This window comes from Bradyrhizobium sp. (assembly GCF_035309285.1).
In the GTDB taxonomy this organism is placed as follows: domain Bacteria; phylum Pseudomonadota; class Alphaproteobacteria; order Rhizobiales; family Xanthobacteraceae; genus Bradyrhizobium.
Genome location: NZ_DATGFH010000169.1, coordinates 1 through 56,864, shown reverse-complemented (window position 1 = coordinate 56,864; position 56,864 = coordinate 1). Strand labels below are relative to the sequence as shown.

52 protein-coding genes and 3 tRNA genes (1 of these 55 running past the window's edge) are annotated in these 56,864 nt (G+C 63.4%); 29 read left to right on the top strand and 26 right to left on the bottom strand.

Annotated elements, in window-relative coordinates; translation table 11 throughout:
• From VKR55_RS30485 to VKR55_RS30470, 4 genes are all read right to left on the bottom strand, one after another.
• Nucleotides 1-294 carry the 5' portion of a hypothetical protein gene (locus VKR55_RS30485; protein WP_324409104.1) on the bottom strand. Its footprint begins 288 nt before the window's first position, so the window shows 294 of its 582 coding nt (coding positions 1-294); its start codon is at nt 292-294; its stop codon lies off the left edge, out of view.
• A gap of 218 nt (nt 295-512) precedes the next feature.
• Entirely contained in the window at nt 513-1,172 is a 660-nt protein-coding gene (locus tag VKR55_RS30480; protein ID WP_324409130.1) for a hypothetical protein, read from the bottom strand.
• A 140-nt stretch (nt 1,173-1,312) separates the two neighbouring features.
• Nucleotides 1,313-1,519 (bottom strand): hypothetical protein, encoded by a 207-nt coding sequence (locus tag VKR55_RS30475; RefSeq protein ID WP_324409103.1) that lies wholly within the window; start codon nt 1,517-1,519, stop codon nt 1,313-1,315.
• Between the two features lie 87 nt (nt 1,520-1,606).
• A complete protein-coding gene (locus tag VKR55_RS30470; RefSeq protein ID WP_324409102.1) occupies nt 1,607-2,548 on the bottom strand; it encodes an acetamidase/formamidase family protein in 942 nt (313 codons plus the stop codon).
• Nucleotides 2,549-2,646: 98 nt separating this feature from the next.
• Here VKR55_RS30470 and VKR55_RS30465 point away from each other — a divergent pair, with 98 nt between their 5' ends.
• The 4 genes from VKR55_RS30465 to VKR55_RS30450 all read left to right on the top strand — a co-directional run bounded on the left by VKR55_RS30465 (nt 2,647) and on the right by VKR55_RS30450 (nt 6,838).
• A complete protein-coding gene (locus VKR55_RS30465; protein ID WP_324409101.1) occupies nt 2,647-3,483 on the top strand; it encodes a YdcF family protein in 837 nt (278 codons plus the stop codon).
• A gap of 118 nt (nt 3,484-3,601) precedes the next feature.
• Entirely contained in the window at nt 3,602-4,501 is a 900-nt protein-coding gene (locus VKR55_RS30460) for a division plane positioning ATPase MipZ (protein WP_324409100.1), read from the top strand.
• Nucleotides 4,502-4,741: 240 nt separating this feature from the next.
• On the top strand, nt 4,742-5,524 hold the full coding sequence (locus VKR55_RS30455; RefSeq protein WP_324409099.1) for a DUF169 domain-containing protein: 783 nt from the start codon (nt 4,742-4,744) through the stop codon (nt 5,522-5,524).
• A gap of 132 nt (nt 5,525-5,656) precedes the next feature.
• Nucleotides 5,657-6,838 carry a saccharopine dehydrogenase family protein gene (locus VKR55_RS30450; RefSeq protein WP_324409098.1) on the top strand — a complete coding sequence of 394 codons (1,182 nt, stop codon included), beginning with the start codon at nt 5,657-5,659 and terminating at the stop codon, nt 6,836-6,838.
• Here the strand turns inward: VKR55_RS30450 and VKR55_RS30445 are convergent.
• Nucleotides 6,789-8,030, bottom strand: a complete 1,242-nt coding sequence (locus VKR55_RS30445; RefSeq protein WP_324409097.1) for an FAD-dependent monooxygenase — start codon at nt 8,028-8,030, stop codon at nt 6,789-6,791. The two genes, VKR55_RS30450 and VKR55_RS30445, sit on opposite strands and share 50 nt — an antisense overlap.
• A 93-nt stretch (nt 8,031-8,123) precedes the next feature.
• Between VKR55_RS30445 and VKR55_RS30440 the strand changes: the two genes are divergently transcribed.
• Nucleotides 8,124-8,648 (top strand): MarR family winged helix-turn-helix transcriptional regulator, encoded by a 525-nt coding sequence (locus VKR55_RS30440; protein WP_324409096.1) that lies wholly within the window; start codon nt 8,124-8,126, stop codon nt 8,646-8,648.
• Between the two features lie 350 nt (nt 8,649-8,998).
• On the opposite strand, the gene VKR55_RS30435 is transcribed toward VKR55_RS30440, so the two are convergent.
• The 3 genes from VKR55_RS30435 to VKR55_RS30425 form a co-directional block, all read right to left on the bottom strand.
• The gene (locus VKR55_RS30435; RefSeq protein WP_324409095.1) at nt 8,999-10,309 is read right to left on the bottom strand and encodes an O-antigen ligase family protein; all 1,311 of its coding nucleotides are present in this window, start codon (nt 10,307-10,309) and stop codon (nt 8,999-9,001) included.
• A 133-nt stretch (nt 10,310-10,442) separates the two neighbouring features.
• On the bottom strand, nt 10,443-11,969 hold the full coding sequence (locus tag VKR55_RS30430; RefSeq protein ID WP_324409129.1) for an undecaprenyl-phosphate glucose phosphotransferase: 1,527 nt from the start codon (nt 11,967-11,969) through the stop codon (nt 10,443-10,445).
• A gap of 138 nt (nt 11,970-12,107) precedes the next feature.
• The gene (locus VKR55_RS30425; protein WP_324409094.1) at nt 12,108-13,238 is read right to left on the bottom strand and encodes a glycosyltransferase family 4 protein; all 1,131 of its coding nucleotides are present in this window, start codon (nt 13,236-13,238) and stop codon (nt 12,108-12,110) included.
• Between the two features lie 284 nt (nt 13,239-13,522).
• On the opposite strand from VKR55_RS30425, the gene VKR55_RS30420 reads away from it, so the two are divergent.
• Nucleotides 13,523-15,733: a GumC family protein gene (locus VKR55_RS30420; protein WP_324409093.1), complete on the top strand. Its 2,211-nt coding sequence runs from the start codon at nt 13,523-13,525 to the stop codon at nt 15,731-15,733.
• On the opposite strand, the gene VKR55_RS30415 is transcribed toward VKR55_RS30420, so the two are convergent.
• Complete coding sequence (locus tag VKR55_RS30415) at nt 15,730-16,914, bottom strand: GNAT family N-acetyltransferase (protein WP_324409092.1); 1,185 nt, start codon at nt 16,912-16,914, stop codon at nt 15,730-15,732. The genes VKR55_RS30420 and VKR55_RS30415 overlap by 4 nt on opposite strands.
• Before the next feature lie 130 nt (nt 16,915-17,044).
• Here VKR55_RS30415 and VKR55_RS30410 point away from each other — a divergent pair, with 130 nt between their 5' ends.
• A complete protein-coding gene (locus VKR55_RS30410) occupies nt 17,045-18,094 on the top strand; it encodes a polysaccharide deacetylase family protein (protein ID WP_324409091.1) in 1,050 nt (349 codons plus the stop codon).
• Here VKR55_RS30410 and VKR55_RS30405 read toward each other — a convergent pair.
• A complete protein-coding gene (locus VKR55_RS30405) occupies nt 18,091-18,297 on the bottom strand; it encodes a DUF2842 domain-containing protein (protein WP_324409090.1) in 207 nt (68 codons plus the stop codon). The two genes, VKR55_RS30410 and VKR55_RS30405, sit on opposite strands and share 4 nt — an antisense overlap.
• 107 nt (nt 18,298-18,404) lie before the next feature.
• Here VKR55_RS30405 and VKR55_RS30400 point away from each other — a divergent pair, with 107 nt between their 5' ends.
• Nucleotides 18,405-19,496 carry a COX15/CtaA family protein gene (locus VKR55_RS30400; protein ID WP_324409089.1) on the top strand — a complete coding sequence of 364 codons (1,092 nt, stop codon included), beginning with the start codon at nt 18,405-18,407 and terminating at the stop codon, nt 19,494-19,496.
• Here VKR55_RS30400 and VKR55_RS30395 read toward each other — a convergent pair.
• The 7 genes from VKR55_RS30395 to VKR55_RS30365 all read right to left on the bottom strand — a co-directional run bounded on the left by VKR55_RS30395 (nt 19,493) and on the right by VKR55_RS30365 (nt 25,035).
• Nucleotides 19,493-20,203: a glutamine amidotransferase gene (locus tag VKR55_RS30395; protein ID WP_324409088.1), complete on the bottom strand. Its 711-nt coding sequence runs from the start codon at nt 20,201-20,203 to the stop codon at nt 19,493-19,495. The genes VKR55_RS30400 and VKR55_RS30395 overlap by 4 nt on opposite strands.
• Nucleotides 20,204-20,229: 26 nt before the next feature.
• The gene (locus VKR55_RS30390) at nt 20,230-20,814 is read right to left on the bottom strand and encodes an amino acid synthesis family protein (protein WP_324409087.1); all 585 of its coding nucleotides are present in this window, start codon (nt 20,812-20,814) and stop codon (nt 20,230-20,232) included.
• A 97-nt stretch (nt 20,815-20,911) separates the two neighbouring features.
• A complete protein-coding gene (locus tag VKR55_RS30385) occupies nt 20,912-21,475 on the bottom strand; it encodes a helix-turn-helix domain-containing protein (protein WP_324409086.1) in 564 nt (187 codons plus the stop codon).
• Nucleotides 21,476-21,555: 80 nt separating this feature from the next.
• Nucleotides 21,556-21,906 (bottom strand): hypothetical protein, encoded by a 351-nt coding sequence (locus VKR55_RS30380; protein WP_414642500.1) that lies wholly within the window; start codon nt 21,904-21,906, stop codon nt 21,556-21,558.
• 111 nt (nt 21,907-22,017) lie between these two features.
• Nucleotides 22,018-23,298: an O-acetylhomoserine aminocarboxypropyltransferase gene (locus VKR55_RS30375; protein WP_324409085.1), complete on the bottom strand. Its 1,281-nt coding sequence runs from the start codon at nt 23,296-23,298 to the stop codon at nt 22,018-22,020.
• A gap of 218 nt (nt 23,299-23,516) precedes the next feature.
• On the bottom strand, nt 23,517-24,101 hold the full coding sequence (locus VKR55_RS30370; protein ID WP_324409084.1) for a CoA-binding protein: 585 nt from the start codon (nt 24,099-24,101) through the stop codon (nt 23,517-23,519).
• 109 nt (nt 24,102-24,210) lie between these two features.
• Nucleotides 24,211-25,035: an enoyl-CoA hydratase gene (locus VKR55_RS30365; RefSeq protein WP_324409083.1), complete on the bottom strand. Its 825-nt coding sequence runs from the start codon at nt 25,033-25,035 to the stop codon at nt 24,211-24,213.
• Nucleotides 25,036-25,105: 70 nt separating this feature from the next.
• Between VKR55_RS30365 and VKR55_RS30360 the strand changes: the two genes are divergently transcribed.
• The 6 genes from VKR55_RS30360 to VKR55_RS30335 all read left to right on the top strand — a co-directional run bounded on the left by VKR55_RS30360 (nt 25,106) and on the right by VKR55_RS30335 (nt 28,752).
• Nucleotides 25,106-25,534, top strand: a complete 429-nt coding sequence (locus VKR55_RS30360; RefSeq protein ID WP_324409082.1) for a PaaI family thioesterase — start codon at nt 25,106-25,108, stop codon at nt 25,532-25,534.
• A 156-nt stretch (nt 25,535-25,690) separates the two neighbouring features.
• Nucleotides 25,691-26,155, top strand: a complete 465-nt coding sequence (gene rplM / locus VKR55_RS30355) for a 50S ribosomal protein L13 (RefSeq protein WP_324409081.1) — start codon at nt 25,691-25,693, stop codon at nt 26,153-26,155.
• Nucleotide 26,156: 1 nt separating this feature from the next.
• Nucleotides 26,157-26,633 carry a 30S ribosomal protein S9 gene (rpsI, locus tag VKR55_RS30350; RefSeq protein WP_324409080.1) on the top strand — a complete coding sequence of 159 codons (477 nt, stop codon included), beginning with the start codon at nt 26,157-26,159 and terminating at the stop codon, nt 26,631-26,633.
• Nucleotides 26,634-26,864: 231 nt separating this feature from the next.
• Complete coding sequence (locus VKR55_RS30345) at nt 26,865-28,082, top strand: GGDEF domain-containing protein (RefSeq protein WP_324409079.1); 1,218 nt, start codon at nt 26,865-26,867, stop codon at nt 28,080-28,082.
• Between the two features lie 55 nt (nt 28,083-28,137).
• Complete coding sequence (locus tag VKR55_RS30340) at nt 28,138-28,383, top strand: hypothetical protein (protein ID WP_324409078.1); 246 nt, start codon at nt 28,138-28,140, stop codon at nt 28,381-28,383.
• Between the two features lie 66 nt (nt 28,384-28,449).
• Entirely contained in the window at nt 28,450-28,752 is a 303-nt protein-coding gene (locus tag VKR55_RS30335) for an antibiotic biosynthesis monooxygenase family protein (protein ID WP_324409077.1), read from the top strand.
• Here the strand turns inward: VKR55_RS30335 and VKR55_RS30330 are convergent.
• Nucleotides 28,749-29,867, bottom strand: a complete 1,119-nt coding sequence (locus VKR55_RS30330; protein ID WP_324409076.1) for an AI-2E family transporter — start codon at nt 29,865-29,867, stop codon at nt 28,749-28,751. The genes VKR55_RS30335 and VKR55_RS30330 overlap by 4 nt on opposite strands.
• 195 nt (nt 29,868-30,062) lie before the next feature.
• Between VKR55_RS30330 and VKR55_RS30325 the strand changes: the two genes are divergently transcribed.
• Together VKR55_RS30325 and VKR55_RS30320 are read left to right on the top strand one after the other, a co-directional pair.
• Entirely contained in the window at nt 30,063-30,710 is a 648-nt protein-coding gene (locus tag VKR55_RS30325; protein ID WP_324409075.1) for a hypothetical protein, read from the top strand.
• Between the two features lie 174 nt (nt 30,711-30,884).
• The gene (locus tag VKR55_RS30320) at nt 30,885-31,658 is read left to right on the top strand and encodes a gamma-glutamyl-gamma-aminobutyrate hydrolase family protein (RefSeq protein ID WP_324409074.1); all 774 of its coding nucleotides are present in this window, start codon (nt 30,885-30,887) and stop codon (nt 31,656-31,658) included.
• A gap of 64 nt (nt 31,659-31,722) precedes the next feature.
• Here VKR55_RS30320 and VKR55_RS30315 read toward each other — a convergent pair whose 3' ends face one another.
• The 3 genes from VKR55_RS30315 to VKR55_RS30305 form a co-directional block, all read right to left on the bottom strand.
• Nucleotides 31,723-32,874: a patatin-like phospholipase family protein gene (locus tag VKR55_RS30315; protein ID WP_324409073.1), complete on the bottom strand. Its 1,152-nt coding sequence runs from the start codon at nt 32,872-32,874 to the stop codon at nt 31,723-31,725.
• Between the two features lie 161 nt (nt 32,875-33,035).
• A complete protein-coding gene (glnA, locus tag VKR55_RS30310) occupies nt 33,036-34,445 on the bottom strand; it encodes a type I glutamate--ammonia ligase (protein ID WP_324409072.1) in 1,410 nt (469 codons plus the stop codon).
• Nucleotides 34,446-34,622: 177 nt separating this feature from the next.
• Entirely contained in the window at nt 34,623-34,961 is a 339-nt protein-coding gene (locus tag VKR55_RS30305; RefSeq protein WP_324409071.1) for a P-II family nitrogen regulator, read from the bottom strand.
• A 513-nt stretch (nt 34,962-35,474) separates the two neighbouring features.
• Here VKR55_RS30305 and VKR55_RS30300 point away from each other — a divergent pair.
• Nucleotides 35,475-36,974, top strand: a complete 1,500-nt coding sequence (locus VKR55_RS30300) for an NAD(P)H-hydrate dehydratase (protein ID WP_324409070.1) — start codon at nt 35,475-35,477, stop codon at nt 36,972-36,974.
• Between the two features lie 64 nt (nt 36,975-37,038).
• Here the strand turns inward: VKR55_RS30300 and VKR55_RS30295 are convergent, their stop codons facing one another.
• Together VKR55_RS30295 and VKR55_RS30290 are read right to left on the bottom strand one after the other, a co-directional pair.
• Nucleotides 37,039-38,121 carry an enolase C-terminal domain-like protein gene (locus VKR55_RS30295; RefSeq protein WP_324409069.1) on the bottom strand — a complete coding sequence of 361 codons (1,083 nt, stop codon included), beginning with the start codon at nt 38,119-38,121 and terminating at the stop codon, nt 37,039-37,041.
• Nucleotides 38,122-38,139: 18 nt separating this feature from the next.
• The gene (locus tag VKR55_RS30290) at nt 38,140-39,447 is read right to left on the bottom strand and encodes a multicopper oxidase family protein (RefSeq protein WP_324409068.1); all 1,308 of its coding nucleotides are present in this window, start codon (nt 39,445-39,447) and stop codon (nt 38,140-38,142) included.
• A 153-nt stretch (nt 39,448-39,600) separates the two neighbouring features.
• On the opposite strand from VKR55_RS30290, the gene VKR55_RS30285 reads away from it, so the two are divergent.
• The 7 genes from VKR55_RS30285 to VKR55_RS30255 all read left to right on the top strand — a co-directional run bounded on the left by VKR55_RS30285 (nt 39,601) and on the right by VKR55_RS30255 (nt 47,126).
• Nucleotides 39,601-39,685, top strand: a tRNA-Leu gene (locus VKR55_RS30285).
• Between the two features lie 163 nt (nt 39,686-39,848).
• Nucleotides 39,849-41,207, top strand: coding sequence for a trigger factor (gene tig / locus VKR55_RS30280; RefSeq protein ID WP_324409067.1), 1,359 nt, complete (start codon nt 39,849-39,851; stop codon nt 41,205-41,207).
• 191 nt (nt 41,208-41,398) lie between these two features.
• Nucleotides 41,399-42,034, top strand: a complete 636-nt coding sequence (locus VKR55_RS30275; protein WP_324409066.1) for an ATP-dependent Clp protease proteolytic subunit — start codon at nt 41,399-41,401, stop codon at nt 42,032-42,034.
• A 410-nt stretch (nt 42,035-42,444) separates the two neighbouring features.
• The gene (clpX, locus tag VKR55_RS30270; RefSeq protein WP_324409065.1) at nt 42,445-43,719 is read left to right on the top strand and encodes an ATP-dependent Clp protease ATP-binding subunit ClpX; all 1,275 of its coding nucleotides are present in this window, start codon (nt 42,445-42,447) and stop codon (nt 43,717-43,719) included.
• 311 nt (nt 43,720-44,030) lie between these two features.
• Nucleotides 44,031-46,457 (top strand): endopeptidase La, encoded by a 2,427-nt coding sequence (gene lon / locus VKR55_RS30265; protein WP_324409064.1) that lies wholly within the window; start codon nt 44,031-44,033, stop codon nt 46,455-46,457.
• 59 nt (nt 46,458-46,516) lie between these two features.
• Complete coding sequence (locus tag VKR55_RS30260) at nt 46,517-46,918, top strand: GFA family protein (RefSeq protein ID WP_324409063.1); 402 nt, start codon at nt 46,517-46,519, stop codon at nt 46,916-46,918.
• A 133-nt stretch (nt 46,919-47,051) separates the two neighbouring features.
• Nucleotides 47,052-47,126, top strand: a tRNA-Val gene (locus VKR55_RS30255).
• A 281-nt stretch (nt 47,127-47,407) separates the two neighbouring features.
• Here VKR55_RS30255 and VKR55_RS30250 read toward each other — a convergent pair.
• A complete protein-coding gene (locus VKR55_RS30250) occupies nt 47,408-47,659 on the bottom strand; it encodes a PilZ domain-containing protein (protein WP_324409062.1) in 252 nt (83 codons plus the stop codon).
• A gap of 162 nt (nt 47,660-47,821) precedes the next feature.
• Here VKR55_RS30250 and VKR55_RS30245 point away from each other — a divergent pair, with 162 nt between their 5' ends.
• Nucleotides 47,822-48,682 (top strand): class I SAM-dependent methyltransferase, encoded by an 861-nt coding sequence (locus tag VKR55_RS30245; protein WP_324409061.1) that lies wholly within the window; start codon nt 47,822-47,824, stop codon nt 48,680-48,682.
• 6 nt (nt 48,683-48,688) lie between these two features.
• Here VKR55_RS30245 and pepT read toward each other — a convergent pair whose 3' ends face one another.
• Nucleotides 48,689-49,942 carry a peptidase T gene (pepT, locus tag VKR55_RS30240; RefSeq protein WP_414642499.1) on the bottom strand — a complete coding sequence of 418 codons (1,254 nt, stop codon included), beginning with the start codon at nt 49,940-49,942 and terminating at the stop codon, nt 48,689-48,691.
• A gap of 109 nt (nt 49,943-50,051) precedes the next feature.
• Nucleotides 50,052-50,351, bottom strand: a complete 300-nt coding sequence (locus tag VKR55_RS30235) for an HU family DNA-binding protein (protein WP_324409060.1) — start codon at nt 50,349-50,351, stop codon at nt 50,052-50,054.
• Nucleotides 50,352-50,566: 215 nt separating this feature from the next.
• On the opposite strand from VKR55_RS30235, the gene VKR55_RS30230 reads away from it, so the two are divergent.
• The 4 genes from VKR55_RS30230 to VKR55_RS30215 all read left to right on the top strand — a co-directional run bounded on the left by VKR55_RS30230 (nt 50,567) and on the right by VKR55_RS30215 (nt 56,710).
• Nucleotides 50,567-50,643 (top strand) — tRNA-Asp (locus VKR55_RS30230).
• 88 nt (nt 50,644-50,731) lie between these two features.
• Nucleotides 50,732-52,246 (top strand): class I adenylate-forming enzyme family protein, encoded by a 1,515-nt coding sequence (locus tag VKR55_RS30225; RefSeq protein WP_324409126.1) that lies wholly within the window; start codon nt 50,732-50,734, stop codon nt 52,244-52,246.
• A gap of 288 nt (nt 52,247-52,534) precedes the next feature.
• Complete coding sequence (locus VKR55_RS30220; RefSeq protein WP_324409059.1) at nt 52,535-55,405, top strand: autotransporter outer membrane beta-barrel domain-containing protein; 2,871 nt, start codon at nt 52,535-52,537, stop codon at nt 55,403-55,405.
• A gap of 132 nt (nt 55,406-55,537) precedes the next feature.
• Nucleotides 55,538-56,710, top strand: coding sequence for a helix-turn-helix transcriptional regulator (locus VKR55_RS30215; RefSeq protein ID WP_324409058.1), 1,173 nt, complete (start codon nt 55,538-55,540; stop codon nt 56,708-56,710).
• Nucleotides 56,711-56,864 lie beyond the last annotated feature (154 nt).

Genomic DNA, 56,864 nt, shown 5'->3' with positions numbered 1-56,864 from the left:
CGCAATCGTGTTGGGGACGACTTCCGCTCCCTGGAAGAGCTGCGACGCCGCCTCCCGGAAACGGGGATTCTCCAGGATGAGCTCCGCGCCCGCCACCAGCGGCTTGCCGTTGGCTGCCCATGTGCCGCGAAACCAAGGCAGCGTCCCGCCGTGTTCGGCGGTGGCCTCCCGGTCGCCGCGCGTCGCGGAAACAGGGAGGTAGCTTGCCAGTGCGCGATAGGGGCCGTGGCGCTCGACGAGCGTGCGAATGGCGTCCGGATCATCGAACACGTTCTCAATGGGGATGGCCTGCATGCTGATCGACCTCCTTTTGACGAAGCCGCCGTCGATCCTTTGGATCGGGCGGCGGATGTGTCTTTCGAGAGTCGTGACAGGTTAGGCGTTCGCACTCCCCTTCGGCCGAGGCGCGCCGCAATCGATCGCAATACTATATGCGATTGCGCTGATCGAAAGTGAAATGACGCACAGATCAGCTGCCCGACGACCAGCCGAAATGCGCGATGGGATCGGCATCATAAGGGATGTCGGACCCACACATTAGGTTCCACATAAGCCGCATAGTTCTGCTCGACCGATACCAGCACCGGCACCAGCGCACCGGCGACCTCTTCCTCGCCGGAACGTTCGAAGAGCGCTCCCGTCCAGCGTGACCACTCGGCGAGTGTGCCAACAATCGTCATGGAGCAGGGGGCGATCTTGATGATTTGCCCGCCCACCCTGACGTGGGTTCTGAGCCACGCGTCGATCGGCAAACCATCGTCACGCTTCAAGTCGATATAGTCGCGCATGGGGATGCGCGGCCGCAGATGCTTCTGGCTCGGCCGGACAGGCGCGAACAACTCCGCAAAGCCGCTTCCTTTCGCGCAGGCCTTCAGCGCATCCAGCATCGCCAGCGCATTCCCGCCCCCTCGCGCTTTCGGAAGGAAGGCAATCTCGAGTGCGCTCATGGTTGTCGGCTTGCGCCCCGCCGTCCTGTCTTCATGCGCCCAGCGGATCACCTGATCCCAGCCGCCGCCAGGCAATTCATTGCGGTCATCGACTCCAAACGCAAAGGGAACGGCGAAAGCGCGTCCGACAACCTCGCCATCGACAAGTCCGGCGAAGGCGTAATCCAGGTAGCTGGGAAAAACGGACCGGCCAAAATAGAGCTTTGCCGCCGCGTCGTGCTGCATAAATTCGGGCCATACCGCCTGCAAATCCTTCGAAAAGACAGCCGCGACCAGATCCGGTCGTTCCCGCAACGAAAATATTTTCAGGGTCATTCTTCGCAGCCCGATTGTAACGACAACAGCCAGTTCGTCCGTTGGACGGACTATACTAGCCCGTTGCGCCGAACCAACGCGCCACGTTGAAGATGATGTGCCCGACGAGGCCGCCGGACCAGCGTGCCGTTGATGCGGATATTGCCGTCGCGGCCGGCCGGAAGCTCGGTCCGCTTCACCAGCGTCTCATCCCAGTTATCGACCACCTTGCGGATGTAGGCGGCGATCTCGGCGCGGCGCGGCGCCACCGTGCGCAAGATCGTGACCCGGAGTCAGCGGCTGATCGCATCGCCGATCGGCGTTGCTCGCGAACCGATCGCAAGCTAACGACATGTGGCGGCGTGCTAGCCGTGAACGACCTTCTTTTCGATCATGCAATGAATGCCCTTGGAGCCGTTCACGGTCTGGGTGACCCGCAAATCGGCGGCCAGGCTGCAGAGCGTGTAAGCGTCCTCGCGCGACAGGTTCCGTCTCTCTCCGATCAGCACGATCATGTCGCGCAGCGCGCGGACCACGCATTGGTCGAGGTCGGGGTCCATCGCCATGGTCATGTAGTGCGTCGACGTCTCCGCGCGGGGATAGTCGAGCCGGATATCCTTGCGCAGCGTGAGCCGGAAGCGGCCCTTGAGCGCCGTCTCGATCGCGGTGACGCAGACCTCGCCGTCGCCCTGCACGCCGTGGCCGTCGCCGCAGGAGAACCGCGCGCCCGGCACGAACACCGGCAGATAGAGTTTTGCGCCTGCGCAGAGTTCCTTGTTGTCGAGATTGCCGCCCATCGCCCGCGGGATCAGTGAGGTGATGCGGCCCCAAGCCGGCGGTGGCGCGACGCCCATCACGCCGAAGAACGGCTTCAAAGGCAATTCGAGCCCCCAGGGCATCAGGCCGACCATGCGTTTCAGGTCGAGCGGGATGTTGATGAGCCGCGGCTCATGGAAATCGTCGGGCAGGGTGCCGGCCAGCGGGCGGATCAGGTTGTAGCCCCAGTCCTGCCGAAGCTGCACGTCGAGGATATCCACTTCGAGTACGTCGCCGGGCTCCGCGCCATGAACAGCAATGGGTCCGGTCAGGATATGGCCGGGCACCATGCGCTCGCTTCTCGCATGCACCTCAAGCAGTTCCGGCGGCACATGAAATTTGGCCCTGTCCGGCACCGTGTCCGGGCCGCCCGAGATGGTCTCGACGGTCACTTCGTCGCCGCTTTCGATGGTGAGCACGGGCTTCAGCCTGGCTTCGAAGAAGCCCCAGTGGCAGGTCTCTGGGCTGGAATGGAGATGATGATGCGTCATGTGCAGAATTTCGGCAGCGAACGAGGGAGAAAGCGGGGGCTTGGGCTATGCGCAAGGACAGCGTATGACGCTTTAGCAGATAATGGGCGAGGCTTCCCTTGTTTTTCGCACTGTCAAAAACGCTCGGCGTCATGTTGCTGCCGACGAACTTTTTGGTCGGTCTCGGCGTGGTGGGCCTGCTACTCTTGACGACACGATTTGCGCGGGCCGGCCGCCGGCTTCTGATCGTCTCGGTCGGGCTGCTCGCGCTCTGTGCTTTCTCGCCGCTTGGAAGCTTGCTGCTGTATCCCCTGGAGAGCCGGTTTCCACAATGGGACGCGGTGCGCGCGCCGGACGGCATCATCGTGCTGGGCGGTCCGATCGATGCCGATCTCTCGGTCGAGTATGATCGGCCTGTGATCCGCAGCGCGGCCGACCGCATCGTGGCCGCCGCCGCACTCGCCCGCCGCTATCCGAACGCCCGCATCATCTTCACCGGCGGCAGCCCCAACCTGATCTCTCATGATGCCCGCGAGGCCGATTATGCCGGCACGATCTTCGAAAGCCTCGGTGTCGACAAGGCGCGGCTCACCATGGAAAGGCGCTCGCGCAACACCTATGAAAATGCGCTCTTCACCAAAGAACTCGCCCAACCGAAGCCGGGCGAGCGGTGGCTGCTCGTGACTTCGGCCTATCACATGCCGCGCTCGGTCGGCTTGTTCCGCAAGGTCGGATTTCCGGTCGAGCCTTACCCCGTGGATTGGCACGTCGGACCAGGCCTGCGCGATGCGCTCGCGTTTTCGACGATCGCCAACGACGGTTTTGCGCGCACCGATCTCGCAGTGCGCGAGTGGATAGGGCTCCTCGCTTACCGGATCACCGGAAGGATAGGTATGTTTTTTCCGGGCCCTGAAAGAGCGATCGCGGAATCGGCCGCTCGCGCGCACGTGCACTAAAGTCGCAACGCTCATGTTGAACTTATGCGCTCTTCGATCGTTGTTTTGCAGTTCTGGTCCTTGGCGCAGCGTTGAGCAGGCGCCGAACGGAAATCTCGCAAGGTGCGGGAGCAGCTGAATGCAGTACGGAGCGCTTCGCGGATTGCGAAGTGCACCTCATGTGATTGTTGTCGGCAGTGGGAAGGGAGGCTCCGGCAAGACGACACTCGCGATGCACGTAGCGATCGGCCTTTTGAGGGCCGGGCAGAGAGTAGGAACCCTCGATCTGGACGCTGACCAGTGCGGCTTGACGCGCTATGTGGAGGCTCGCGAGCAATGGGCGCACCATCGCCATATCGACCTTGAGCTTCCGCAGCACAGCCAGATCCCCGAGGCCAGCGGCACAAGGACCGATGAGATCGAAGCGCTTGAGGTGGAATGGCTGCAGCAGGCGGTCGAGCGCGTTGAATCCTCGTGCGACTTCCTCGTAATCGATACGCCGTCCCATGACAGCTATCTGACCCGTGTTGTGCATTTGATCGCCGACACGATCCTGACTCCTCTGCGGGACAGCTTCCTCGACCTTTGTGCATTGGGCCTGATTGATCCCCTGACCCAGGAGGTCACCCGGACGGGCTACTATGCCACCGCGGTTGGCGCCGCCCGCAAGCGGCGTCGACAGCTTGATCCGGCCTTCGTCGACTGGGTCGTCATCGTCAACGGCGCGTACGATCCGCCGCTGGTGACGCCCCGTCTCGCCGAGCTTGCGATGCGGCTTGGCTTCCGTGATGTGGGCGGATGTGCCGAGCGGGCGGTCTACCGCCGGCTCTTTCCTCTGGGTCTGACCGCGTTCGATGCCCCGGACGAGATTACGCTTGCGACTTGTCAGGGCGATTCTCAATTGGCCCAGCAGGAAATGCGCGCACTGATGGATCGCCTGCAGCTACCCGTCGACGATCGCGGCGTTCGTCGTGCCGCGGCGCGCGCGGAGTGGCTCAGGTGCAAGGACAAGCCGCTGCTGTTGGAAGAGATTATCTGAGGCTGCGGGTGCGACCGGCATCCGCCATTCGCTGCGTTTGGCACCGTCATTGCGAAGAGCGCAAGCAACGAAGCAATCCAGACCGTCTCCGCGGAGCGCTATGGATTGCTTCGCGGAGCCTGTCATCGGGTCGCGCGGACCCGTTGGCTCGCAATGACGGCAACAAGCGGCGAGACGCTCTTCCCGGCCACGCCTTCCGGCACTAGGATCGCAGGCCGACGCACTCCGGGAGACGACGCCATGCAGCAACAAACGCCTGAATCCTTCGACCTTGCCGGCATGGTCGCCGATCTCAACAGCCTGTTGCGGTTGAAGACGACGGTCACCGGCATCAAGATGTTCGCGAATGTTGCGGACATGGAGGCGATTCCAAAAATCCGCCGGCCCAATGCGATTCACACCACCGACCAGATCGTCAGCATGGCTTCTCGCCTTGGCTGGACCGTCGGAATCACGGCAGACGATCTCGTGGGCGCACAGTGCCGCGCCGTGATCGGGCTTAGCCCCCAGGACGAGAAGTGGCTTGCGGGCACCAACTATGTCGGCGTCTGGCATGGCACCGCGGAGGACGCGCGCAAGCGGCAGGAGGCGCTCGATGTCGTGCCGTTCGGACAGTACCAGGCGATGGCGGTGAGCCCACTGACGTCGGGCCGGCTCAACCCGCCCGACATCTGCCTCGTCTACGCGACGCCGGGGCAGATGATCATCCTGATCAACGGCCTGCAATATACCGGCTACAGGAAGTTCGAATGGGGCGTGGTCGGCGAGACGGCGTGTGCGGATTCGTGGGGGCGGGCGCTGAAGACCGGTGAGCCGAGCCTGTCGTTGCCCTGCTTCGCCGAGCGCCGCTATGGTGGCGTTCCCGACGAGGAGATGCTAATGGCGCTCCAGCCTGCGCACCTTGCAAAGGCGATCGCGGGCATGAAGCAGCTTGCAAAGAACGGCCTGCGCTATCCGATCGCGCCCTACGGCATCCAGAGCGACGTCCGCGCCGGGATGGGCGTGAGTTACGGGAAGAAATAGGCGCAAGAGCAATCGCATCACCAACCGTCATCGCGAGGAGCGAAGCGACGAAGCAATCCATTGCGCGTCATGCAAGGTATGGATTGCTTCGCTTCGCTCGCAATGACGACCGGCAAATCTCAGGAATAAACAATGAAATCTTCGTCGAAATTGGACATCGTGGTCTACGGCGCAACCGGATTCACCGGCCAGCTCGTCGCCGAATACATCGCCACGCGCTACAAGAACGACAAGGACCTGAAATGGGCGATGGCCGGGCGCAGCCTCGACAAGCTCAAATCGGTGCGCGACGCGATCGGCGCGCCTGCGGACACGCCGCTGATCGCGGCCGATTCCAGCGACCTCGATGCGCTGAAGGCGATGGTGGGCCAGACCAGGTCGGTGCTGACAACGGTGGGTCCGTATCAGTGGTATGGCAACGAGCTGATAGCGGCCTGCGCCGCATCAGGCACGGACTATCTCGATCTCTGCGGCGAGCCGGTGTGGATGCGGCAAATGATCGACAGGCATGAGGCGGCGGCAAAGGCGAGCGGCGCGCGCATCGTCTTTTCTTGCGGCTTCGACTCCGTGCCGTTCGAGCTCGGGACCTTTTGCGTCCAAGAAGAAGCGAAGCGCGTGTTTGGCGCCCCTAGCTCGCGCGTCAAGGGCCGCGTGCGCGACATGCGCGGCACCTTTTCGGGCGGCACCGCGGCGAGCGGACGCGCGAGCTTCGAGGCCGTGGCCAAGGATCTCAGCTTGGTGGCCATCCTGAACGATCCCTTCGCGCTCACGCCCGGCTTCAAAGGCGCGAGGCAGCCGAAAGGGAACAAGCCCGTTTACGAAGAAGATATGCAGTCATGGACCGCGCCGTTTACAATGGCGCTCATCAACACGCGCAACGTCCATCGCTCCAACATGCTGATGGGTTTTCCCTACGGCAGGGAGTTCGTTTACGACGAGATGGTTTTGACCGGCCCTGGCGAGAAAGGCGAGGCCAACGCCAAGAAGGTAATGGCGGCCAACAACGAGAAGACGGGGCCGAATGCGCGCAAGCCGGGTGAGGGGCCTTCGAAGGAAGAGCAGGAGAACGGCCTCTACGATCTGCTCTATATCGCGGTCGGGCCCGATGGCCGCGAAGCCCGCATCTCAGTGAAAGGCGACCGCGATCCTGGCTATGGTTCGACCTCAAAGATCATCTCCGAATGCGCAATTTGTCTTCTGCGCGATACGCCCGACGTGCCAGCGGGTTTCTGGACGCCGGGCGCGGCGATGCAACACAGACTGATCAAGCGGCTAATCGATCACGCCGGGCTGACGTTTCAGGTCGAGCACTGAGCGCGCGGGCGTCATAGCCATAGATCCAGTCCCAGCTCCGCGCATTGAAGGGCATCATGACCTTGATCATGCGGTCGCGGAGCCAGGCGCCGGTGCGGCTGAACTCGCGCTTCTGGTTGCCGTTGCGGCGGGCCAGCGCCACGATGCGCTCCGCGCGCGGGCGGCGTTCGTGCTCGAACGCCTGGAAGGCGGTGCGGATCTCATGCTCGTCGCGCAGCGCGCATACGAGCCGGAAGGCGTCTTCGAGCGCCAGCGAAGCGCCCTGGCCGGCATGGGGGCTCGTGGCATGAGCAGCGTCGCCGATCAGAAGCGTTCGGCCGCGCGACCAGTTCGGCAGGGTCGCAACGTCGAGCGTTGCGGTCACGATGATCTCCTCCAGCGCGTCGATGAGTTGCGGAATCGGATCGTGCCAGTCCGCATGGTATTTGCGGAGGTGACGGCGGAGCGCCGCCTGATCCATGGCGCGGAAGGTCGCGGCGTCGATGCCGTGCGCGGGCTGGGTGCTCCAGCACATGGCGCTGAGCTCGCGCTCGTCGCTGCAATAGCCGTAGCCGAAGCAGCCGCTCTGGCCGAAGGTCATGGCGAGGCTGGGCTTTGCGCCTGCCGCCTCCAGGAGCGCCCGCGGCACGAAGCCGCCGAAGCCGACCAGGCCCGTGTCAAAAGGCTTTGGGCCGTCAGGCACGACGTGCTCGCGCACCGCCGAGTGCACGCCGTCGGCGCCAATCAGAAAATCGCCTTCGGCGCTGGAGCCGTCGGTGAAGTGCGCGACAATGGGCCGGTCGGGCCGATCCTCGATGCGCCCGAGCCGCTTTTCGAAATAGAGCTCGACGCTGGAGGACCAGGCCTTGTCGATCAGGACCTCGTGCAGGACGGCCCGGCGCATGCTGACCGCGGGCTGGCCGAACCGCTCTGCCATGTTGCGGTTGACCGAGCCGAGCGGCGCGCCAGATTGCGAGTAGAAGTCGATCGATTGGCAGACCGAGCCGCGGCGGACCAATTCCGAGGCGACGCCGGCCTCGGCCAGCACATGCATGCCGTTGGGGGCGATCTGCAGTCCGCCGCCCATACCGGTCGAATGCGGCCGGGCTTCGAACACCTGCGCTTCGATCCCCGCCTGCTTGAGCAGGATCGCGGTGACGGGGCCGGCGATGCCGGCGCCGATGATGAGGGCCTTGCGGGGATGTTTCGTCATGGCTTGCTCCTGGTGTCTCAGCGAGGTAAAGATTCACAGAGACTAAATATCTTAGTCTCTAAGATATATCCGAGCTAAGATATAGGACCGGCCTTGTCAAGGACAAAAGCGCGCGCCGTGCTGCTGCAGGAACTCGAGAACGCGATGCGCAAGGCTTCCGCGCAGGGAACCATGTTCGCGAAAGCCGTGGCCGATCGCGCCGGCATATCCTCGTCCGACATGGATTGCATGGATTTCCTCAACATGGAGGGCCGCATGACCGCCGGCCGGCTTGCGGAGCTGACGGGTCTCACCACCGGCGCGATCACCGGCGTCGTCGACCGGTTGGAGAAGGCCGGCTTCGTGCGCCGCGAGCGCGACGAGAGCGACCGGCGCAAGGTGTTCATCGCGCCGGTGCCGGAACGAATGATGGAGATCGGACGCTTCTACGCGCTGATGCAGCGAGCGATGCAGAAACAGGCCGAGCGCTACACGGATTCCGAGCTGAAACTCCTGCTGCGCTACGCGGCCGAGTGCAACCAGTCGATCCTTGAGGCGACGACCGCGCTCAAGACCGTGATGGAGGCCGAGCCGAAGGAGAAAGGCAGCCGCGCCGCGAAACCGCGGGCGGCAAAATAGGCGTCGTCCCTATCAACGACAGATGTCTCGCCACTCATATTGCTGAGTTGCGGGATTGAGCACCTGCCGCTGGGTGCACCGAGACGTGCCAAGCGGCGGAAGAGGTGGCGTTCGGATCGGCGCGATCGAGGGCGGCGGAAGGGCGCAGGTCGTCTCCGGGCAGATCGGGGGAATATCGATCGAACTGCTGCAGAGCGCCTGCATCGAACCCCCGACGCACCGGCATTCGCAGGAAGCCCGCGCTTGGACGGGCACCGCCAGGGCAATCGCCATCGTCAGGAAAATTCGTGCTCGCATCGGTCGCCCCCTCCTCGAAATTTGCCTCAATGTTCGCTTTTTGTTCGCGCGAGTCAAGCCCTCGCATGAGGCGGACTTTGGCTGGTGCGGTTCTTTTGCGAGGAAAGCGCGGGTCTGATTTCGACAGGCGGGCCATCCGCCGCCTTGTAGGGCTGGGCGGCTGCAAACATGCCCCACATGGCGCCCAGCATCATCCAGAAATGCCGCCAATGGTCGGTGTCGATGACAAAGCTTTCGCCGACCGTGCCGAGGAAAGCGGAGAAGATCGCAAGATATGCGCGCTGCCAGGGCACGCGGACGAAGATGTGCCTGAACCCGAGGACGACAGTGACGAACACCAGCGCAGGATAGCAGACGCCGGAGATCCAGCCGCCGGACATGAATGCGTTGAGATAGGAGTTGTGGGTATCTTCCGGGAAGTAGTGGTGGAATTGCAGCGGCCCGATGCCGAATGGCAAATCGAGCGCCATCTGGGCGCCGAGGATATGGCGGCCGAACCGGCCGAACCGGCCTTCGTCATAGCTCTGCTCGAAGCTCGCGCGTTGGCGAAACATCTCCGCAACCGAGTCGAAGGACAGCAGCACCGCAAGCAGCAGCGCGGCGGCGAGGACGGCGATGACCGCGATGATCACGATGCGCGAACGTTCGCCGCGTGACCGGCTGGTGAGCACCATCAGCGCCAGCATGAAGGCGGAGGTGAGGATCAACCCGCCCCACGCCGCGCGCGAGAACGCGAGCAGGATCGCAAGCGACATGATGGCAAACGCGATCGCGCTGCGCAACGCCTTGCCGAAACGCGCGGTGACGATGGTCTGCAGCACGAACAGCGCCGGCAGGATCAGGAACGCACCGAGCACGTTCGGGTCCTTGAAGGTGCCGCGCGCGCGCTCATAGAGCGTCAAGAGATCGTGGCCGCCGGGCACGAGGTTGAAATAGCCCGCAATCGCCGCGAGCGAAGCGATCATCGCGCCGACGATGAGGCCGCGGCGGAGCATGTCGAGCCGTGCGGCGGTATCCTCCGATAACACCATGGCGAGGAAGATCACGGTGAACGCCATGTACCAGGAGGTTGCGATCCAGCTGAAGACGTCGGAATCAGCAAGCAGCGGAATGGCGCCGATGCTGTAGCCGACGTTGAGCGTAACGATCAGCAACAGAAGCGGCATGAATACCAACCGCAGTCGCAAGCCTGTGGCAAAGAACAGCGCGGCGGCCACGAGCGTGACGAACTCATAGGGGCTCGGCTCGATGAAGACGACGGCGCCGGAGGCGCCCACCAGCCACACCAGCGCCCGCTGCAGCGCGCGCACGCCGGGCGCCGCGACCGGCGACAGAGAGGCTTCGGCTGTGGTCGCATACGCCATTGGATGCTCACTCAACTCATACCAGTCACGTCATTGCGAGCGAAGCGAAGCAATCCATATCTTTCCCGCGATAAGTCTGGATTGCTTCGTCGCTTCGCTCCTCGCAATGACGTCAATCAAGCACTTCGAACGCTCAATACGCGTTCTCATTCTTCGTCAGCAGCGCCAGCGGCGTCTTCAGCAGAATGTAGGTGTCGAACAGCGCCGACCAGTTCTCGATGTAGTAGAGATCGAACTCGACGCGCTTCTGGATCTTCTGTTCGTTGTCGATCTCGCCGCGCCAGCCGTTGATCTGGGCCCAGCCGGTGATACCGGGCTTGACGCGGTGGCGGGCGAAATAGCCGTCAACGGCCTCGTCGAACAGGCGGGTCTGCAGCTTGCCCTGCACCGCGTGCGGGCGCGGGCCGACCAGCGAGAGGTTGCTCTTGAAGACGACGTTGAAGAGCTGCGGCAGCTCGTCAAGGCTGGTCTTGCGGATGAAGCGGCCGACGCGGGTGACGCGCGGATCGTCCCTGGTGACGACCTTGGAGGCGGTCGGATCGGCCTGGTGATGGTAGAGCGAGCGGAACTTGAAGACGTCGATGCGCTCATTGTTGAAGCCGAAGCGCTTCTGCCGGAACAGCACCGGGCCCGGGCTGTCGAGCCTGATCGCAAGCGCGACCAGCGCCATCACCGGCAGCGCCATCAGGAGGACGATGGAGCCGACCACATGGTCGAACAGCCACTTCATCACCAGGTCCCAGTCGGTGATCGGCGCCTCGAACACGTCGAGGGTCGGTACCTTGCCGAGATAGGAGTAGGAGCGGGGACGGAAGCGCAGCTTGTTGGTATGGGCGGAGAGGCGGATATCGACCGGCAGCACCCACAGCTTCTTCAGCATTTCCAGGATGCGCGTCTCGGCCGAGATCGGCAGCGCAAACAGCACGAGATCGACGCGGGTGCGGCGCGCGAACTCGACGATGTCGTCGACCTTGCCGAGCTTCGGACTGCCGGCGCAGGTGTCGAGCGCGCGGTCGTCGTTGCGGTCGTCGAACACGCCGAGCACGTGGATGTCGTTGTCATATTCGTTCTTGAGCGCGGAGACGAGCTGTTCGCCGTTCGTGTCGGAGCCGACGATCACGGTGCGGCGGTCGAGCCGGCCCTGCCGCGCCCAGCGGCGCACCAGCGCGCGCACGGAGAGGCGCTCGACGATCAGGGCGGCAAGTCCGATGAAGAAGAAGGCGGAGAGCCAGAGCCGGGAGATTTCGCCGCCGAGCTTGGCGAGGAAGGAGGCGCCGATGAAGAGCAGGAACACGAAGGCCCAGGACGAGATCATCCGCGTCATCTGGCGGAGCTGGCCGCGGAAGATCTGCACCTGATAGATGTCGGCGGCCTGGAAGCAGATCACGGCGGCGACCGCCATGCCGATGATCGCCGCAACGTACTCCCAGTGAAAGCCGGAGAGGGGCACCACGTAGAAGCGATAGATCGCAACGCCGATGATACTGAGCAGCACGAAGTCGATCACGCGGACGACGCCCGCGATCACGATCGGCGAATAAGCAGGGCGGACTTTCTGATTGGTGACCGCAAGAGCCGCGGGCGAGAGCCGCCTGCGCCGCTCGACCTGCGGCCGGCCTCCGGTCGCGGTCGCAGCGGCGGTCGCGGCTGCATCCAACATCGAGCGTGCGTTGATCGGTTCCACTGTCCACGTCCGTTCTTGGGCGAGCACATAGGTGTGCGCGCCTCATGGCGGAATTCCCCCCGCTCACGGCTTAGAGGACAAATCGGAAGAAACGGTTAGCTTGGCAAAGGATGGTTAATGATTGGCGAAGGCGTCGCGATAGCCGGCCAGCACGCCTTCCACCATCGCCTTTTGCGAGAATTGCAGGAAGATGCGCTCGCGCAGCGCCTTGGCGCGTTGGGCTGTGGCGTTCGGATCCTCCATTGCGATCTCGATGGCATCCGCGATCGCGCCGACGATGTTGGGAGCAAACAGCGCGTCGTTATAGACACCAAAGATCTCGGGGATGCCGCCGACATTGGCCGCGACCATGGGGATGCCGGCAGCGCCTGCTTCGATCACGACATAGGGCATGGAATCGCCGCGCGAAGGAACCACGAGCAGCCGGCCCTTGGAGAAGCCGTAACGCGCCTTGACATGACCGATGAAACGAACCGACGGGCTCAGCCCGAGCCGCTCGACCTGCGCCTTCAGGGCCGCCATTTCCTCGCCGTCGCCGGCGAGCGTCAACGTGACCGGCTTGCCGTCGGTATGCAGCCGCGCGACTGCGTCGATCAGGAGGTCGGCGCCCTTGATGTGGCGGAACTCGCCGACATAGACGATGTCGGTGACGTCGTCCGCCTTCGCCACGGGATCGAATTCGTCCGCGGTGACGCCGTTGAAGACGCAGCGCACCAGCCCCTTCGGTGCGCCGATCGTACGCTGAAAGGTGTCGCGGGCAAACGCGCTTTCGAACAGGAACAGATCGGTCTTGTTCATCAGCGCGCGCTCGAGACGGCTGTAGACCTTGCCCTTGAGCGTATTGAGAGGGTAGTGCAGCGAGCCACCATGCGGCGTGTAGACACGGATAGCATTGTCGGAGCGCGGCTTCAGACGGACGAAGGCACCCGCCTTGGCGCCGTGACCATGCAGCACGTCGGGCTTCAACCTGGCGATCAGGCTGCGGAAGCGCATCCACACCAGGAGGTCGGTCGGCCACGGCTCGCGGTGAATGGCGATGCGGTGCACGCCGAGCGCAAGGCGAGGGGCGATCTCGGCGAGTGCGCTCGTGGCGCGCTCGCCGCCGGTGAGGCTGTCGGCGATGATGCCGACCTGGTGGCCGCGATCGGCCTGGCCGTTGGCGAGATCGATGATGTGGCGGAAAATGCCGCCAACCGGCGCGCGCACAGCGTGAAGGATTTTGAGCGGCTGGTCTGGCGTGGGCATCGTCTAAAAGCCAACAGGTGCCGGCATATGCTGCCATCTGCAGGGAATCCTGCGGGCGGCGCGCATGGGGCAGAAATGGACGGCGGCGCGAACGCGCGGCATAAGACAACCTTCAGGGAAAAGGCGATTCCGATTAAGGACTTTCATGGTTAACAAAACATGACTGCAGCAGTTTTGCGAGTCGCATTCCCGCCTCAAATTGGGCCGGATTAACCCAGCCTCAACCTTAATTGAGTGTAATCGCCAAAGGTTGGGTGGAGTCGTGGCGTCCGCGGGAGAGTGCGATGCGTTTTGCGTTGTGGCGTAAGGGCAAGGATGAGGCGCAGGCTGAAAAGCCGGTCGCAAAGCCTGCGCCGGCTCCTGCAAAAGCGGTTGCGGCGTCGGCGTCCGGGTCGGGCGATATCGATCTGCGTGCGCTTGGCGATGCGCTCAGGCGCAAGCGCGGCCTGATCATCGCGCCGACCCTGCTCGCCCTCGTTCTCTCGATGGCGATCGTCAACCTCATCACCCCCCGTTACAAATCCGAAGCGCGCATCCTGATCGACGGCCGCGAGAACGTGTTCCTGCGGCCGAACGGCGATCGCAGCGAGGAGCGCGCCGCCCTCGACGCCGAGGCCGTGACCAGCCAGGTGCAGCTCGTGCTGTCGCGCGATCTCGCGCGCGAGATCATCAAGAAGAACAAGCTCGCCGAACGGCCCGAATTCGATCCCGTGCTGAGCGGCTTGTCGCCGTTGAAGTCGCTGCTGGCGCTGTTTGGCATCGGCCGCGATCCGTTCTCGATGACGCCGGAAGAGCGCGTGCTGGATGCTTACTACGATCGGCTCACCGCTTATGCCGTCGACAAGTCTCGCGTCATCGTCGTGGAATTCCAGTCCCGCGATCCCGATCTCGCGGCCAAGGTCGCCAACTCGATCGCGGAGGGCTATCTGGTGCTGCAGCAGGATGCGCGCCAGCAGCAGGCCAAGGCGGCGAGCCAGTGGCTGTCGGGCGAGATCGACAATCTGCGCACCAAGGTCTCCGAGGCCGAGGCGCGCGTGGAGGATTTCCGCTCGAAGTCGAACCTGTTCGTCGGCACCAACAACACCACGCTGTCCAACCAGCAGATGGGTGAATTGAACACCCAGCTCAACAACGCGCGTGCGCTGAAATCGGATGCGGAAGCCAAGGCGCGGCTGATCCGCGATATGCTTCTGAGCGGCAAGCCGATCGAGGCCTCGGAGATCCTCAATTCCGAGCTGATGCGGCGCCTGTTCGAGCAGCGGGTGACGCTGCGCGCACAGCTCGCCGAGCAGGCGTCGACCCTGCTCGACAACCATCCCCGCATCAAGGAATTGAAGGCGCAGATTGCCGACCTCGACCAGCAGATCCGCGACGAGGCCGGCAAGATCTCGCGCTCGCTCGACAATGACGCCCGCATTGCCGGCGGCAGGGTGGAGAGCCTGTCCGCCAGCCTTGACCAGTTGAAGAAGCAGGCTTCTTCCAAGAACGGCGAGGACGTCCAGCTCCGCGCGCTGGAACGCGAAGCCAAGGCGCAGCGCGACCTGCTTGAGTCCTATCTGGCGAAATACCGCGAAGCGACCACGCGCGAAAATATCGACGCCGCGCCGTCAGATGGTCGCATCATTTCCCGCGGCATCGTTTCCAATACCCCGGCCTATCCGAAGAAGCTGCCGATCGTGCTGATCGCGATGCTTGCGACCCTGCTGCTGTCGAGCGGCCTGATCGTGACCGGTGAACTGCTCGCGATGACGGCGCCGCGCGCCGTATCGGCGCTGACTGCGCCGATCGCGGCGGTTCAGGCGAAAGCCGAGCCATCCGCGGAAGTCGAGCGCGTGGCCGCTCCGGCCTTCGCGCCGGCCCTGAGCGAGCCACAGCAGGAGGTCACGGCGCGGCTGAACGAAATAGACGGTTTGGCTGAAACGCTTCGCAATGCCGGTGAGGCGGGACACAAGGTGACGATCCTCGGCACCGCCTCGGGCGAGAGCATCACGCTGACCGCGCTGACGCTGGCGCGCCAGCTTGCGCGCGACTCGCGCGTGGTCGTGGTCGATCTTGCGGCCTCGTCGCCGACGATGGCGGCGATCTCGGCCGATCCCCTGGCGCCGGGACTTGCGGAGCTGATGCAGGGCGAGGTTTCGTTCTCGCAGGTGATCACCAAGGATCGGCTGTCGCGTGTCCATATCGTCAACGCCGGACGCCCCGGCTTCGATCGCGTCCATCTGCAGTCTCCGCGGCTGACGCTCGCGCTCGACGCGCTGCTCAGGGTCTACGACCACGTGCTGCTCGACGCCGGCAGCGCAGCCGACTTGCCGGCCGAGCTCCTGACCGCGAAAGCGCGCGCGGTCGTGGTGCCGGAAACCTCGATGGCGCAAGATGCGCGCAACCTGATGTGCGAGCAGCTCAAGGCCGTCGGTTTCTCTGACGTGACGATGCTGGACCGGCCGGCAACCGCCGGCAATACGCACGACAGCGGCGCGCGCGTGGTGGCCGCCTAGCGAAATGTGCGGCGCAGGCGCTGCGCGAGCCCGAGCAGGAAGCCGTTGTGTTTGACCAGCCGCTTGGTGCGGTTGAGGCCTGACATCGCCATCGCCGCGAGCTTGCCGCGCGAGGTCAGCGCAATGAAGCTGTCGAAGATCGGCTCGTCGCCCTTGCAGAACAGCCGCTTGTAGTCGTCCGAGCCGACGCCGAGATCGAGCGCGCGATAGCGCCGCTCGCCATAATGGTCGATGATGTGCCGCATCAGGATCAGGCCCGGGCTGTAACGCGAGCGGCCGGACATGGTGTAGGTGTTGAACATCATCGAGAAGCGGTGACCGTCGGCGACGCCGGCAAAGATCGCGATCACCTCGTCGTCGCATTCGAGCGCGTGAATGTCGATCAGGTGCCCGCCGCCCGGAAGCCTGGTGTGGCAGCATTTCCTGACGAAGTCGGCGACGCCGGGTTCGGCGAACACATCAGGGAGCTTTTGCTCGGCCATCCGCATCGGCTTGACGCGGAAGAACCAATTCAAGAGCCGCTCGATGTCGGTTTCGTTATTGACGACGTAATAGCGGTAGCCGGGCGCCTGCAGCTTGCGCTCCTTGCTTTTCAGCCGCCGGCGGAACGAGTTGCTGATCCGGTTGGTCGGCGGATCGTCCGGCACCATGGTCAGCACCGGGCAGTCGTTCACCGAGCGCTGCTTGGGCAGCATGGCGAGCGGATTGAGCTGATCCTGCCAATGCCGCGGCTGCTGGGTCAGCGCCAGGACATCGACCGCATTGTGTGCGCGCAAGCCGGCAAGCAGCGCGGCGAGGTCGGCGCCGGTCGCCTCGCGGGCAAAGTCCTTGTCCCACAGCGCCATGTTGAATGAGGTGTGCTTGCCGCCCATGAAGGAGGCGATGCGGACGCCGTGATGCCGGCGAAGCACGAGCGGCAAAAGAAACAGCGGACGGTCATCCGCGTCGTCGCGGGCGGTCACGATGCAGGGCAGGGCGCCTTCGCGTTGACCCACGTCTGCCAGCCAGGTCGAGAGCAGGTCGAAGCGTTGATAGGGCGTCGCGAGCTGGCGCGTCTCGAGCTCGCGCCAGATCGTCTCCACTGCGCCAAGGTCGCTGATGAGATCGACGCGCGCAATGCGGCTTGACCGCGACCGTGCTGGCGCATCTGCCCGGCTTTCGATCGCGGCAGCGATGGTCATCGCAAAACCTGTTTGAAAGGCAAAAATTTACGCTCTTCGTCTCCAGCCGACCTTTGCAAACAAGTGTCAACAAAGGGTAATGACGAAACGGCCGCGGCGGGTCGTCTGCGCTTGCCTTGGGGACGAAAGCTTGCCATCCGACAATCCCATTCTGACCAGCCTCAAGCTGGAACTTGCCTATTTTACCGGACAGGCTTGGCAGAGCCGCGAGGTCGGCGGCGCCGGCGTGATCCTGAAGTTCGAACGGGTGATTCCGCGGCGGGCGGGCCGCTTTCAGCCGCTAAAGGCCAACGAGGTCTCGCCAAAGTTCCTCGACCGCACCATCCGCGCATTGAAGCGCTGGAAATACGATTTCGTCACCATGGACGAGGTCTGCCGGCGCGCGGTCATCCTGGCCCAGCGCCGTCGCTTCGTCTGTCTCACCTTCGATGGCTGCTACAAGGATTTGGCGAGGGCGGCCTATCCGATCCTGAGGCAGCACGGCGTGCCGTTCACGGTCTATGTGCCGACGGCGTTTCCGGACGGTGTCGGAGAGCCGTGGTGGCTCGCACTGGAGCAGGTCATTGCACAGGAAGGCCGTCTCAACCTGATTATCGACAGGAAGGAGCAGCATTACTCCATCAGAACGCCCGACGAGAAGACCGAGGCCTTCACGTTCCTTTCGAGCTGGCTGCGGCAGTTGCCGCCGGAGGACCTCTCCTCGGCGATCCATGATCTTTGCAGGCGCTATTCCGTCAATCTCGCCGCGCTGACGCGCGAGACCATGATCGATTGGGCCGATCTCACCAGGATCGCCGCCGATCCCCTCGTGACGATCGGCAGCGCAACGGTGAATTGCGTCGCGCTGTCGAGCCTGAAGAATCCCGACGCGTTGCGCGAGATGACAATGGGCAAGGCGGTCGCGGAGGCCGCGTTCCAGCGCGACATCAAGCATTTTGCGTTTCCGTTCGGCGATCGCGACGCGTTCGGCCGCGCCCATGTCGTGATGGCGAGGGACGTGGGCTTCTCCAGCGCTGTGTCGACGATCCCCGGCATCGTCGATACGGCAGGCCGCACCAACCTCTACGCGTTACCGCGGATCGCCTGGGACGGACGGATCACCTCGCTGCGCGCCATGCGCGTGCTGCTTTCGGGCGCGAAGTTCGCGCCGGTGCGGCCGACGCCGAAGCCCGAGATCTAGACATCCGGCCGCGACATCCAGCTCACGATCGGCATCGCTGGAAGCACCCAGCCCATGCCGGCTACGACATAGAAGACCGCCTGCAGCAGGCCCGACTTCTCAAGCCAGGGCATCTGAGCCACCGCCATTCCCGTGAGCGCCCACATGGCCGCGAGCAGGATCAGGGCGACGGCGCCAAATAATTTGCGGGTTCGGATGGTCATGACGGAAATGTGCGGGATTTGGTTCGAAAGCGCGACTTGCGCGCGGGTCGGCGCGCACTATAAGGGGCGCGCAAATCCTTTCAAGGTTTCCAAGACAGTTGCCCTGGATGACCGGCATACCGGCAAAACAGACCTCTCCGTTGCGCGCCGTCCGCGCGTGGCTCGTCGTGGTAGCAGGCCTGATCGCGCTGATGGTGCTGGTCGGCGGCGCCACGCGCCTCACCGAATCCGGGCTCTCGATCACGGAATGGAAGCCGGTCACCGGCGCGCTGCCGCCGCTCGGACAGGCACAGTGGGAACAGGCCTTCGAGGGTTACAAGCAGATCCCGCAATACCACGCACTCAACGCCGGCATGACGCTGTCGCAGTTCAAGACCATCTTCTGGTGGGAGTGGAGCCACCGGCTGCTCGGCCGCGTGATCGGCATGGTCTACCTCCTGCCGTTCCTGTTCTTCCTGTGGCGCGGCGGATTGAGCGCGGAACTGAAGCGGCGGCTATGGCTGATCTTCGGCCTCGGCGCGTTGCAGGGGGCGGTCGGCTGGTGGATGGTGGCGTCCGGGCTGTCGAAGCGGATCGAGGTTTCGCAATATCGTCTTGCGACGCATCTGGTGCTGGCGCTTTTGATCTTCGCAGCCATCGTCTGGACGCTGCGGCGGCTTGGCGAGCGCGCGCCTTTGGCCGCGCCGGCGCGGCTGAAGATCGCAAGTGGCGCGCTGGTCGCACTGACCTTCGTGCAACTCTATTTCGGCGCACTGGTCGCGGGGCTGCGCGCAGGCCTCGTCTACAACACCTGGCCCGGGATCGACGGCGCATTTATCCCGGCAAGCAGCCGCCTTTGGTTCGATACGCCATGGTGGCGCAATCTTTTTGAAAACACGCTGACGGTTCAGTTCGAGCATCGCATGACCGCCTACGCGCTGTTTGCGCTCGCGATCTTTCACGCTGTCGAAGCGCTGCGTTCGCGCGCCGGAAGCGCCGCGATGAATGGTGCACTCTGGCTCGCCGCTGCGGTCACGCTGCAGGCGACGCTCGGAATCCTGACGCTGCTCAACCAGGTTCCGATTGCGCTGGCGCTGTCGCACCAAGCGGTTGCGATTCTAGTGCTGACGCTGGCGGTGATGCAGGCAGAGCGGTTGGCGGCACGGCAAACGCAAGCGGCGCTACAGCACCTTGCAGCGCCAGTTGGTCAGGCGGGCTAGGGCGCGCCCCGGTCGAGCGCCGCGAGCCAGGCGCCGATGGCTTTGGCTCCAGCCTGCGCGATCTCGGGAAGCCTTGAAGCGGCCTCTGCACGGAGCTTTGCGACATCGACGCCAGTGGACGCCAATTCGCTGGCATGGCCGATCAGCCACCGTTCGAAGCCTGTGGGTTCCGCCTCGATGTGAAACTGCAGGCCGAGCGCCGAGTTGCCGAGCGCAAAAGCCTGGTTTGGTGTCACAGGCGTCGACGCCAGCCGTTCCGCACCGGATGGCAGATCGAAAGTGTCGCCGTGCCAGTGCAGGACGAGCCGATCCTCGTTCAGATGTTGCAGGCTGGACCGAAGCCCGGCCGAGGTGAGGGTGACAGGCCCAATGCCGATCTCCCTGGCCCCGCCGGGATAAACGCGCGCACCAAGCGCCCGCGCCAGAAGCTGTGCGCCGAGGCAGATGCCGAGGGTCGCCGCGCCCTGGTGCAGTGCCAGCTCGATCAGCCGCAATTCACGTCGAAGGAACGGGTAGATCGACTCTTCGTAGGCGCCGATCGGGCCGCCAAGCACGACGAGAATGTCGCCAGCGTCGAGCGATGTCTGCCCGAGGTCATCGATGCCAGCATCGAAAATCTGCGCCTGATAGCCTTGTGCGGCGAGCACGGGGCCGAGGATGCCAAGATCTTCGAAGGCAACATGGCGGATGACGATGGCGCGTTTCACCGGTCAACTCGCTACCTGATCGGGCATCAGGTGCCCTGGATCTGCCTTACCACTTCGGCGACTTGCGCCGGCGATGCTCCTTTGATGCGCGCGTTGGGCCGGCTGCCACCGAGGAACGCCACCACCAGCAAAATTTCGTCGGGTTTCGGTGCACCCGGCACCATGACGGTCATCGTATCCATCGCGTCGTAGTCCCAGGCATCGTCGAGGCCGCCGAAGATGATGTCGATCGGCGTGCCGGGGCCGGCGACCTTGGCGTTTCCCGGAATCAGCGCCGGGCCGCCTCGGGCTCCCTTGCGCATGGCAAGGCCGATGCGGACATGGATCATGCTGGCGCCGTGTTCGAGATCGCCCGCCGTGCCGACGATAACGCCCTTGCCGTAGCCGTGAGGCTGGAGCGGAGCCAGCGCGGCGAGCGCCCGCGCGGTCAAAACCTCTCCCGCCGCAACCGAAAGATCCACCAGCTCAGAGAAGTCGTCGATCGGCCGCCGGCTGGCGCTCGGGTTTGAAAGCACGCCGCAGGCCGCAACCCGCCTGCAGGGGGTTGCAAGCTCGCGGCCGCCTTCGCTGAGCACCTCCTGCGTGATGACGCTGATCTCGCGGAACTTCATTACCGCTCTCCTTGGTCCCAGAGTTCTCCACATCGAGATTTTTCTATTCTTGGAGAAATGGTGCGAGAAGTCAAGCTGCGCGCCCGCTCGAGAGCGGTTAGCGCAGGCGCGTACTGTCGATGACGATGAAATATTCGCAAGGACCGCCGGAAAGGTTTTCGAACGTGTGGTTCATGTCGCCGCGATAGAACAGGAAGTCGCCGGATTTGAGGATGTGCTCCTCGCCGTTCAGCGTCACCTTGAGCTTGCCTTTGGTGACGTAGAGGTGCTCCTCGACGCCCGCGCGATGCGACGGAAACGGACCGGTCTTGGCGCGCGGCGGCAGGCGGTTGAGGACGAAGTCGATGCCGCGGCCGAGATAGAGCGGCGAAAGCGAGCGGCGTTCGAAACCGGTCTTTTCCTCCACGTATGTCGGCTGGCTGTCGTGTGAAATGTACAGCACGGGTTCGCTTCGCGGTCCGCCCACGAGCTGAGAGATGCTGAGATCGAGGGCTTCCGCGAGCTTGCCGAGCACCGGCGTCGACGCGCCGCTGTCGCCGCGTTCGATCTTCGATATCGCCGCGCGGCTGACACCGCTCTTGGCGGCGAGCTGCTCCAGCGTCAGTCGCTGCTCCTGGCGCCGCCGCTTCAAGGCGTCGCCCAGTCGGGAAGGGCTTGTCACGATCGCGTTCGTTTTTTCGGATTCGACTGCCGCCAAGCTAGGACCGCGTCGGCAGCGAGTCCATGGCAGCGAGCAGCCGGTCAGCAATAGCCGTAGACGCCGCAGGCATAAGGCAGGCGCCAGAAGTAGCTCGGGTATGGCCCGCCGCCATAATAGGCGCCCTGATAATAGTAATCGAACGGCCGTCCGTAATAACCGGGGAGCGTTGATGAGCCCGGCAGGATCGGCGTCGTCGGCGGCGAGATCAGCGGGGGGTCTTCGACATAAACCGGCGGCGGGGGCGGCGCTGCGCCGTAGACTTGTGGCGGCGGCGCGTAGCGGCGGTGGTGGGCCGGCAGATCAGCGGCCTGCGCCGCGCTCGTGGCGGCGATCGTGAGCAGCACCGGCAGTGTCGACCGCAACATCGCTCCCGTTCGAATCATGACCGTCATGGGCTCCATCCAGCGCCAGCCATGCTTGCGAAGCAGGGTAAACGGACCGTTAACCGACGGTGGTGCGTGCATCCGTTGCGGCGAAGGAGTCGCGATGCACGCGCCGCAGCCTTACGCGCCTAGCGCCTGGTCGAGGTCGGCGATCAGATCCTCCTTGTCCTCGATCCCGATCGATAGCCGCACGATGTCCGGCCCGGCGCCGGCCTTGATCTTGGCCGCGTCGTCGAGCTGGCTGTGGGTGGTGGAGGCCGGGTGGATCACCAGCGAGCGGGTGTCGCCGACATTGGCGAGATGCGAGAACAGCCTCAGGTTCGACACCAGATTGACACCGGCCTCATAGCCGCCCTTGAGCGAGAAGGTGAAGACGGCGCCGGCGCCCCTCGGGCAGTACTTGCGCGCGAGGTTGTTGTACTTGTCGCCGGCAAGGCCGGCATAGCTCACCGACGCGACCGCCGGATGCGCCTGCAGGAATTCCGCGATCGCCTTGGAGTTTTCGCAGTGCTTCTGCATGCGCAGCGGCAAGGTCTCGATGCCGGTGAGGATCAGGAAGGCGTTGAAGGGCGACAGCGCAGGTCCGAGATCGCGCAGGCCGAGCACGCGGCAGGCGATCGCGAACGCGAAATTGCCAAAGGTCTCCTGGATCCTGATGCCGTGATATTCGGGCCTCGGCTCGCTCAGCATCGGGTATTTGTTGCCCTTCGACCAGTCGAAGGTGCCGGCATCGACGATGATGCCGCCGAGCGAGTTGCCGTGGCCGCCCAGAAACTTCGTCAGCGAGTGCACGACGATGTCGGCGCCGTGATCGATCGGCTTGATCAGATAAGGCGTCGCCAGCGTGTTGTCGACGATCAGCGGCACGCCGGCCTTGTGGGCGATTGCTGCGACCGCCTCGATATCGGTGATGGTGCCGCCGGGATTGGCGATGGATTCGATGAAGATCGCCTTGGTGCGCGGCGAGACCGCGGCCTCGAAGCTTGCGATATCGTCGGTGTCGGCCCATGCCACGTTCCAGCCGAAGCTCTTGAAGGCATGCGTGAACTGGTTGATCGATCCGCCATACAGTTTTCGCGCGGCGACGAATTCGTCGCCCGGCTTCAAGAGCTGCTGCAGCACGATGACCTGTGCGGCATGACCGGAAGCGACCGCCAGCGCCGCAGTGCCGCCTTCGAGGGCCGCGACGCGTTCTTCCAGCACGGCGTTGGTCGGATTGCCGATGCGCGTATAGATGTTGCCGAACGCCTGCAATCCGAACAGCGAGGCGGCGTGATCGGCATCGTTGAACACGAAGGACGTGGTCTGATAGATCGGCGTGACGCGCGCGCCGGTGGTGGGATCGGGCTGTGCACCGGCATGCACGGCAAGGGTCGAAAATCCGGGAACACGTTCGTTCATGCGTCTTCCTTGTCACGAGGCATAGCGGCGGAGCGGCCGCCCGACGCGGCGGTCTCACAGGAGAGCCGGCGAGGGTGCGCCGTCTCTTAATGGGAGACAATCGCGTCAGGAAAAACCGCCGTCAAGGCGACTTCGCGCTCTGTTGGCGCCCCGCTCCAATTTCGCAACGATCGTGCTCGGCAGCGCGGCCAATCCGAAGCAATCGTTTCGCGACCGCGTCAGGAGGCGTCGTTCCGCTCTTTCGCCGCGCGGTCGGAGGCCGTGGTCGCACCGCCGCCGACGCTCATGCGATTGAGCGACAGCCGCATGCCCTGCGTCGGGATCGGCGCGCGCTTGGACGAGATGGTGCGCGAGTTTACGCCCATCCACGAGATTTCCGACGACAGCCGTCCCCATTCGATCTTCGGACAGCGGTTCATCACGACCTTCAGCCCTGCAGCCTCCGCCTTGGCCGCCGCCGCGTCGTCACGGCCGCCGAGCTGCATCCAGATCACATTCGGCAGCGGCGACAGCGTCAATGCCTCGTCGACCACGGGCATGATGTGGGCGGAGCTCCGGAAAATCTCGACCATGTCGACGGGGCGGCCGATGTCGGTCAGCGAGGCGACAAAGGGACGGCCGAGCAGGCTCTTGCCGACATGGCCTGGATTGACCGGAATCATGTCGTAGCCGCGCTGCACCAGATATTTGAACGCGAAATAGCTCGGCCGGACGTCGACCGGCGAAGCGCCGACCATCGCGATCGATTTGACGCTGTTGAGGATGCCGCGGATGTAGTCGTCGGGATAGGCGTCGTGATTCATTTGGTCTTTCCGTCGTTCCGGGATGGTGCGCAAGCACCAGACCCGGAACCTCGAGATTCCGGGTTCGGCTCTGCGAGCCGCCCCGGAATGACGACGCGAAGATGCGCCGTTATTTGTCCTGCCATTTCGGTTCGCGCTTCTCGATGAAAGCGCCGATGCCTTCGATGGCGTCGAACGCCATCATGTTCTCGGTCATGACCTCCGCGGTGAGGCGGTAGGCGTCGGCTAGGTTCATTTCGACCTGGCGGTAGAACGCCTGCTTGCCGAGTTTGAGGGCGTAAGCCGATTTGCGCGCGACCTTTTGCGCCAGCGCCAGTGCGGCATCGCGTTCGTGACCGGCCGGCACGACGTGGTTGACGAGGCCGATTTCGACGGCGCGCTGCGCGGAGATCGGCTCACCCGTCATCAGCATTTCCATCGCCTGCTTGCGCGAGACGTTGCGCGACAGCGCCACCATCGGGGTCGAGCAGAACAGGCCGTTGTCGATGCCGGAGGTGGCAAAGCGCGCATCATCGGAGGCGACCGCCATGTCGCAGCTCGCGACAAGCTGGCAGCCGGCGGCAGTGGCGATGCCCTGCACGGCGGCGATCACGGGCTTCGGCAGATTCACGATCGCCTGCATCATGGCGCTGCATGCATTCATGGTCTTGGCGAAATAGGCGCGGCCGCCATCGGGGTCGCCGCGATGCGACATCAATTGCTTCAGATCATGGCCCGACGAGAATGCCGGCCCTTGGGAAGCGATCACGAGCGCGCGGACAGTCTTGTCGGTGGCGATTTCATCCAGCGCCGCATGCAGAGCTGCGATCACTTCCGCCGACAGCGTGTTGCGCTGTGCAGGACGGTTGAATGTGACCACGGCAATGGGGCCTTTGGCCTCGCGCAACAGCAGCGGAGCCTCTTCAACGGGAGCGCGGGCGGCTTGGGCGGCCATGAGCAGATTCCATTTGGGTGACGCACACAATGTAATGTAACTGAAAGCGCGAAGCGAGGGCGGGGAAGGCATGGCAGCAGCGAAAATGAGCGTCGCGGAACTGGAAGATTTCCTCCGCGTCGAATTTCCGCAGGCCTTCGGCGACGGCGAGATCCGCATCGAGAGCGCCGACGGCGAAACCTGCGTGCTGCGCCAGCGCTATCATGAGCGCATGTTGCGTCCCGGCGGCACAGTGTCGGGTCCGACGCTGATGGCGCTCGCCGATTGCGCCATGTATGTGGTGCTGCTCTCGGCGATCGGGCCGGTCGGGCTCGCAGTCACCACCAACCTCACCATCAATTTTCTGCGCAAGGGCCAGGCCGGCGAGGACGTCGTGGCGGCGGCGCGGATCCTCAAGCTCGGCAAGCGGCTTGCGGTTGGCGAAGTCATGCTGCTGTCGGGGTCATCTCCCGATCCGGTCGCCCACGTGACGGCCACCTATTCCATTCCAAATCAATAGGGTTTTTTACGGTATCATAACACCATATTCATAAGCCGATGTTTTTGTTATGGAAAATGTCAGCATTCTGCGTTGACTGTCAGCGATCCTTTCTCTAGAAAGCCGCCCAGTTCGGCGCGCGTACTGCGCGCCGTTTTCCATTTCACGGATGCACACATGAAGACGTTTTCGGCAAAGCCTGCCGAGGTGACGAAGAAGTGGGTGGTGATCGACGCCAAGGGTCTGGTGGTCGGCCGCCTCGCTTCGCTGGTTGCCATGCGGCTGCGCGGCAAGCACCTCCCGACCTACACACCCCATGTCGATTGCGGCGACAATGTCATCATCGTCAATGCTGCGCATGCGGTGCTGACCGGCCGCAAGCGCGAGCAGAAGGTCTATTACAAGCACACCGGCTATGTCGGTCACGTCAAGGAACACACGGCGCGCGAGATCTTCGAGGGCCGTTTCCCCGAGCGCGTCGTCGAGAAAGCGGTCGAGCGCATGATCCCGCGCGGACCGCTGGGCCGCCGGCAGATGAGCAACCTGCACGTTTATCCGGGCGCCGAGCATCCGCACGAGGCGCAGCAGCCGGAAAAGATCGATATCGCCAAGATGAATCGCAAGAACATGAGGGCCGCATAACATGGCCGAAAGCATGCAATCGCTCGACCAGCTCGCGCAGCTCAAGCCGGCTGCACCCGAAGCGCCGAAATACGTCAAGAAGGTCGACAAGCAGGGCCGCGCCTATGCGACCGGCAAGCGCAAGGACGCGGTCGCCCGCGTCTGGGTGAAGCCCGGCAGCGGCAAGATCACGGTCAACACCCGCGACGTCGAAGTCTATTTCGCCCGTCCGGTGCTGCGCATGATGATCCAGCAGCCGCTGGTCGCGGCCGCTCGCAACGGCCAGTATGACGTGATCTGCACGGTCGCCGGCGGCGGCCTCTCCGGCCAGGCCGGAGCGGTGCGCCACGGCATCTCCAAGGCGCTGACCAACTTCGAGCCGGACCTGCGCGGCCTCTTGAAGAAGGGTGGTTTCCTGACCCGCGACTCCCGCTCGGTCGAGCGCAAGAAGTACGGCCGCGCCAAGGCGCGCAAGTCCTTCCAGTTCTCGAAGCGCTAAGGTTTCCGCGAAAAGTCGCTGCAAAGCCGGCGCTTATGAATTCGAAAAAGGGCGCAAGTTTGCGCCCTTTTTGCTGTTTCATTGCAGCTAAGTTGATCCGGTTTTTCGCGAAAACTTGCCTGTGAACGAAAACGGATTTCGAACGCCGGGTTCCATAGAGTGGCCGCTTTGGTGAAGGCGCGCAACGTCAGTCCGGATCAACCGGATGGCCTGCGCTAACCGGGGCAAGCGATGTCTCTCGACAGCATCACGCTTTATTTGGTCGCTACCATGGTTGCGGGACTGCTCGGCGCCATGCTGGTTTACTTTGGCCGCCAGGAGAACAATCCCGCGCTGAAATGGTGGGGCACCGCCTATCTGCTCGGTGCAGCGTCGGTGGCGCTGTGGACGACGGCGAGCCAGACCCTGGGCGAGATGCTTTCGCTCGCGCTCAACGCTGTCGGCTTCATCGCTTGCGGCATGGTGTGGAACGCCGCGCGCGTGTTCCATGGCCGCAAGCCCAATCTCCCCGGGCTAGTGCTCGGCGCGCTCGCCTGGATTGCCGCGGCCATGGCGCTGGGGCCGAAGGATTCAGCGCTGCGTCTGACCATTGGGGCCGCGATCGTCGCGATCTATGCGGCACTGACCGCCACCGAATTGTGGTTTGAGCGGCGCAAATCGCTGCAGCACCGCTGGCCTGCGATCGCTATCCCCGTGCTGCACGGCTTTGTGCTGCTGCTGCCGATCCTGCTCGGCGATCTCCTGATTCACGATGGCGAAAAATTCGGCTCCAGCATCTGGGTCACGGTGTTCTCGATCGAGCTCGTGCTCTATGCGGTCGGCACCGTGTTCGTGATCTTCATGCTGGTATCGGAGCGCACGGTCACCGTGCACAAGACCGCGGCCTCGATGGATCCGTTGACCGGTCTGCTCAACCGCCGCGGCTTCTCCGAGGCCTGCGCGCGCGTGATCGAGCGTGAGGCCGGTGCCGGACGTCCAGTGAGCGTGATGATCTTCGACATCGACCATTTCAAGAGCATCAACGATCGCTTTGGCCATCCCGCGGGCGACGAACTCCTGAAGCTGTTCTCGACCCTTGTGGTCAACAATCTCCGTATTTCCGATCTGTCGGGCCGGATCGGCGGCGAGGAATTCGCTGCGCTGTTGCCGTGCCCGCTGGAAGAGGGCGTGCTCGTGGCCGAGCGCGTGCGCGAGGCGTTCGAGGGCTCCGGCATCGTGTGCGAGCAAGGCCCGGTCGATACCACCGTCAGCATCGGTGTTGCCGGCGGTCCCGCCGGCACCGAGCTCGAAGTGTTGCTCGCCTGCGCCGACACCGCCCTCTATCAGGCCAAGCGCGGCGGCCGCAACCGCGTCGAGGCGGCGGTAGAGTTGCCGCTGTCGCTGGAGAATTGGCGGCGCAAGAGTGCGGGCCTCAAGCCCTCGCCACGCCCGGATCAAGCGGTCGCGTAAGCCGAAGGAAGGGACTGGTAACGTCTCGTTTACCATTCCAGCCCATCATCGTTCCATGACGACACGCCGGAATCGCGGCGTCCAGGCCGCGCTGCTCTCGCTTGAAGCCGATGCCGCTTCAGCCCGCGGCGGCTTTGCCTGCGTGTTCTCGACCTCGGATGAGTTTGAAAGCGCGCTGATCCGGGAGCGGAGGGCTCAGGGGCATTACGGTCGCGGCATTCATTCCCGGCCGATCTGGCCGATTGTGCTGTTTGTCGCCTGCGCAATGTTGCTGGCCGCCTCTGCGCTGCTGTTCGGCTAGGTGTCGTTCTCTTTTCAAGATGACGCCCCGCGGGTTAGAAGCGCGGGTTCCTGAAGAGAGGGTCACATGGTTACGGAAATCGCGCAGATCGACGTCAAGCCCGGCAGCGAGAAGGATTTTGAAGCGGCGGTTGCAAAGGCGCGTGCGGCTTTCGGCCGCTCAAAAGGCTTTCACGGTTTTGAGCTGCACCGCTCGATCGAGAAGCCGCAGCGCTACCGCCTGATGGTGAAGTGGGCGACGCTCGAAAATCACACGGTCGATTTCCGCGGTTCGGAAAATTTCGCCGAATGGCGCGGCCTGGTCGGCCAGTATTTTGCTGCGCCGCCCCAAGTCGAGCACACCGAGACGGTGGTAACGTCGGCAGGCTAGGCCGGGCGCGCGTCGTCCGCCTTGAAATAGTCGATGATGACCTTGGTGATCGCCATCAAGGGCAGGGCGAGCGCCAGCCCCCAGAGTCCGAACACCACGCCGAGCAGGATCTGGAACGCAAACAGCGTCGCCGGCGGAATGTCGAGCGCCTGGCGCTGGATGATCGGCGTCAGCACGTAGCTCTCGAGCGCGTGGACACCGAGGAACAAGATGCCGGCGCTGAGTGCCGCGACCCAGCCCGAGGCGAGGCTCGCCAGCACCACAATAACGCCGCCGATCAGCGCGCCGACGGTCGGGATGAAGGCGAGGAGACCCGCCTGGATGCCCAGGATAAAAGAAGAGGGGATGCCGATCAGCGCCAGCCCGATCCAGGTCACCGCAAACACCGCGAGCATGGTCAGCATCTGCGCAAGCAGCCAGCGATCCAGCGTCTCGCCAATGCGGTCGATGATGGCGGTCGCCTGGTCGCGATATTTGCCGGGCGCGAAGAAGATCAGCCCGGCGCGGTAGGCCGATGGCTGCGCGGCGAAGGCAAGGCCAAGGAACAGCACAATAAAGATGTTGCCGACCACGCTTACGGTGCCGAGCAGGACTTTCAGGGTCTGGCTGACGATCGCGCCGCCGCTTGATGCAAGCGCGCTGGCGCTCGGCAGATTGTGGGCGGTCGCTGATGTGCCCGGGCTTGCGGCGCTTGCCGACGCCGTCGGGGCCTCTGCCTGGCCAAGCTCGAAATAGCTGGTATCGACACCGTTCTTCTCGAGGAACGATTTGAGGTTGGTCAATTGCGACTTGATCGTATCGCTCAGCACCGTCGCCTGCTTTGCGATGGTCGTGCCGCCGAGCACGACCACGCCCGACAGTGCGACGGCGAGCGTGAGGCAGACGATCGCAAGCCGCAACGGCTGCGGCAGGGCGATCACGCGGCCGAGCAGTTGGGTCATGGCGTTGAGCCCGACGCCGAGCAGCATGCCCGCGAAGATCAGGAACAACGTCGCGGCGAAGTGCCAGGCAAAGGCGAGCAGCGCCGCAAACAGCACAACACCGATCCCGCCAACCGCGATCGCCCACGCCAGATCGCTGCGCGCCAACAGCCGCTGATCACTCGCTTCCGCCATGACGATGTCCGCCTGCCCCCCGATTTTTGCGGGAGACACTCAACCGTCAAATCCCATCGGGATCAAGCTTGGCTGGCGCGCCGGTTTGACGCTGGCCATGTCGTCGTGCGAAGCGTTGAAAGAAACAGGGGAGGGTTGGGCGTGATATCCGTGATATCAAAATGGCTCGGACCGCTCGCGCTTCTGGCTTTGCTCGTGATCGGCGACCAGATCAGGATCAACCGGCCCGATCACAAATATCGGCTCACCGTCGAAGTGGAGACGCCCGCCGGGATCAAGTCGGCCTCCGGGGTTCTGGCCGTCACGCCCGACCGGGGCTACAGCCGCAAGGGGCATACGGTGACCAGCGGAGATGCGCTGTTCGTCGATCTCGGCGGCGGCAGGAATCTTGTCGCGCTGCTCGCCCATCCCGACAAGACGCTCGATCTCGACGGCGTCAACTACGTGGCGCTGCGCGCCTATGGCGTGGCCCTTGGCCATCACGTGGAGTTCAGCGCGATGAGCCGAATGCGCGGGGTCGTGCCAGTGACGGGGGCGCTGATCCCGGTGCTGGCCACTTTCTCGGACCCCGCCGATCCCAAAACAATGCGAACCGTGCCGCCCGATCATCTCGACGCCACCTTCGGCGCCGGATATCGCCTCCATGGTGTGAGCGCCGAAGTGGTGCCGAACGGTTTTTGGCCGGTCGACTTTGGTGCCGTGCTGGGCGAGCCGGTCACGCGCGCCATCAAGGCCAGGCTGCCCTGGGTAAGCCGGCTGGATGATGCGGCCGCGGCGCTCAACGCGGCCGGTCTGAAGAGCAGCGAGCCGATCGACGCCCGCGAGGTCTTTACCCGGAAATAGCCGGCCCGGAGCCCCCTGCGCCTGGCATCGACCTCAGCCGGATGACAAACCCTCATCCGTGCCCTGAGATTATTGCAGAGCAACGAGGTGTGGGGAGCGGTCGCAAATGGTTGATCCCACGTCGCGACGCAGGCATGATTTGGTATTCGTGAGGCAGGAGATTTGAGCAAGGCAATGCGGAGGAAGCCGGTCGTCGGTGTGATCGGGAACGCCAGTCGCGTCGAAAATCGATTTCAGGTGCAGATGTGCGGCGAGCGCAATCTTCGCGCGGTGGCGGATGTCGCCGGCGCGCTGCCGCTGATGTTTGCGAGCTGTCCCGAGATTACGGATATTGCGACCCTGCTCGATACCGTCGACGGCATCGTGCTGACCGGCGCGCGCGCCAACGTGCATCCGAAGCGTTTCAACACCGAGCCCGATGAGAAGCATGAGCCCTACGATATCTCCCGCGATGAGGTGGCGCTGACGCTTTCGAAAGCCTGCGTCGAGCGCGGCATCCCGCTGTTCGGCATCTGCCGCGGTCTGCAGGAGATGAACGTCGCCTTCGGCGGCTCGCTGCATCCGGAGATCCGGGAAATCCCCGGTCGCATGAACCATCGCATGCCGCGGCTCGAGAATGGCGAGATCCATCCCGATCCCATGGTCATCTTCGCGGATCGGCATGACGTCAGCCTCGTGCCCGGCGGCGCCTTTGCCACGATCCTGGGGTGCGACAGGATCCGGGTCAATTCGCTGCACGGACAGGGCATCCTCGAGCCCGGCAAGAGGGTCGTGATCGAGGGCGTGGCGGAGGACGGCACGATCGAGGCGATCCGCATCGCCGATGCGAGCGGCTTTGCGCTCGGGGTGCAATGGCATGCCGAGTATGATCCGCAGCGCAATCCGATCAATCGCGCGCTTTTCCAGGCGTTCGGCGCGGCGCTGACGGCGCGTCAGCGCGTGAGCTGACCACGGTAACCTCGGTCCTGTGGCTTGTACGAGGTCGCTGGAAGCACTGCGCATCCGCGCTGCTTCAGAGGTACATCTCGTCGATGTCGACCGACGACTCGACGCCGAGCTTGGCATAGTTTTTCGCGAGCCAGCCGTCGGCGCATTTTCGTCCCTGGTCGCGAAGATGGACGAGAAAGTCCCAATCGGCATTGTACTTGCTGGCCGAACTGAGAGCGCTCATGAACTCGTCGTCCGCAATGCTGTGGATCAGCATGTGCTTCAGGCTGCCGTCGATGACGCGTTTTTGCGTGATGAGCTTGGTGACGAAGCTGACCGCCCGCATCTCCCGCATCAGCGATGAATTGAAGCTGATTTCGTTGATGCGGTTCAAGATATCGTCCGCGCTGCGCGGCGCCTCCTTGCGGAATAGCGGATTGATATGGACAATGACGATGTCGGTGCTGTCGCAGTTGTAGATCAATGGAAAGAGTGCCGGGTTTCCCATGTAGCCGCCGTCCCAGTAGACGTCGTCGCCGATCTGAACCGCGTGAAACATCGTTGGCACGCAAGCCGAAGCCATCACGGCGGACGCTGAAATTTCTGCCCCGGTGAAGATTTTCACCTTGCCCGAGCGAACGTTCGTCGCGGATAGAAAGAGCTTCACCGGGCAGTCCGGGCGCCTCAACACGTCAAAATCGATCGATTGCTCGACCACGTCGCGCAGCGGATTGTAGTCCGCGGGGTTGAATAGATAGGGCGACAGCACGCGCGTCATGAGACCTGCAAGGGAGAAAATCGGCGACCAGGTCAGCTTGTGATCGCCGAGCATTCGGTCGACCAGATTCGGCTGAAACGGCCCGAGCCGGGCCACGTCGCTGACACGCTTCCAAAAACCCGCGAGCGCCTTACGCGCTCCCTCGCGACCGTCGATGGCAAGCCCATAGGCAAAGACCGACGCGTTCATCGCTCCGGCGCTCGTCGCGCTCAGCCCTTCGAAGGCGAGGCCTTTCTCATCGAGCAGTCGGTCGAGCACGCCCCAGGTAAAAGCCCCGTGCGATCCGCCTCCCTGCAGCGCCAGGTTGATTGTCCTGACCTGGGTGCCGACATGGCTGGAAAGTGCTGCTTCGTCGCGAGCAGACGCCTGAGCATCTTCTGCCGTGTTCTGGTTCCCGGTATCTTGCATGGCCGATCCGAGCCCGTTGCCCGTGTGTCTGACGATCTTCGCGGCTGTCAATTATTCCGGAATCATCCAATCACAACCGGGAGCGGGATGGCTACCTCCGCCTCAAGCACGAACCGATCAATTCGGGATGTTCGCGATCCTTGAAGGACACATGCAAGACAAATGAAAAGGCGCCCCGGAGGGCGCCTGTCTTGTTGCTGCCGCGCTGGACTTTAGGCGGAATAATACATCTCGAACTCGACCGGGTGCGGCGTCATCTCGAAGCGCTCGACTTCTGTCATCTTCAGCTCGATGTAGGAGTCGATGAAGTCGTCGTCGAACACGCCGCCGTTCTTGAGGAACGCGCGGTCCTTGTCGAGATTCTCCAGCGCCTCGCGCAAGCTGCCACACACGGTGGGGATCGACTTCAGCTCTTCCTTCGGCAGGTCGTAGAGGTCCTTGTCCATCGCCGGGCCCGGATCGAGCTTGTTCTTGATGCCGTCAAGCCCCGCCATCAGCATCGCGGCAAAGCCGAGATAGGGGTTGGCGAGCGGATCCGGGAAGCGAACCTCGACGCGCTTGGCCTTCGGGTTGGAGGTGTAGGGGATGCGGCAGGCGGCCGAGCGGTTGCGCGCCGAGTAGGCGAGCAGCACCGGGGCTTCATAGCCCGGCACCAGGCGCTTGTAGGAGTTGGTGGTCGGGTTGGTGAAGGCATTGATCGCCTTGGCGTGCTTGATGACGCCGGCGATGTAGGACAGGCAGGTCTCCGAGAGATCGGAATATTTGTTGCCGGCGAACACCGGCTTGCCGTCCTTCCAGATCGACTGGTGGCAATGCATGCCCGAGCCGTTGTCGCCAAAGACCGGCTTCGGCATGAAGGTCGCAGTCTTGCCGTAGATGTGGGCGACCTGCTGGATGCAGTATTTGTAAATCTGCATCTGGTCGGCCATCAGCGTCAGCGCGTCGAACTTCATGCCAAGCTCGTGCTGGGCGGACGCGACTTCATGGTGATGCTTCTCGACCTTGACGCCCATCTTGGACATGGCGCCGAGCATTTCGGAACGCATGTCCTGCACGGAGTCCTGCGGCGGCACGGGGAAGTAGCCCATTTTGGTGCGGATGCGGTGACCGAGATTGCCGCCTTCATATTCGGTGTCGGAATTGGTCGGGAACTCCGAGGAGTCGAGCCGGAAGCCGGTGTTGTAGGGCAGCGCCGAGTAACGCACGTCGTCGAACACGAAGAATTCCGCTTCGGGACCGAAGAAGACCGAGTCACCCACGCCGGACGACTTCACCATCGCTTCCGCCTTCTTGGCGATGCCGCGGGGGTCGCGGTTGTAGGGTTCGCCGGTGGTCGGTTCCAGCACGTCGCACACGAGGATCATGGTGGTTTCCGCAAAGAACGGATCGATCGTCGCGGTGACCGGATCGGGCATCAGGCACATGTCGGATTCGTTGATCGCCTTCCAGCCCGCGATCGAGGAACCGTCGAACATCAAGCCTTCGGAAAACGTGTCCTCTTCGATCATGCCGACGTCGAAGGTCACGTGCTGCCACTTGCCGCGCGGATCGGTGAAACGCAGATCGACGTATTTGACGTCATTGTCCTTGATTGACTTCAGGACGTCTTTGGCGGTCTTCATGAATACCCCTCTTGGCTACAGGTCATGGTGATCCGGCCGCGGCCGAGCCGCGGGCTAATGCTCAATAGCGTTGGGGGCGGCCCAAGACAATAAGCCGCGCCGCTGAAACCGGCATCTGCACGCTCTTTCAGCAGGCGCCGGGCCGCCTCACGACCCTGCGGTGCCCAAAGGCTCAAATCAAATCGCGTCGAGCCCGGACTCGCCGGTGCGGATGCGGATCGCCTCTTCGATCTTGGACACGAAAATCTTGCCGTCGCCGATCCGCCCGGTCTGGGCCGCGCGACGGATAGCATCGATCGCCCGATCCACCAGGTCGTCGCCGATCACGATCTCGATTTTCACCTTGGGCAGGAAGTCGACGATATATTCGGCGCCGCGATAGAGTTCGGCGTGGCCCTTTTGCCGTCCGAAACCCTTGGCCTCCGTCACCGTGATGCCCTGCAGTCCAACCTCCTGAAGCGCCTCCTTCACCTCGTCGAGCTTGAACGGCTTGATGATGGCTTCGATCTTCTTCACTGAGCGGCCTCCCGGGCATTCCCAAATTCAAAATTGCGGCTCCGTCGTCAAGCACGCGCTTTTCGAAGCGCGAGGCCATCCGATTGCCTGTTCCGGACGTTGCCCGACTGTCCGGCGACGGCCAGCCGCGCATATGAACGGCCGGCGAGCACGACGAACCGAAGCGGCATCCTCAAAAGCAGGCTCTATGCCAAGTCGTTAACGGGCCTGATTCTAAAGTCTTATCAGGTGTTTAACTGGCATTTTGCATGACCGTCTGAGGAATGGCTAGAATACCGAAGCCTGCGAAATAGGCAAACGGATGAAATGGTATGCAGCGAAGTGCCGTGAATGGAGCGTTCCGCCGTTGAAACTGCCTTAGGATGAGGCGGCAGGCGGCTCCTGCAGCATAATTTCCGAAGCCCAAGAAAATCCGGCGCGGCACTGAAATTGAAGGGTGCTGATGCCGTTTTGTTTCCGAAGTTCGTGCTAGGGGGCCGGCATGACCTTCACCTCGGGCCGCAGGGATTGCGCATGGAAGTCTTGACCACCGCGGAGATGGAACGCGCGGACCGCCTCAGCATTGCCGCGGGCACTCCCGGCTTTGCCTTGATGCTCAGCGCCGGCCAGGCGGTTGCGGAAGCGGCCTCCGATCTCGTGCAGGAAGGGCCGATCCTGGTCGTCGTCGGTCCCGGCAATAATGGCGGTGATGGCTTTGTGGCAGCGGCGGAGCTCGCAGCCCAGGGACGCGAAGTCTCCGTCATCCTGATGTGCGAGCGCGACGCACTCAAAGGCGACGCGGCATCGGCGGCGAAGGGATGGAAATATCCGGTGCTGCCGTTCAACGCGCAAGCGATCGGCAGGCCGGCCCTGATCATCGATGCGCTGTTCGGCGCGGGCCTGAGCCGGCAGATCGGCGGCGAAGCGTTTGAGATGATCGAGGCGATCAACGCCACCGGCGTGCCGGTGCTTGCGGTCGATCTGCCGAGCGGGGTCAACGGAACCTCTGCGGCCGTCATGGGCACCGCGGTACGGGCCACCGAAACCGTGACCTTCTTCCGCAAGAAGCCGGCGCATCTTCTGCTGCCGGGTCGGCTGCAATGCGGCCGCGTGCGCGTTGCGGATATCGGCATCGATGCGCATGTGCTCGAGGAGATCCGCCCGCAAGCATTCGAGAACACCCCGCAGGTCTGGCGCAGATCCTTTCCCGTGCCTCGCATCGAGGGCCACAAATATGCCCGTGGCCATGCCCTCGTGCTCTCGGGCGACATGGCCGCGACCGGGGCGGCGCGGATGGCGGCGCGTGCGAGCTTGCGCGCAGGGGCGGGACTGGTGACGCTTGCATCGCCCCGCGATGCGCTGGCCATCAACGCTGCGGCGCTGACGGCGGTGATGGTGAAGGCAGTCGACAATCCCGTTCAGTTCGCCGAACTGGTCGCCGACAGACGCTACAACGCCTGCATCATCGGTCCAGGCGCCGGCGTGGGTGAACGCACCACCCAGTTTGTTCATGCCGCACTCTCAGCGCGGCGGCGTCTCGTGCTCGATGCCGATGCGCTGACGAGCTTTGCCGATGCGCCGGAGCGGCTGTTCGAAGCGATCAAGGCCTCGGCAGATCCGCAGGCCGTGCTGACACCGCATGAGGGCGAGTTCCCGCGCCTGTTCAGCGACCTCAGCAACAAGTATCCGGGACGCTCGAAACTGGAGCGCGTCCGCGCGGCAGCCGAGCGTTCGGGCGCAATCGTGCTGCTCAAGGGGCCTGACACGACGGTGGCATCGCCCGATGGCCGTGCCACGATCGCGTCCAATGCGCCGCCATGGCTTGCGACGGCGGGCGCGGGCGACGTGCTGGCCGGCATTATTGCGGGGCTGATGGCGCAGGACGTTCCGGCGTTCGAGGCCGCGAGCATGGGCGTGTGGATGCACGGCGAAGCCGCGCAAGAAGCCGGTCCTGGGCTGATCGCTGAAGATCTCCCGGAGACGATGCCAGCCGTGTTCCGCCACCTCTACGACGAGTTCGGCATCGACTACTAGCGCATGATCCGGAAAAGTGTGCAGCGGTTTTCCAGCAAGATCATGCGCCAACAAGCAGCCGCGCTCACACCAAATATTTCGCGATTGCCGTTTCGTTCCATTCGAGCCCCAGTCCAGGCCCGCGCGCGGTCAGCGTGCCGTCCGCGATCTTGATTGGATCAGCAAGAATGGCACCTGCGCAATCCAGCATCTCAAGCCAATGCGCGGTCGGCGTGACCGCAAGCACGTGCGCGCTCGCCTCCGGCAGGATGTGGCTCGACATCGGGATCGATGCCGCATCCGCCTGACCCGCGACATTGAGCCAGCCGGTGATGCCGCCGACCTTCATCAGGTCCGGCATGATGAAGTCGCTGGCGCCGGCTGCGATCGCCTCGGCAAAGCCGCGCGGGAACCACCAGTTCTCGCCGGCCTGGATCGGGATTTCCGAGGTCTCGCGCACCTCGGCATGCCCTGACAGGTTCTCCTGGGCGACGGGCTCCTCGATCCAGGTGAGATCGTAGGGCGCAAGGCGAGCGATGCGGCGCTTGGCTTCAGCCGGATCGAGCGACTGGTTGAAGTCGAGCATGAGCGCAACGTCCGGGCCGAGCAGCCTGCGCAGGCCCTTGACCCGGCGCTCGTCGTTGGCGGCGTCGCCATCGCCGCCCTTGATCTTGATGCCCTTGAAGCCCTGGTCGAGCGAGCGGAGCAACGCCTTCTCGTCGGCGTCAGCTTCGACCGCGCCGTAGCTGTCATAGCAGCGGATCGGCCGCGCCGATCCGCCGAGCAGTTCGACCACCGGCTTGCTCGCGGCCCGACCTAAAATGTCCCAGAACGCCATGTCGAGGCCTGAGACGGCCATGCCAACAAGACCCTGCCAGCCGAGCAGGCGGAATCTGGCATCCATCAACTTCATGAGCTCGAACGGCGCGACCGGCTTGCCAATGAGGTCGCGGCCGATCTCCTCGACCAGATGCACGAACGGCTTCAGCGTCACCTTGCTGTAGGCGAAAAGATAGGAATGCCCGGTGATGCCTTGATCGGTTTCGATATCGATCAGCACGAGCGGTGCAACGTCGATCACACCAAACGCATTCTTGACCGGCCGTGCCATTGGCGTGACGACCGCACGCGCTTTGACGCTGCTGATGGCGGGTGTGCTTTTGCTCATCGAGGTTTCCTCTTGTTCTTATTCGACACCGTACCATCGTAGCAGTTTTGGCGCCGCCCAATCGGTCGCTGTGGATTCGATGAGCCAGCGTCCCGCATGCTCCGCGGCAAAGGCGATGCGCTCGGTCTGGCCCGGTTCGATCGCGAGCGTATCCAGCCAATAAGGCTTCCAGCCGTCGTCGAGGCGGTCGAGCAAGCGAAAATGATGACCGTGCAGATGAAAGACGGTGGCGATCAGCGTGTGGTTGGTCAGTGCCAGCACGACGATGCGGCCCGCCGTGACGCGGAATGCGGGGGCGTTCGATGTCTTGAACTGGGTTGGCGTCACCCACCCATGTCCGGAGAGCACGATCTCGAAGCGCTGGGCGCCTCTCAGCTCAAGTCGCGCGGGCAGGTCGTTTTGGGGGAGCGGCGGTGCCCGCGTAAGCGGAGCTCGCCGCAGCGCCTCATCTGCCACGATCAACCTCGCGATTGCGCGCGCCTGCTTGCCGTCATGAAGCAGGATTTGCGACGTTGAGCCAGGCGGCAAAGGTACGTCCACAAAGACATCGGCGCGGCCGCCGGGCGCCAGCACGACGGCGCCGTTGCGGGCGAAGAAGGGTTCGGCCGGCTGTCCGTCCAGGGCCATCACGCGGACCTCAAGCCCCTCGATTTTGACCGCAACAACACCGCGTTGGCCGGCATTTATAAGACGGAGTCTCAGCCTCTCGTTTGAGTGCACTGCAATATCGGGCGAAATCAGGCCATTCACGGTGTAGACCGGCAAGGCGTCTTTCGGGTCCAAGCCCGGGCTCACTGCGGTTCCGTCGGCGCGAAGCCGAAACTCCTCGATCAGCAAGATCTCGTCGCGATCAACTGGTGGCGGATCGGCTTCCTCCACGATCAGCGGAAGCGCGCGGAGCGGATGCCCGGCGTCGCTCGCGAGCAGCCCGAGGTCGCCAAACAACGTGCCAGCCTGCCGCAGCGGGATGCCAACGGTTGCCCTGACGCCGCTTGCGAGAGGGCTTTGGCCCGTCAGGGGCTCTGCCAAAGGGATGCCATCGAGTCCGTGCCAGTTGATTGCGGCGGGCATCTGGAGGTCGTTCTGGAGGGTGATGTCGAGGTTGGCGCCGCGCTTGAACCGAAGAGCGGGGTTCGCTCCGATCAGGGCCGAAACCGGGGTTTCCGGCTGGCCGGGCCGAAGCGCCAGCGTCGCGGGCTTTGCCTGCAGCAGGACGGCTTCGCCGTCCGTTGCGGCCGCAATCGGCAGCTCCCAGGCGCCCAAGGCCGTGAGGCCCATTCCGCCGAGAAATGCGCGCCGGCTGATGAGCAAATTCGTCTTTGCCATAAGGCCGATGCGGACCATCTTTGGACCAGGATGTCCAGCCGCCGCCAAACCGCTTGTACGATGTCAAAAGGAGCCATTTTTTTGCTGCGAAGGAATAGCCCCATGCTATAAGCCGCCGCCCGCGGCATCGCGGCCGGACTTGATGCAGTCAAAGCGGGCGTGGCGGAACTGGTAGACGCGCTGGATTTAGGTTCCAGTGACGAAAGTTGTGGGGGTTCGAGTCCCTCCGCCCGCACCAAGCGCTCGATCAAGCGTTTGCCTGTCGAATTTCTGGAGAGCCTGCTTTTTGGCGGGTTCGCCAAACCAACCGGCGCCAGGCCTTGGCCGCGCGTCGATCACAATGAAAACGGTCCTCATGCCGTTCAGGCGTGGGGACGAGAGCGAAAAGAAGATTTGAGCCCATGCAGGTCACCGAAACCCTCAACGAGGGACTGAAGCACGAATTCAAGATCAGCGTTCCCGCAACCGACCTCGATGCGAAGGCGGACGCGCGGCTCGTCGACCTCAAGGACAAGGTCCGGCTCAATGGCTTCCGTCCGGGCAAGGTGCCGGTCAGCCACCTGAAGAAGATCTATGGCCGCTCGGTGATGGCCGAGACCATCGACCAGACCATCCGCGACACCAACACGCAGATCTTCACCGAGCGCGGCTTCAAGCTCGCCTCCGAGCCGAAGATCACCATGCCGACCGAGAAGCAAGAGGTCGAGGAACTGCTGTCCGGCAAGTCCGATCTCACCTACACGGTCGCGATCGAAGTGGTGCCCCCGATCAAACTCGCCGACTTCAAGAGCTTCAACGTCGAAAAGTTCATCGCCGACGTCAGCGACAGCGACGTTGATGACGCGATCCAGCGCATCGCCGACCAGAACCGCAGCTATTCGGCGAAGGGCGAGGGCGCCAAGGCCGAGAAGGACGATCGCGTCACGATCAACTTCAAGGGCACCATCAACGGCACGCCGTTCGATGGCGGCACCGGCGAGAACATCCAGGTCGTGATCGGCGCGGGTCAGTTCATCCCGGGCTTCGAGGACCAGCTCATCGGCATCGGTTCCGGCGAGACCCGCACGCTCAAAGTGTCGTTCCCCAAGAACTATGCGGCCGCGAATCTTGCCGGCCAGCCGGCCGAATTCGAGACCACGGCAACCCTGATCGAGGCGCCGCAGAAGACCGAGATCAATGACGAGTTCGCCAAGCAGCTCGGGCTGGAATCGCTCGACAAGTTGAAGCAGGCGGCGCGCGAGCGGCTGGCTGCCGAATATACGGGTGCAACGCGTCAGCGCGTCAAGCGCACGCTGCTTGATCGCCTCGACGAGGCCCACAAGTTCGAGGCGCCGCCGTCCCTGATCGACGAAGAGTTCAATCTGATGTGGAATTCGGTGAGGGCCGAGATGGACTCGAGCGGCAAGACCTTCGCCGACGAGAACACCACCGAAGAGGCGGCAAAAGAAGAATACCGCACCATCGCCGATCGCCGCGTCCGTCTCGGCCTCGTGCTCTCCGAGATCGGCGAGAAGAACAAGATCTCCGTGACCGACGACGAGGTCAGCCGCGCCGTGATCGAGCGCGCTCGCTCCGTGCCGGGCCGCGAAAAGGAGATATGGGACTATTATCGCAACAATGCCAATGCGCTGGCCCAGCTTCGTGCACCGATCTTTGAAGACAAGGTGGTCGATTTCATCCTCGAGCTCGCCAACGTGACCGAGAAGAAGGTCTCGCGGGAAGAACTCTACAAGGACGACGATGAGAAGAGTGCGGCCTGAGCCGGGGGAAGCGGCCGTTAATGATGAACAGCAAAGCGGCCGGACGGCGGGTTTCGCGGCTTCGCCGAATCGGCTTGACTGACCCGGTTCGCGCCTGACCCGCTCTTTCGGCTAGGTCTTGTCGCCACAAAACCGGTCCATATTTGTGAGCCTGTGTCCTTGCCCGTGCCTTCCAACCCTTGGGTGCTCTGATGCGCGATCCCGTTGAAACCTACATGAACCTCGTGCCGATGGTGGTCGAGCAGACCAACCGCGGTGAACGCGCCTACGACATTTTCTCGCGCCTGTTGAAGGAGCGCATCATCTTCATCACCGGCCCGGTCGAAGACGGCATGGCGACCTTGATCGTCGCGCAGCTCCTGTTCCTGGAGGCCGAGAATCCGAAGAAGGAAATCTCGATGTACATCAACTCGCCCGGCGGCGTGGTGACATCGGGGCTCGCAATCTACGACACCATGCAGTTCATCCGTCCGCCGGTGTCGACGCTGTGCACGGGGCAGGCGGCCTCGATGGGCTCGCTTCTGCTGGCGGCCGGCGAGAAGGACATGCGCTTCACGCTGCCGAACGCGCGCATCATGGTGCACCAGCCCTCCGGCGGCTTCCAGGGCCAGGCCACCGACATCATGCTGCACGCGCAGGAAATCCTGAACCTGAAGAAGCGGCTCAACGAGATTTACGTCAAGCACACCGGCCAGAACTACAAGTCGATCGAGGAGGCGCTCGAGCGCGACAAGTTCCTTACGGCCGAGGATGCAAAGGCGTTCGGGCTTGTCGACAAGGTCATCGACAAGCGCCCCGACGATCCCGCGACTGCGAAGGCGGCCTAGGGTCGAATCACCGGTATAATACGGGGCCTGAGGCGGCTCTGCCGCCGGAGGGCTGGCTTTGCGCGTGCCCAGGCGAAAAGTTCCGCTTTCGTGCTCGGCGGCGCCGTGGCAAAGGCGCAACGCTCCGACGATTTCGACAAATTGAACCCGTGCCAACGGCGAAAATCACGGTATTGTCACGGTGTTGCGCGCCCCGCCCGGTTAGCGAATTCTTGATAGTCGGGTGTCAGCATGGTTGGCTATGAGTAATCGGATCTGATCGCGGGAGATTCGAACAAGGCCGTGATACACGCGGCACGTCAGGCGTAGGGTCTTTTTTGGTACGGAATTTGCTCTATCTAGATTCCCATATGGCGGTGCGTCCCGATATGGAGCGATTGAGCGAAGTCGAACGGCGGACGGAGACATAAATGAGTAAGGTCGGCACGAGCGACTCCAAGAACACGCTGTATTGCTCGTTCTGCGGCAAGAGCCAGCACGAAGTCCGCAAGCTGATCGCGGGTCCCACGGTTTTCATCTGCGACGAATGCGTCGAACTGTGCATGGACATCATCCGCGAGGAGAACAAGTCCTCGCTGGTCAAGTCGCGCGACGGCATCCCGACGCCGAAGGAAATCTGCAAGGTTCTCGACGACTACGTCATCGGCCAGAGCCACGCCAAGAAGGTGCTCTCGGTCGCCGTGCACAATCACTACAAGCGGCTCAATCACCAGACCAAGCACAACGACGTTGAGCTTGCGAAATCGAACATCCTTTTGATCGGTCCGACCGGCTCGGGCAAGACGCTGCTCGCGCAGACGCTCGCGCGTATCCTCGACGTGCCGTTCACGATGGCGGATGCGACGACGCTGACCGAAGCCGGCTACGTCGGCGAAGACGTCGAGAACATCATCCTGAAGCTCTTGCAGGCCGCCGACTACAATGTCGAGCGCGCGCAGCGCGGCATCGTCTACATCGACGAGATCGACAAGATCAGCCGCAAGTCCGACAATCCCTCCATCACCCGCGACGTCTCGGGCGAGGGCGTGCAGCAGGCGCTGCTCAAGATCATGGAAGGCACGGTCGCTTCCGTGCCGCCGCAGGGCGGCCGCAAGCATCCCCAGCAGGAGTTCCTGCAGGTCGACACCACCAATATCCTTTTCATCTGCGGCGGCGCCTTCTCCGGCCTGGAGAAGATCATCTCCGCGCGCGGCCGCTCGACCTCGATCGGTTTCGGCGCGCAGGTGCTCGCGCCGGAAGATCGCCGCACCGGCGAAATCTTCCGACACGTCGAGCCGGAAGACCTGCTGAAATACGGCCTGATCCCGGAGTTCGTCGGTCGTCTGCCGGTAGTCGCGACGCTGGAGGATCTGGACGAGGCGTCGCTGAAGAAGATCCTGACCGATCCCAAGAACGCGCTGGTCAAGCAGTACCAGCGGCTGTTCGAAATGGAGAACATCGAGCTCACCTTCGCCGACGAGGCGCTCGGCGCGGTCGCGCGCAAGGCGATCGAGCGCAAGACCGGCGCGCGCGGCCTGCGGTCGATCCTCGAGAGCATCCTGCTCGAGACCATGTTCGACCTCCCGGGGCTTGAAGGCGTCGAGGAAGTCGTGATCTCGCGCGAGGTGGTGGAGGGGACCGCGCGTCCGCTCTACATCTACGCCGATCGGTCCGATCGTGCGGTGGAAAGCAGCGCCAGCGCGTAAGGCGCGCTTGCGACTGAGTGACAAAAATGGTCGCGGAGCTGGCTTCCGCGGCCGTTGTTGCGCAGACTTCAATACGCGTAGAAGTCGTTGATTACCGGGGCTTTCCGAGGCTTGACACCCCCCCACTCGATAGCCACCTAATGCTATCGGCGACCAAAATTCTCGTTTGAGATTCGCCAAAACAACGATCGGGACCAAGCCCGGCCTTAAGCTATCAAGGTCGCGGCAGGTCCGGTCATTTCGGCACCTTGTGGCGATTGCGCTGGTCGCAGCGGATCGCGTGCAAGGGGGCACAACAAAAGGAACAGGCCATGACGACACCAAAACCCCGGCCAACGATTGCGTACGGCGAATCCCATTCCTATCCGGTGCTGCCGTTGCGCGACATCGTCGTCTTTCCGCACAACATCGTGCCGCTCTTCGTCGGCCGCGAGAAATCGATCCGCGCGCTCGAAGAGGTCATGAAGAACGATGCGCTGGTGTTGCTCGCGACGCAGAAGAACGCATCCGATGACGATCCGGCGCCGGAGGCGATTTACGAGACCGGCACGCTTGCAAGCGTTCTGCAGCTCCTGAAACTGCCCGACGGCACCGTGAAGGTGCTGGTCGAGGGCCTCGAGCGCGCGCGCGTGCAGAAATACTCGCCGCGAACCGAATATTACGAAGCGACCGCGACCGCGCTCGCCGATACCGACCCCAAATCCGTCGAGGCGGAGGCGCTCGCGCGTTCCGTCGTGTCCGATTTCGAAAGCTATGTGAAGCTGAACAAGAAGATCTCCGCCGAGGTCGTCGGCGTCGTGCAGGCGATCACCGATTTCGCCAAGCTCGGCGACGCTGTCGCTTCGCATCTTGCCGTGAAGATCGCCGATCGCCAGGCCATCCTGGAGACGCTGTCGGTGCCGCAGCGCCTTGAGAAGGTGCTGGGACTAATGGAGAGCGAAATCTCGGTGCTGCAGGTCGAGAAGCGCATCCGCTCGCGCGTGAAGCGCCAGATGGAGAAGACCCAGCGCGAGTATTATCTCAACGAGCAGATGAAGGCGATCCAGAAGGAGCTGGGTGACGAGGACGGCCGCGACGAGCTCGCCGATCTCGAGGAGAAGATCACCAAGACCAAGCTCTCCAAGGAAGCCCGCGAGAAAGCGCAGCACGAATTGAAGAAGCTGCGCCAGATGTCGCCGATGTCCGCGGAAGCGACCGTCGTGCGCAACTATCTGGACTGGCTGTTGTCGATCCCGTGGAACAAGAAATCCAAGGTGAAGAAGGATCTGGAGGCGGCGCAAACCATTCTGGACAACGACCACTACGGGCTCGAGAAGGTCAAGGACCGCATCGTTGAGTACCTCGCCGTGCAGTCGCGCGCCAACAAGCTGACCGGACCGATCCTGTGTCTGGTCGGGCCTCCCGGCGTCGGCAAGACCTCGCTCGGCAAGTCGATTGCGAAGGCGACGGGACGCGAGTTCGTGCGCGTCTCGCTCGGCGGCGTGCGCGACGAGGCCGAGATCCGCGGTCACCGCCGCACCTATATCGGCTCGATGCCCGGCAAGATCATCCAGTCGATGCGGAAGGCGAAGACCTCCAATCCGCTGTTCCTGCTGGACGAGATCGACAAGATGGGCGCCGATTTCCGCGGTGATCCGTCGTCTGCGCTGCTCGAGGTGCTGGACCCCGAGCAGAACTCGAACTTCAACGACCACTATCTCGAGGTCGACTACGATCTCTCCAACGTGATGTTCATCACGACCGCGAATACGCTGAACATTCCGGGTCCCTTGATGGACCGCATGGAGATCATCCGGATCGCGGGCTACACTGAGAACGAGAAGGTCGAGATCGCGCGCAAGCACCTGATCCCGAACGCGCTGACGAAGCACGGCCTGGATTCGAAGGAATGGTCGATCGACGACGAGGCGCTGTTGCTCGTCATCCGTCGCTACACCCGCGAAGCGGGCGTGCGCAACCTGGAGCGTGAGCTCTCGACACTCGCCCGCAAGGCGGTGAAGGAGCTGATGATCTCCAAGAAGAAGTCGGTCAAGGTCACCGAGAAGACTCTCGAGGAGTTTTTGGGTGTGCCGAAGTACCGCTACGGCGAGATCGAGACCGAGGACCAGGTCGGTATCGTCACCGGGCTCGCCTGGACCGACGTCGGCGGCGAGTTGCTCACCATCGAAGGCGTCATGATGCCCGGCAGGGGCAAGATGACCGTCACGGGCAACCTGCGCGACGTGATGAAGGAATCGATCTCGGCGGCGGCCTCCTATGTCCGCTCGCGCGCGATCACCTACGGCATCGAGCCGCCGCTGTTCGACAGACGGGATATCCACGTCCACGTGCCGGAGGGGGCCACCCCGAAGGACGGTCCGTCGGCGGGCGTCGCCATGGCCACCGCGATCACCTCGGTCATGACCGGCATTCCGGTCCGCCATGATGTCGCGATGACCGGCGAGATCACGCTGCGCGGCCGCGTCCTGCCGATCGGCGGCTTGAAGGAGAAGCTGTTGGCCGCCGCGCGCGGCGGCATCAAGACGGTCTTGATCCCCGAGGACAACGCCAAGGATCTCACGGAGATTTCCGATGCGATCAAGGGCGGTATGGACATCATCCCGGTTTCCCGTCTCGAGGAGGTCGTGGCGAAGGCGCTGGTCCGCGCTCCTACGCCGATCGTCTGGGAAGAGGATACCAAGGTGGCGGTCCCACCGGATGCATCGGACGAGGCGGCCGGCGGACTGACGGCTCATTAAGCCAGCCAAAAATGTTAACAACGGCGCCTTCGGGCGCCGTTTTCATTTGGAGAGTCGGCATGCGCATCGATGGCCAATGCCATTGCGGTCGCGTTACCTACGAGGCCGAGATCGATCCCGAGAAGATTTCCATCTGTCATTGCACGGATTGCCAGTCTCTCACCGGTTCGCCTTATCGAGTTACGGTGATTTGCGATCGTGAGCAGGTGCGGCTGACCGGCGCCGCGCCGAAGCTCTACGCCAAGACCGGTGACAATGGCCGCACGCGGTTCCAGCATTTCTGCGGCGAATGCGGCTCGCCGCTGTTCACAAGCGGCGAGGGCGGGCCCGACGATTTTGGGATACGCTGGGGCAGCATCCATCAGCGCGCGGAGCTCAAGCCCGCTCGGCAGATCTGGTGCCGCTCGGCCGCGCCGTGGATCAATCAGCTTGCGCACTTGCCGGGCCGGCCGACCGAGTAGGGACCCGCGGCCTTGCATGAACAGGTGGGCTGAGGCTAAAGAGAGCGCGCGCAGGGTCCGGAAAGAGCCTGCCCCGCACTTGGATAGCGGGGTGGAGGCCGGTTTTCCGACGAGATCATGCGCGAGCAGCTCCGGGCGGTTAGCTCAGCGGTAGAGCACTGGTTTTACACACCATTGGTCGGGAGTTCGATCCTCTCACCGCCCACCATGCTTCGCCCTTCGGGCTACGCATGGCCAGCCAGCAACCGATCTATCATGGCGAAGCGAGCGAAGGCTGCCGCGCCATAGCCCGCAGGGCGAAGGCGGGCTTTCAAGGCTCGCGAGCTACGGCTCGGCAAGCCACCCACCGGTCTATCGTGGCGAAGCGAGCGAGCGCTAATGAGACGAACAATGACAAAGCTCCAGCGCAGGCTCAGCGAGCGCTGGTCGCAGCTCGCCGTCGGCGAGAGCTTTAGTGAGCCGTGGTTGGCTCTTGTTTCCAGGAGCCTGTCAGAACGCTACGCCAAGGCGCATGCCGCGCTTCCAGACGACGCGGCAGCGCTTTCGCGTTGTGCCGTAGAGCACCTCGAAACGCTGTGGAACGTCCACGACCTTCTGCAATTGCAGGCAAGCGCCGCCCGCCGAATAATCAACGAGGATGCAATCGATCACCGGCGCCTTCGAATCGGAGAAAATCTTGGCAACGCTCGAGATCCTGCCCTGAGGTTTGAGCCGTGCGTACAATCGTGGATATTGTTGCATGCCGCGAACTCTTCTGGTTCTACCCGGGAACCATATTGATCCAGCAGTCGCTGAGACCCCGTTTACGCGGTCGATCAATTTTTGAGGATTCGATCAATCAACTTTGAACGGATCGCTGCACCCTAATTTACCCTTGCCGGCGAACGCGCTAACGTCACGGCCATGGATACCCCGACAGAACATCAGGGAAATACCGACCAGATCGCCTATTGGAACGGGCCGAACGGTCAGCGCTGGACCGACCGGCAGGCCGAGCAGGATGTGCTGCTCGCCCCGGTCTCGAAGGCCTTGTTCGATCGTGCGGCTGCCCGCGTCGGCGAGCGCATCATCGATGTCGGCTGCGGCTGCGGCTCGACCAGCCTCGCGCTGGTGGGGCAGGTGGCGCCGTCAGGCTTTGTGCTCGGCATCGATATCTCCGGGCCGATGCTCGCACGCGCACGCGAACGCGCGCCGAAGGGAGCTTCCGTCGATTTCGTGCAGGCGGATGCAACGGACTATCCGTTCGATCCCGAAAGCTTCGACGTATTGGTGTCGCGCTTCGGCGTGATGTTCTTTGCGGAGCCCGCTGTCTCCTTTGCCAATCTGCGCCGCGCGTTGCGGCCTTCGGGCCGGCTCGCCTTCGCGTGCTGGCGCGAGCCAAAGGAAAATCCCTGGATGATGGCGCCGCTCCAGGCGATCTATCAGCATGTGCCCAAGCTGCCGCCGGTGGGGCCGGAGGATCCAGGCCCCTTCGCCTTCGCCTCCGAGGAGCGCGTGAACCGCATCTTGGCGGGAGCCGGCTACAAGGCGATCGCGATGGAGCCGGTCGCTCTCTCACTCGATATTGCAGTCGGGCGCGGGCTTGATGCGGCCGTGAAGGCCGCGATGCAGATCGGGCCGGGAAGCCGGGCGCTGGAAGGCCATCCGCCCGAAACGCGCGCGGCGGCTGCCAAATCCGTGAAAGAGATGTTGACGCCCTACGTGCGCGGCGAAAGCGTCGCGCTGCCGGGATCGATCTGGATCGTGACGGCGCGGGCCTCCTGAACCCCTCTAAGCCCGCTCTTCCCAGATCATCGCGAGATGCACGATGGTCTGCACCGCCTTCTCCATGTCCTGCCGGCTCACCCATTCGAGCCGCGAGTGGAAAGCGTGCTCGCCGGCGAAGATGTTGGGGCAGGGCAGTCCCATGAACGACAGCCGCGAGCCGTCAGTGCCGCCGCGGATCGAGCTGCGGTGCGGCTTGAGACCAGCGCGCCGGATCGCCTCGACGGCATAGTCGACGATCTCGGGGTGAGCGTCGATCACCCGCTTCATGTTGCGGTACTGCTCCCTGATCTCCATTTTGTAAGTCGAGCGCGGATAGTCCTTCATCACGTCCTTGACGATGCTTTCAAGGAGTTGCTCTTTCTCCTTGAGGCCCTCGTCGTTGAAATCGCGCACGATGAAGTCGAGCCTTGCCTGCTCCAGCGTGCCGGATAGGCCGGTCGGATGCAGGAATCCTTCTCGGCCCTCGGTGGTTTCCGGCGAACAGGTTTGTTTCGGCAAACGATCGATGATGGCGGAGGCGATCTTGATCGCGTGCTCCATCTTGCCCTTGGCAAATCCCGGATGGGTGCTGACGCCCTCGATGGTGATGGTGACGCCGTCGGCGGAGAAGGTCTCGTCCTCTATGTCGCCTGCGGTCTCGCCGTCGATGGTGTAGGCGAAATCGGCACCGAGCTTCTTCAGGTCGACCTGGTCGACGCCGCGGCCGATCTCTTCATCCGGCGTGAACAGGATCTTGATAGTGCCGTGTTTCACTTGGGGATTGCGGATCAGGAAATGCGCCGCGTCCATGATCTCGGCGATGCCGGCCTTGTTGTCGGCGCCGAGCAGTGTGGTGCCGTCGGTGGTGATGATATCGTTGCCGATCTGGCGACCGAGCTCGGGATGCTCGGCTGTTCGGATCACCTGCGCGGGATCGGCGGTAAGGTGGATATCGCCGCCGCGATAATTTTTCACGATCTGCGGCTTGACGTTGGCGCCGGTGCAATCGGGCGAGGTGTCCATGTGCGAGCAGAAGCAGATGACCGGCACTTTCTTGGTCGTGCTGGCCGGGATCGTCGCATAGACATAGCCGTGCTCGTCGAGATGGGCATCGGCGAGACCCATCGCCTTGAGCTCGGCGGCAAGCAGCCGGCCGAGGTCCTTCTGCTTTTCGGTGGATGGGCAGGTCGGAGACGAGGGATCCGACTGGGTGTCGATGACAACGTAGCGCAGGAGACGCTCGGTCACCGTGTGGGTGAACGCTGAGGCAGAGATCACTGTGTATTCCAGGGCGAGGGGACGGTCACACCCGTCAGTATAGCAAAAAGCGCCATTCCGGGGCCGCGTGAATCCGCCGGAATGACGCTGAATGGGAGAGCAGGCCGGCCTAGACGGCTTCCTTCAGCTCCTTGGCGGCGCGGAAGGCGACCTTCTTGGAAGCCTTGATCTGGATCGCTTCGCCGGTGGCGGGGTTGCGTCCCATGCGGGCGGCGCGCTTGCGCACCTGCAGGATGCCGAGGCCGACGATGCGGATGCGGTCGCCCTTCTTCAGGTGCTTGGTGATCCGGCTGACCATGTCGTTAAGGATGGTCTCGGCCTGCTTCTTCGACAGTTCCTGCTCTTCGGCGATCCCCGCCGCCAGGTGCTTCAGCGTAATCGTCGTCGGCGTCGCTGCCTTCTTTGCCATAGTGGCCCTCCTCGATGTTAACAATGGCTTCGGAACCTCAGACGTAGCAGGCCTTAAATGATTCGGGGGGACACTGACTACGCTGATTTGCCTGCAAATAGCCTGTCTTTCGCATCGGCATTGCAGAAAGTCCTGTGGCACAGGGACTTTTCAATGTCCTTGACTTGCAAAGGTGGCCCCTTTAAGTCCCACCTCTCTGCGGACCGTCCGGTCACGCGGGAGTAGCTCAGTTGGTTAGAGCGCCGGCCTGTCACGCCGGAGGTCGCGGGTTCGAGCCCCGTCTCTCGCGCCATCATTTCAAGGACTTAAATCCCAGTTCCGGCCCGATTTCGACCGCGGTCCGCTGTGCCGTGCAGCCCGCGTGAAGCTCATCCTTGGTCATGCACGCGAACTGGCAGAACATCACCGATCCGATCTTTCATTGGGCCGAACAGCGCCCCGACGCGCCGGCCTTCATTCAGCCGCCGGAGACCTTGAGCTATCGCGCACTCGCGGGCTTGATCGCCAAGGCGGCCGTGTATCTCGAAGGCGGGGGCGTTCGCTCAGGCGACCGCGTCGCCCTCCATCTCACCAATGCGATTGACCATTTCATCCTGCTGCTGGCGCTGCTCCGGCTCGGCGCCACCACGATGGAAATTCCCTATAGCGCCCAGCAGCCGCCGACCCCCGAGCTGCTGGCGAAATTCGGGATCAAGTGGATTTTCATCGAGGCCGCGGCGGCGCCGGTCGCAGGCGTCAGCTCAATCAAGATCGATGCGAGCTGGCGCAGCATGATTGCGCGAAGAAGTGGTGATCGCCGTGCCAGCGATAACGGCAACGGCATCTTCACCATCACGCTCACGTCGGGCACAAGCGGACAGCCGAAGGGAAGCCTGGCTTCGCATCGCCAGCACCTTCAGCGCTTCGGCACCCACCTGGAATTGCTCGCCGACAGCGCACTGTTTTCCGAGCAGCCGCCCAATTTCCTGCTCATCGGCCCGATCGCCTACGCGATGTTCCTCCCCTCGCTGCTCAACCAGCTCTTCGCCGGCGCTCCGCTGACGATCCTGCCGACGTATCTGGACACCATCGATCTGGTGAAGGCGATCGGCGCCTGGGACGGCGCGCATTGCCGCGTCACATCGGCGTTCTGCCGCTACTTCCTCTCCTGTGCGCCGAAACAGGGCGTGCTGTTCCCGCACCTGCGCGCACTCGGGACGGGCGGCGGGTTTCTCTATCCGGAGGAGAAGCTCGCGATCCTGGACCGGGTCACGCCGAACTTCTACGAGGTCTATGGCGCGTCGGGCTTCGGCGCGATGACGGTGCTGACGCCACGCGAGATGCGCACGCATCCGCAGAGCGTCGGCCGGCCGGCCTCGTTTGTCACCGTGGAAGTGGTTGATCAGGCGGGGCGGAAACTGCCGTCGGGAACGGTAGGCCTGCTGCGCTGCCGGGGCACCGAGGGCAAGGGATTTACCGCCGAGGTCGCCTCTGACAGCGACGAGCACTTCCGCGACGGCTGGTATTATCCGGGCGATCTCGCCTGTCTCGATCAAGACGGATTCGTTTACCTCAAGGGTCGCAGCGGCACGGAGGTGATCAGCCGCGACGGCATCGAGCTCTTTGCGGCCGAGATTGAAGCCGTGATCGCTCAGCATGCGAGTGTCGCGGAGGTCGCGATCGTCGGCGTTCCGCGCGCGGTCGCGGGCGAGGAGCTGGTCGCGCTGGTGGTGCCGCGCGGCCAGGCCCAGCACGAGGCGCTGGCGCAACATTGCGTGAGCCGTCTGCCGGTCGAGCGTCGCCCCGACACGGTCTACTACGCTAACGCGCTGCCGAAGACGGGCGCCGGCAAGCTCGACCGGGCGAGCGTCAAGGCGATCGTCATGGATCAAGTGCGAAGGCGCATCGGGTCGTAGCACACCCATTCGCGCGGCTTCGCTTCACCTCTCCCGCTTGCGGGGAGGTCGCATCGCATCGAAAGATGCGATGCGGGTGGGGGATTCTCTCCACTCGAGCAGTGTGAATCGCGAAGGCACCCCCACCCCAACTCTCCCCCGCAAGCGCCCCGCAAGCGGGAGAGGGGGCTCCAGCGCCGCCGCAGCCTTCCGTGTCATTTCCGCAACATTGGCCCCAAAAGCGAGCGCCACTACCAGATAGCAGTGATTGGCCTTGTTCCATTCCGGTAAGTTCCGGGAACAATGGGGATGAGGGATTCTATGCCGGTGCCGACTGGCGTCAGGCGGGGGAGGTTGCCCGCGCTGTTGGCCTCGACGTCTGTCGCGGCGCTGCTGATGGGCGGCAGTGCGCCGGCGTTTGCCGCGTGCTCGAACTACATCAATACGACAGCAGCCGGCTGCACCAATAGCGGGACGATCAGCCCGAACCTCATCGTCAGCAATTCCACCGTCAACGGCAACATCACAAACAACGGCACGATCACGCCGAACGGCATCATTGTTGAGAACAACAGCCTGATCAATGGTGCGATCGTAGACTTCGGGACCATCACCGGGGGCATTTCGATCGACCAATCCAGCAGCATGAATGCCCCAGGAGCAGTCGGCGGGGCTGTCTTTGTCGGCGGCACAAGCTTCACCGGTGACCTGAGCAACGCCGGCAAGATCACGATGGATACCACTGGAACCCAGTTCGGTATCGAAGTCGAAGAAGGCACATCGTTTACCGGCAACATCATCAATACCGGCTCGATCAATATCGGCGCCTCCGGCCACGGCGTGAGCGGTGTCGGCATTCAGGTCGACAATTTTAACGGCCTTGCAGCATTCGCCGGCGGCATCAGCAATGGCGGGTCTATTGCTGTCAACGCGGTCAATAATTCTTTTAGCTGCTCTTCTTACGGCATCGCGGTTCTCGGCAACCAGGGCGGCCATGGCAAACTGGGGTCGTTTACCGGCGGCATCACCAACGGCGGTTCGATCATCGCGTCGATGAGCGGATCCGGCACCAACACCGTTGCTGGAATCATCGTCTCCGATGTCTCGACCTTCATGGGCGGCATCACCAATACCAGCACGATTGCGGCCACCAACAGCGGCACGGGGGCAGCAGTCGGCATCAGCGTCAACGACGTCACCTCCTTCCAGGGCGGCATCAGCAATACCGGATCGATCGCCGGGAAAATCGGCATCCAGGTGACGAATTCCGGCGCGCTCAGCGTGTTCGATTCCGGCACCATCGTGGGCACCGGCGGCACCGCAGTCGACATGTCGGGCAATGCCGCCGGCAACACCTTCACGCTCGGCCCGGGCTTCAACATCACCGGCAAGGTGCTCGGCCAGGGCAACGACACGTTCCAGCTCGGCGGCAGCGGCACCGGCTCCTTCGATCTGTCGACGATCGGCGCGAGCAAGCAATATGAGGGCTTCACCACGTTCAACGTGGTGAGCGGCACCTGGATCTCTTCGAACACGTTCGGCCAGAGCCAGACCTGGAACGTCAATGGCGGCACGCTCGCCGGCACCGGCACCTTCAATTCGCTCAACATCAACAACGGCGGCGCGTTGCTGCCGGGCACGCCCGGCGTCGCCGGCGGCAAGATCACCGTCAATGGCAACCTGACCTTCGCAAGCGGGTCCAACTACATCGTCAATGTCTCGCCGACGACCACCAGCACCACAGCGGTTTCCGGCAGGGCCAATCTTGCCGGCACCCTGACGATCAATGCCACCGGCGGCCACTATGTCGGGGGCACGGTCTACGACCTCCTGAGCGCGGGCGGCGGCCTCAACGGCACATTCTCGACTGTGACCATCGACGGCAGCTTCGGCAATTTGAGGCCGGTCGTCACCTATGATGACGTGTTCCTCACCCTGGTGGCGAACACGCTGGTGCTGCCGCCGGGCGCCCCGGTGAACCCGACCAATGTCGGCAATGCGGTCAATAACGCGAACGCAAGCACCAACGGCAACATCCCCACAGGCCTCGCGAACCTGTTCAATCTGACGCCGACGCAGCTCGTCCCGGCGCTGACCCAGCTCGACGGCGAGGTGGCGACCGGCGCGGAGCAGGGCGCTTTCCTTCTGACCGATCAATTCCTCGAATTGATGCTCGATCCCTTTGTCGACGGCCGCAGCGGCAGCGGCTGGCCGTTCGGCGGCGGCGGTGGAGGCCCGTTGGGCTTTGCCTCCGAGAAGCCGGCAAACGTGCCGGGCGATGTTGCGCACGCTTATGCGATGGCCTTGAAGGCGCCGCCCGCGGCGCTGACCTTCGACCAGCGCTGGAGCGTCTGGGGCGCGGGTTTTGGCGGCAGCGCCAGCGCCAACGGCGATCCTGTCGTGATCGGCTCGACCAACGTCACGGCCCGCGACTATGGTTTTGCCGGCGGCTTCGACTACAAGCTGACGCCAAACTCCGTGATCGGATTTGCGGTCGCCGGCGGCGGCACCAATTGGGGCCTCGGTCAAGCGCTCGGCAGCGGACGCAGCGATGTGTTCGAGGGTGGCATCTATGGCTCGACCCGCTGGGGCAACGCCTATGTCGGCGCCGACGTCGCCTTCGGCAATCATTGGATGTCGACCCAGCGCTTTGCGCTCGGCGATCAGCTCACCGCGAACTTCAACGGGCAGACCTCCGGCATACGGGCCGAGACCGGCTATCGCTATGCCGTGCTGCCGACGCTTGGCGTGACGCCCTACGCGGCACTGCAGTCGCAATGGTTCCGCACGCCGAACTACAGCGAAACTGACATCACCAATCCTGCGAGCGGCTTTGCGTTGGCCTACAGCGGCATGACCGCCAACGACACCAAGAGCGAGCTCGGCGCACGCTTCGACGATCGCCTGGCACTCGGCAGCATGCCGTTGGTGTTGCGCGGACGGCTCGCCTGGGCGCATGACTGGGTAACCAATCCGGCGATGTTCGCGGCGTTCGCATTGGTGCCCGCCTCGAACTTCACCGTCTATGGCGCGCCGCTGCCGCACGATTCGGCGTTGACCTCGCTCGCCGCCGAGCTGCACGTCGCACCGCGCTGGACTTTGACGGGCAAGGCTTGGGGCAACTTCGCCTCCGGCTATCAGGCCTACGCCGGCACCGGAACGCTACGCTACACTTGGTGAACGGTCGGCTTCACCTCGCGCCACTTGCGGCCCGCAAGAGCGGGGGAGAAGGACGACGTTCGTCGGCTTGCCGCGACGTTACGCAGGACCTAGTATCGCGAAGCTTGACGAATATAGACGACAGCCCGCCCGATGGACGAGTTCGAACCCGCGATCCTGACCGAGCTCATCGGGCGAATCTACGAGGCTGCCGCCGACAGCGCCCACTGGGGTGATTTCCTCTCGCTGATAGAGCAGATTCATCCCGACGCCCGCCTGGCGTTGTTTGCCCACGAAAACGGTCGCCCGTCCACGGCCTTGTCGGTCCACAAGAACTTTCCCGCCGACGCTTTGCGTGCCTATGTCGATTACTACGTCACCAACAGTCCGCACGTGGAGCGCGCCCATCTCGCGCCGGTTGGTCGCGCGATTGATGGCGAGGCGATCATCGAAGATCGGGAATTGCACACCACCGAACACTATAACGACTTCACTCGTCCGTACCGCCTCGGCTATCACGCGACCGGCATCTTGCTCGAACGCGGGGCAGGACGCATGACGGCGCTCTCGATCGCGAACCAGCAGAACGATCCGGATCAGCGCGAGCGGCAGCGGCGGCTGTTCGACCTGCTCGCCCCGCATCTGGTGCGCGCGTTCCGTCTGCACCGCGCGCTCGTCACCAGGATCGCCGGCGGCGAGGCGGCGCAGGCCGCGTTCGATCGTTGGGCACAGGCGGCGTTCGTCCTGAATGCGGCGGGCAGGGTCATTTCGTTCAACGAGGCCGCCGCAGCGCTGTTGCGGTCATGCGACGGGCTCGTGCTCGGCCGCGAAGGGCAATTGCTCAGCGCCAACGAGGCGCAAACCCGCGAGCTCGAGCTTGCGGCGCGCAAGTGCGCCTCGCTCGCGAACGCCGCCAAGGCGGAGATCGGCGCGAGCGATCTTGACGGCATCCTGTTGCCGCGGCCATCGGGACGCGCGCCGCTCCGCGCCATGATCTGGCCATTGCCGTTCCTCAATGGCGCGGCGGCGCCGCATTTCGCGCAGGGCACGGCCTTGCTGGTGGTGTTCGATCCGGACCGCGCCCAGCGCACGCCGGTTGGATGGCTCGCGAAACAGTATCGTCTGTCGCCCGCGGAGGAGCGTCTCGCCGGGGCGATCATCAACGGCGTGCCGCTCGCAACCGCGGCCGAGCAGTTCGGCATCCGCCTTTCGACCGCGCGGCAGCGGCTCAAGGACATCCAGACCAAGACGCAGTGCCGCCGCCAGATCGACCTGGTCCGGCTCGCGCTCTCGTTTCCCGATGTCCGCTCGGATGAGGATCGTTGAACGCACACTCGTCATGCCCGGGTCAAGCCCACGGCTGTCCGGTTTAGCTTTGGCATAGGCTGAGGCTCATCTGTCGCTGATCTTTGATGATTGGCGGAGGCGGATCGAGGAGGCGATCGATCCGCCGTCGCTGCATGAGGTTTTGAGCGACCAG

Coding starts and splice junctions, on each gene's coding strand:
- VKR55_RS30260 (WP_324409063.1), top strand. CDS start 46,517: ATGCGCATCGATGGCCAATGCCATTGCGGTCGCGTTACCTACGAGGCC.
- VKR55_RS30330 (WP_324409076.1), bottom strand. CDS start 29,867: ATGGCGGAAGCGAGTGATCAGCGGCTGTTGGCGCGCAGCGATCTGGCG.
- VKR55_RS30365 (WP_324409083.1), bottom strand. CDS start 25,035: ATGGCCGCCCAAGCCGCCCGCGCTCCCGTTGAAGAGGCTCCGCTGCTG.
- VKR55_RS30455 (WP_324409099.1), top strand. CDS start 4,742: ATGCAGCAACAAACGCCTGAATCCTTCGACCTTGCCGGCATGGTCGCC.
- VKR55_RS30320 (WP_324409074.1), top strand. CDS start 30,885: ATGCGGAGGAAGCCGGTCGTCGGTGTGATCGGGAACGCCAGTCGCGTC.
- VKR55_RS30290 (WP_324409068.1), bottom strand. CDS start 39,447: ATGGCAAAGACGAATTTGCTCATCAGCCGGCGCGCATTTCTCGGCGGA.
- lon (WP_324409064.1), top strand. CDS start 44,031: ATGACGACACCAAAACCCCGGCCAACGATTGCGTACGGCGAATCCCAT.
- rplM (WP_324409081.1), top strand. CDS start 25,691: ATGAAGACGTTTTCGGCAAAGCCTGCCGAGGTGACGAAGAAGTGGGTG.
- VKR55_RS30370 (WP_324409084.1), bottom strand. CDS start 24,101: ATGAATCACGACGCCTATCCCGACGACTACATCCGCGGCATCCTCAAC.
- VKR55_RS30470 (WP_324409102.1), bottom strand. CDS start 2,548: ATGACGCATCATCATCTCCATTCCAGCCCAGAGACCTGCCACTGGGGC.
- VKR55_RS30400 (WP_324409089.1), top strand. CDS start 18,405: ATGACCGGCATACCGGCAAAACAGACCTCTCCGTTGCGCGCCGTCCGC.
- VKR55_RS30360 (WP_324409082.1), top strand. CDS start 25,106: ATGGCAGCAGCGAAAATGAGCGTCGCGGAACTGGAAGATTTCCTCCGC.
- VKR55_RS30235 (WP_324409060.1), bottom strand. CDS start 50,351: ATGGCAAAGAAGGCAGCGACGCCGACGACGATTACGCTGAAGCACCTG.
- VKR55_RS30335 (WP_324409077.1), top strand. CDS start 28,450: ATGGTTACGGAAATCGCGCAGATCGACGTCAAGCCCGGCAGCGAGAAG.
- VKR55_RS30340 (WP_324409078.1), top strand. CDS start 28,138: ATGACGACACGCCGGAATCGCGGCGTCCAGGCCGCGCTGCTCTCGCTT.
- VKR55_RS30295 (WP_324409069.1), bottom strand. CDS start 38,121: ATGAGCAAAAGCACACCCGCCATCAGCAGCGTCAAAGCGCGTGCGGTC.
- VKR55_RS30445 (WP_324409097.1), bottom strand. CDS start 8,030: ATGACGAAACATCCCCGCAAGGCCCTCATCATCGGCGCCGGCATCGCC.
- VKR55_RS30250 (WP_324409062.1), bottom strand. CDS start 47,659: ATGCAACAATATCCACGATTGTACGCACGGCTCAAACCTCAGGGCAGG.
- VKR55_RS30460 (WP_324409100.1), top strand. CDS start 3,602: ATGCAGTACGGAGCGCTTCGCGGATTGCGAAGTGCACCTCATGTGATT.
- VKR55_RS30300 (WP_324409070.1), top strand. CDS start 35,475: ATGGAAGTCTTGACCACCGCGGAGATGGAACGCGCGGACCGCCTCAGC.
- VKR55_RS30480 (WP_324409130.1), bottom strand. CDS start 1,172: ATGCAGCACGACGCGGCGGCAAAGCTCTATTTTGGCCGGTCCGTTTTT.
- VKR55_RS30405 (WP_324409090.1), bottom strand. CDS start 18,297: ATGACCATCCGAACCCGCAAATTATTTGGCGCCGTCGCCCTGATCCTG.
- VKR55_RS30345 (WP_324409079.1), top strand. CDS start 26,865: ATGTCTCTCGACAGCATCACGCTTTATTTGGTCGCTACCATGGTTGCG.
- VKR55_RS30275 (WP_324409066.1), top strand. CDS start 41,399: ATGCGCGATCCCGTTGAAACCTACATGAACCTCGTGCCGATGGTGGTC.
- VKR55_RS30415 (WP_324409092.1), bottom strand. CDS start 16,914: ATGACCATCGCTGCCGCGATCGAAAGCCGGGCAGATGCGCCAGCACGG.
- VKR55_RS30420 (WP_324409093.1), top strand. CDS start 13,523: ATGCGTTTTGCGTTGTGGCGTAAGGGCAAGGATGAGGCGCAGGCTGAA.
- clpX (WP_324409065.1), top strand. CDS start 42,445: ATGAGTAAGGTCGGCACGAGCGACTCCAAGAACACGCTGTATTGCTCG.
- VKR55_RS30430 (WP_324409129.1), bottom strand. CDS start 11,969: ATGTTGGATGCAGCCGCGACCGCCGCTGCGACCGCGACCGGAGGCCGG.
- VKR55_RS30450 (WP_324409098.1), top strand. CDS start 5,657: ATGAAATCTTCGTCGAAATTGGACATCGTGGTCTACGGCGCAACCGGA.
- VKR55_RS30220 (WP_324409059.1), top strand. CDS start 52,535: ATGAGGGATTCTATGCCGGTGCCGACTGGCGTCAGGCGGGGGAGGTTG.
- VKR55_RS30425 (WP_324409094.1), bottom strand. CDS start 13,238: ATGCCCACGCCAGACCAGCCGCTCAAAATCCTTCACGCTGTGCGCGCG.
- glnA (WP_324409072.1), bottom strand. CDS start 34,445: ATGAAGACCGCCAAAGACGTCCTGAAGTCAATCAAGGACAATGACGTC.
- tig (WP_324409067.1), top strand. CDS start 39,849: ATGCAGGTCACCGAAACCCTCAACGAGGGACTGAAGCACGAATTCAAG.
- rpsI (WP_324409080.1), top strand. CDS start 26,157: ATGGCCGAAAGCATGCAATCGCTCGACCAGCTCGCGCAGCTCAAGCCG.
- VKR55_RS30245 (WP_324409061.1), top strand. CDS start 47,822: ATGGATACCCCGACAGAACATCAGGGAAATACCGACCAGATCGCCTAT.
- VKR55_RS30435 (WP_324409095.1), bottom strand. CDS start 10,309: ATGGCGTATGCGACCACAGCCGAAGCCTCTCTGTCGCCGGTCGCGGCG.
- VKR55_RS30380 (WP_414642500.1), bottom strand. CDS start 21,906: ATGACGGTCATGATTCGAACGGGAGCGATGTTGCGGTCGACACTGCCG.
- VKR55_RS30390 (WP_324409087.1), bottom strand. CDS start 20,814: ATGAAGTTCCGCGAGATCAGCGTCATCACGCAGGAGGTGCTCAGCGAA.
- VKR55_RS30375 (WP_324409085.1), bottom strand. CDS start 23,298: ATGAACGAACGTGTTCCCGGATTTTCGACCCTTGCCGTGCATGCCGGT.
- VKR55_RS30225 (WP_324409126.1), top strand. CDS start 50,732: ATGCACGCGAACTGGCAGAACATCACCGATCCGATCTTTCATTGGGCC.
- VKR55_RS30215 (WP_324409058.1), top strand. CDS start 55,538: ATGGACGAGTTCGAACCCGCGATCCTGACCGAGCTCATCGGGCGAATC.